At 69.3% G+C, this 56,420-nt stretch carries 51 protein-coding genes and 1 pseudogene (2 of these 52 only partly in view); 29 read left to right on the top strand and 23 right to left on the bottom strand.

Annotated elements, in window-relative coordinates:
* The 3 genes from ACFMRZ_RS16010 to ACFMRZ_RS16000 all read right to left on the bottom strand — a co-directional run.
* Positions 1 to 1,369, bottom strand: the 5' portion of a protein-coding gene (locus tag ACFMRZ_RS16010) for a lytic murein transglycosylase (protein WP_400179785.1). Its footprint begins 77 nt before the window's first position; 1,369 of the gene's 1,446 nt are visible here — the first part of the coding sequence; its start codon is at positions 1,367 to 1,369; its stop codon lies off the left edge, out of view.
* Positions 1,370 to 1,488: 119 nt separating this feature from the next.
* Positions 1,489 to 2,073, bottom strand: a complete 585-nt coding sequence (locus ACFMRZ_RS16005) for a DUF1003 domain-containing protein (protein ID WP_280270848.1) — start codon at positions 2,071 to 2,073, stop codon at positions 1,489 to 1,491.
* The gene (locus ACFMRZ_RS16000; protein WP_280270849.1) at positions 2,070 to 3,371 is read right to left on the bottom strand and encodes a magnesium transporter MgtE N-terminal domain-containing protein; all 1,302 of its coding nucleotides are present in this window, start codon (positions 3,369 to 3,371) and stop codon (positions 2,070 to 2,072) included. The genes ACFMRZ_RS16005 and ACFMRZ_RS16000 overlap by 4 nt, the downstream gene beginning before the upstream one ends.
* A 52-nt stretch (positions 3,372 to 3,423) precedes the next feature.
* On the opposite strand from ACFMRZ_RS16000, the gene ACFMRZ_RS15995 reads away from it, so the two are divergent.
* The 3 genes from ACFMRZ_RS15995 (at position 3,424) to ACFMRZ_RS15985 (ending at position 5,604) form a co-directional block, all read left to right on the top strand.
* Positions 3,424 to 4,401, top strand: coding sequence for an HpcH/HpaI aldolase/citrate lyase family protein (locus tag ACFMRZ_RS15995; protein WP_400179784.1), 978 nt, complete (start codon positions 3,424 to 3,426; stop codon positions 4,399 to 4,401).
* 132 nt (positions 4,402 to 4,533) lie between these two features.
* Complete coding sequence (locus tag ACFMRZ_RS15990; RefSeq protein ID WP_187687016.1) at positions 4,534 to 5,025, top strand: general stress protein; 492 nt, start codon at positions 4,534 to 4,536, stop codon at positions 5,023 to 5,025.
* Between the two features lie 3 nt (positions 5,026 to 5,028).
* The gene (locus ACFMRZ_RS15985) at positions 5,029 to 5,604 is read left to right on the top strand and encodes a suppressor of fused domain protein (protein ID WP_280270851.1); all 576 of its coding nucleotides are present in this window, start codon (positions 5,029 to 5,031) and stop codon (positions 5,602 to 5,604) included.
* Positions 5,605 to 5,621: 17 nt separating this feature from the next.
* Here the strand turns inward: ACFMRZ_RS15985 and ACFMRZ_RS15980 are convergent, their stop codons facing one another.
* On the bottom strand, positions 5,622 to 6,698 hold the full coding sequence (locus tag ACFMRZ_RS15980; RefSeq protein ID WP_400179783.1) for a magnesium and cobalt transport protein CorA: 1,077 nt from the start codon (positions 6,696 to 6,698) through the stop codon (positions 5,622 to 5,624).
* A gap of 61 nt (positions 6,699 to 6,759) precedes the next feature.
* Here ACFMRZ_RS15980 and ACFMRZ_RS15975 point away from each other — a divergent pair, with 61 nt between their 5' ends.
* The 5 genes from ACFMRZ_RS15975 (at position 6,760) to ACFMRZ_RS15955 (ending at position 12,204) form a co-directional block, all read left to right on the top strand.
* A complete protein-coding gene (locus ACFMRZ_RS15975; RefSeq protein ID WP_400182879.1) occupies positions 6,760 to 7,614 on the top strand; it encodes a PHP domain-containing protein in 855 nt (284 codons plus the stop codon).
* 34 nt (positions 7,615 to 7,648) lie between these two features.
* The gene (locus tag ACFMRZ_RS15970; protein ID WP_280270853.1) at positions 7,649 to 7,915 is read left to right on the top strand and encodes a hypothetical protein; all 267 of its coding nucleotides are present in this window, start codon (positions 7,649 to 7,651) and stop codon (positions 7,913 to 7,915) included.
* 60 nt (positions 7,916 to 7,975) lie between these two features.
* Positions 7,976 to 9,571: an FAD-dependent oxidoreductase gene (locus ACFMRZ_RS15965; protein WP_400182878.1), complete on the top strand. Its 1,596-nt coding sequence runs from the start codon at positions 7,976 to 7,978 to the stop codon at positions 9,569 to 9,571.
* A 552-nt stretch (positions 9,572 to 10,123) separates the two neighbouring features.
* Positions 10,124 to 11,281 carry an NADP-dependent malic enzyme gene (locus ACFMRZ_RS15960; RefSeq protein WP_400182877.1) on the top strand — a complete coding sequence of 386 codons (1,158 nt, stop codon included), beginning with the start codon at positions 10,124 to 10,126 and terminating at the stop codon, positions 11,279 to 11,281.
* A gap of 134 nt (positions 11,282 to 11,415) precedes the next feature.
* Positions 11,416 to 12,204, top strand: a complete 789-nt coding sequence (locus ACFMRZ_RS15955) for an ArsR/SmtB family transcription factor (protein WP_400182876.1) — start codon at positions 11,416 to 11,418, stop codon at positions 12,202 to 12,204.
* An 8-nt stretch (positions 12,205 to 12,212) separates the two neighbouring features.
* On the opposite strand, the gene ACFMRZ_RS15950 is transcribed toward ACFMRZ_RS15955, so the two are convergent.
* The 4 genes from ACFMRZ_RS15950 to ACFMRZ_RS15935 are packed head-to-tail and all read right to left on the bottom strand — an operon-like array spanning position 12,213 to position 15,766.
* Positions 12,213 to 12,896 (bottom strand): ABC transporter permease, encoded by a 684-nt coding sequence (locus ACFMRZ_RS15950; RefSeq protein ID WP_400179782.1) that lies wholly within the window; start codon positions 12,894 to 12,896, stop codon positions 12,213 to 12,215.
* The gene (locus ACFMRZ_RS15945) at positions 12,893 to 13,588 is read right to left on the bottom strand and encodes an ABC transporter permease (RefSeq protein WP_400179781.1); all 696 of its coding nucleotides are present in this window, start codon (positions 13,586 to 13,588) and stop codon (positions 12,893 to 12,895) included. Before ACFMRZ_RS15945 ends, ACFMRZ_RS15950 begins: the two co-directional genes overlap by 4 nt.
* A gap of 31 nt (positions 13,589 to 13,619) precedes the next feature.
* On the bottom strand, positions 13,620 to 14,771 hold the full coding sequence (locus ACFMRZ_RS15940; RefSeq protein ID WP_400179780.1) for an ATP-binding cassette domain-containing protein: 1,152 nt from the start codon (positions 14,769 to 14,771) through the stop codon (positions 13,620 to 13,622).
* An 8-nt stretch (positions 14,772 to 14,779) separates the two neighbouring features.
* Positions 14,780 to 15,766 (bottom strand): ABC transporter substrate-binding protein, encoded by a 987-nt coding sequence (locus ACFMRZ_RS15935; protein ID WP_400179779.1) that lies wholly within the window; start codon positions 15,764 to 15,766, stop codon positions 14,780 to 14,782.
* Positions 15,767 to 15,909: 143 nt separating this feature from the next.
* Here ACFMRZ_RS15935 and ACFMRZ_RS15930 point away from each other — a divergent pair, with 143 nt between their 5' ends.
* The 6 genes from ACFMRZ_RS15930 (at position 15,910) to ACFMRZ_RS15905 (ending at position 23,095) form a co-directional block, all read left to right on the top strand.
* Positions 15,910 to 16,893: a glycine betaine ABC transporter substrate-binding protein gene (locus ACFMRZ_RS15930; RefSeq protein WP_400179778.1), complete on the top strand. Its 984-nt coding sequence runs from the start codon at positions 15,910 to 15,912 to the stop codon at positions 16,891 to 16,893.
* A gap of 87 nt (positions 16,894 to 16,980) precedes the next feature.
* Positions 16,981 to 17,949 (top strand): DMT family transporter, encoded by a 969-nt coding sequence (locus tag ACFMRZ_RS15925; protein ID WP_280270856.1) that lies wholly within the window; start codon positions 16,981 to 16,983, stop codon positions 17,947 to 17,949.
* A gap of 74 nt (positions 17,950 to 18,023) precedes the next feature.
* Complete coding sequence (locus ACFMRZ_RS15920) at positions 18,024 to 20,024, top strand: phosphatase PAP2 family protein (RefSeq protein WP_400179777.1); 2,001 nt, start codon at positions 18,024 to 18,026, stop codon at positions 20,022 to 20,024.
* 90 nt (positions 20,025 to 20,114) lie between these two features.
* On the top strand, positions 20,115 to 20,681 hold the full coding sequence (locus ACFMRZ_RS15915) for a hypothetical protein (RefSeq protein ID WP_400179776.1): 567 nt from the start codon (positions 20,115 to 20,117) through the stop codon (positions 20,679 to 20,681).
* A gap of 16 nt (positions 20,682 to 20,697) precedes the next feature.
* Positions 20,698 to 22,263 carry an MFS transporter gene (locus ACFMRZ_RS15910; protein ID WP_400179775.1) on the top strand — a complete coding sequence of 522 codons (1,566 nt, stop codon included), beginning with the start codon at positions 20,698 to 20,700 and terminating at the stop codon, positions 22,261 to 22,263.
* Between the two features lie 115 nt (positions 22,264 to 22,378).
* Complete coding sequence (locus tag ACFMRZ_RS15905; protein ID WP_400179774.1) at positions 22,379 to 23,095, top strand: hypothetical protein; 717 nt, start codon at positions 22,379 to 22,381, stop codon at positions 23,093 to 23,095.
* Positions 23,096 to 23,112: 17 nt separating this feature from the next.
* Here the strand turns inward: ACFMRZ_RS15905 and ACFMRZ_RS15900 are convergent, their stop codons facing one another.
* Positions 23,113 to 23,739, bottom strand: coding sequence for a TetR/AcrR family transcriptional regulator (locus ACFMRZ_RS15900; protein ID WP_400179773.1), 627 nt, complete (start codon positions 23,737 to 23,739; stop codon positions 23,113 to 23,115).
* Positions 23,740 to 23,807: 68 nt separating this feature from the next.
* Between ACFMRZ_RS15900 and ACFMRZ_RS15895 the strand changes: the two genes are divergently transcribed.
* The 5 genes from ACFMRZ_RS15895 to ACFMRZ_RS15875 all read left to right on the top strand — a co-directional run bounded on the left by ACFMRZ_RS15895 (position 23,808) and on the right by ACFMRZ_RS15875 (position 29,551).
* A complete protein-coding gene (locus ACFMRZ_RS15895) occupies positions 23,808 to 25,352 on the top strand; it encodes a flavin-containing monooxygenase (protein WP_400179772.1) in 1,545 nt (514 codons plus the stop codon).
* A complete protein-coding gene (locus ACFMRZ_RS15890; RefSeq protein ID WP_280270863.1) occupies positions 25,349 to 26,179 on the top strand; it encodes an SDR family oxidoreductase in 831 nt (276 codons plus the stop codon). The genes ACFMRZ_RS15895 and ACFMRZ_RS15890 overlap by 4 nt, the downstream gene beginning before the upstream one ends.
* Before the next feature lie 19 nt (positions 26,180 to 26,198).
* Positions 26,199 to 27,137, top strand: a complete 939-nt coding sequence (locus ACFMRZ_RS15885; RefSeq protein WP_400179771.1) for an alpha/beta hydrolase — start codon at positions 26,199 to 26,201, stop codon at positions 27,135 to 27,137.
* A gap of 107 nt (positions 27,138 to 27,244) precedes the next feature.
* Positions 27,245 to 29,038: an AMP-dependent synthetase/ligase gene (locus tag ACFMRZ_RS15880; protein ID WP_400179770.1), complete on the top strand. Its 1,794-nt coding sequence runs from the start codon at positions 27,245 to 27,247 to the stop codon at positions 29,036 to 29,038.
* 90 nt (positions 29,039 to 29,128) lie between these two features.
* Complete coding sequence (locus ACFMRZ_RS15875) at positions 29,129 to 29,551, top strand: VOC family protein (protein WP_400179769.1); 423 nt, start codon at positions 29,129 to 29,131, stop codon at positions 29,549 to 29,551.
* A 112-nt stretch (positions 29,552 to 29,663) separates the two neighbouring features.
* On the opposite strand, the gene ACFMRZ_RS15870 is transcribed toward ACFMRZ_RS15875, so the two are convergent.
* The 3 genes from ACFMRZ_RS15870 to ACFMRZ_RS15860 are packed head-to-tail and all read right to left on the bottom strand — an operon-like array spanning position 29,664 to position 30,524.
* Positions 29,664 to 29,918, bottom strand: coding sequence for a hypothetical protein (locus tag ACFMRZ_RS15870; RefSeq protein WP_400179768.1), 255 nt, complete (start codon positions 29,916 to 29,918; stop codon positions 29,664 to 29,666).
* Positions 29,919 to 29,925: 7 nt separating this feature from the next.
* Positions 29,926 to 30,210, bottom strand: coding sequence for a hypothetical protein (locus ACFMRZ_RS15865; protein ID WP_400179767.1), 285 nt, complete (start codon positions 30,208 to 30,210; stop codon positions 29,926 to 29,928).
* Entirely contained in the window at positions 30,207 to 30,524 is a 318-nt protein-coding gene (locus tag ACFMRZ_RS15860; RefSeq protein WP_400179766.1) for a hypothetical protein, read from the bottom strand. Before ACFMRZ_RS15860 ends, ACFMRZ_RS15865 begins: the two co-directional genes overlap by 4 nt.
* A gap of 176 nt (positions 30,525 to 30,700) precedes the next feature.
* On the opposite strand from ACFMRZ_RS15860, the pseudogene ACFMRZ_RS15855 reads away from it, so the two are divergent.
* A pseudogene (locus ACFMRZ_RS15855) lies at positions 30,701 to 30,958 on the top strand (helix-turn-helix transcriptional regulator); the annotation flags it as partial.
* A 168-nt stretch (positions 30,959 to 31,126) separates the two neighbouring features.
* Here the strand turns inward: ACFMRZ_RS15855 and ACFMRZ_RS15850 are convergent.
* Positions 31,127 to 31,390, bottom strand: a complete 264-nt coding sequence (locus tag ACFMRZ_RS15850) for a hypothetical protein (RefSeq protein ID WP_400183065.1) — start codon at positions 31,388 to 31,390, stop codon at positions 31,127 to 31,129.
* Between the two features lie 665 nt (positions 31,391 to 32,055).
* On the opposite strand from ACFMRZ_RS15850, the gene ACFMRZ_RS15845 reads away from it, so the two are divergent.
* The gene (locus ACFMRZ_RS15845) at positions 32,056 to 32,604 is read left to right on the top strand and encodes an NUDIX domain-containing protein (RefSeq protein ID WP_400179765.1); all 549 of its coding nucleotides are present in this window, start codon (positions 32,056 to 32,058) and stop codon (positions 32,602 to 32,604) included.
* 48 nt (positions 32,605 to 32,652) lie between these two features.
* Here ACFMRZ_RS15845 and ACFMRZ_RS15840 read toward each other — a convergent pair whose 3' ends face one another.
* Positions 32,653 to 33,777 carry a S1C family serine protease gene (locus ACFMRZ_RS15840; RefSeq protein ID WP_400179764.1) on the bottom strand — a complete coding sequence of 375 codons (1,125 nt, stop codon included), beginning with the start codon at positions 33,775 to 33,777 and terminating at the stop codon, positions 32,653 to 32,655.
* A gap of 205 nt (positions 33,778 to 33,982) precedes the next feature.
* On the opposite strand from ACFMRZ_RS15840, the gene ACFMRZ_RS15835 reads away from it, so the two are divergent.
* Positions 33,983 to 35,791: a molybdopterin-dependent oxidoreductase gene (locus tag ACFMRZ_RS15835; protein WP_400179763.1), complete on the top strand. Its 1,809-nt coding sequence runs from the start codon at positions 33,983 to 33,985 to the stop codon at positions 35,789 to 35,791.
* 65 nt (positions 35,792 to 35,856) lie between these two features.
* A complete protein-coding gene (locus tag ACFMRZ_RS15830; protein ID WP_400179762.1) occupies positions 35,857 to 36,483 on the top strand; it encodes a Uma2 family endonuclease in 627 nt (208 codons plus the stop codon).
* An 81-nt stretch (positions 36,484 to 36,564) separates the two neighbouring features.
* Here ACFMRZ_RS15830 and ACFMRZ_RS15825 read toward each other — a convergent pair whose 3' ends face one another.
* From ACFMRZ_RS15825 to ACFMRZ_RS15795, 7 genes are all read right to left on the bottom strand, one after another.
* A complete protein-coding gene (locus ACFMRZ_RS15825) occupies positions 36,565 to 38,043 on the bottom strand; it encodes a DHA2 family efflux MFS transporter permease subunit (protein ID WP_400179761.1) in 1,479 nt (492 codons plus the stop codon).
* Between the two features lie 44 nt (positions 38,044 to 38,087).
* Positions 38,088 to 38,786, bottom strand: coding sequence for a PadR family transcriptional regulator (locus tag ACFMRZ_RS15820; RefSeq protein ID WP_400179760.1), 699 nt, complete (start codon positions 38,784 to 38,786; stop codon positions 38,088 to 38,090).
* A 179-nt stretch (positions 38,787 to 38,965) separates the two neighbouring features.
* Positions 38,966 to 42,793: a multifunctional oxoglutarate decarboxylase/oxoglutarate dehydrogenase thiamine pyrophosphate-binding subunit/dihydrolipoyllysine-residue succinyltransferase subunit gene (locus ACFMRZ_RS15815; RefSeq protein WP_400179759.1), complete on the bottom strand. Its 3,828-nt coding sequence runs from the start codon at positions 42,791 to 42,793 to the stop codon at positions 38,966 to 38,968.
* A gap of 209 nt (positions 42,794 to 43,002) precedes the next feature.
* Positions 43,003 to 46,656, bottom strand: coding sequence for an ABC transporter ATP-binding protein (locus ACFMRZ_RS15810; RefSeq protein ID WP_400179758.1), 3,654 nt, complete (start codon positions 46,654 to 46,656; stop codon positions 43,003 to 43,005).
* A 70-nt stretch (positions 46,657 to 46,726) separates the two neighbouring features.
* Positions 46,727 to 47,509 carry an ABC transporter permease gene (locus tag ACFMRZ_RS15805; RefSeq protein ID WP_400179757.1) on the bottom strand — a complete coding sequence of 261 codons (783 nt, stop codon included), beginning with the start codon at positions 47,507 to 47,509 and terminating at the stop codon, positions 46,727 to 46,729.
* Complete coding sequence (locus ACFMRZ_RS15800; RefSeq protein WP_400179756.1) at positions 47,506 to 48,453, bottom strand: ABC transporter ATP-binding protein; 948 nt, start codon at positions 48,451 to 48,453, stop codon at positions 47,506 to 47,508. Before ACFMRZ_RS15800 ends, ACFMRZ_RS15805 begins: the two co-directional genes overlap by 4 nt.
* The gene (locus ACFMRZ_RS15795) at positions 48,450 to 49,163 is read right to left on the bottom strand and encodes a hypothetical protein (protein ID WP_280272016.1); all 714 of its coding nucleotides are present in this window, start codon (positions 49,161 to 49,163) and stop codon (positions 48,450 to 48,452) included. The genes ACFMRZ_RS15800 and ACFMRZ_RS15795 overlap by 4 nt, the downstream gene beginning before the upstream one ends.
* Positions 49,164 to 49,522: 359 nt before the next feature.
* Here ACFMRZ_RS15795 and ACFMRZ_RS15790 point away from each other — a divergent pair, with 359 nt between their 5' ends.
* Together ACFMRZ_RS15790 and ACFMRZ_RS15785 are read left to right on the top strand one after the other, a co-directional pair.
* On the top strand, positions 49,523 to 50,404 hold the full coding sequence (locus ACFMRZ_RS15790; protein WP_400179755.1) for a helix-turn-helix domain-containing protein: 882 nt from the start codon (positions 49,523 to 49,525) through the stop codon (positions 50,402 to 50,404).
* On the top strand, positions 50,401 to 50,829 hold the full coding sequence (locus ACFMRZ_RS15785) for a VOC family protein (protein WP_400179754.1): 429 nt from the start codon (positions 50,401 to 50,403) through the stop codon (positions 50,827 to 50,829). Before ACFMRZ_RS15790 ends, ACFMRZ_RS15785 begins: the two co-directional genes overlap by 4 nt.
* A gap of 24 nt (positions 50,830 to 50,853) precedes the next feature.
* Here ACFMRZ_RS15785 and ACFMRZ_RS15780 read toward each other — a convergent pair whose 3' ends face one another.
* On the bottom strand, positions 50,854 to 51,915 hold the full coding sequence (locus ACFMRZ_RS15780; RefSeq protein WP_400179753.1) for a glutathione S-transferase family protein: 1,062 nt from the start codon (positions 51,913 to 51,915) through the stop codon (positions 50,854 to 50,856).
* A gap of 69 nt (positions 51,916 to 51,984) precedes the next feature.
* Here ACFMRZ_RS15780 and ACFMRZ_RS15775 point away from each other — a divergent pair, with 69 nt between their 5' ends.
* Entirely contained in the window at positions 51,985 to 52,779 is a 795-nt protein-coding gene (locus ACFMRZ_RS15775; protein WP_280362011.1) for an enoyl-CoA hydratase/isomerase family protein, read from the top strand.
* Positions 52,780 to 52,881: 102 nt separating this feature from the next.
* Positions 52,882 to 54,117, top strand: a complete 1,236-nt coding sequence (locus tag ACFMRZ_RS15770) for a class I adenylate-forming enzyme family protein (RefSeq protein ID WP_400179752.1) — start codon at positions 52,882 to 52,884, stop codon at positions 54,115 to 54,117.
* A gap of 21 nt (positions 54,118 to 54,138) precedes the next feature.
* On the opposite strand, the gene ACFMRZ_RS15765 is transcribed toward ACFMRZ_RS15770, so the two are convergent.
* A complete protein-coding gene (locus tag ACFMRZ_RS15765) occupies positions 54,139 to 54,882 on the bottom strand; it encodes a tyrosine-protein phosphatase (protein WP_400179751.1) in 744 nt (247 codons plus the stop codon).
* 361 nt (positions 54,883 to 55,243) lie between these two features.
* On the opposite strand from ACFMRZ_RS15765, the gene ACFMRZ_RS15760 reads away from it, so the two are divergent.
* Both ACFMRZ_RS15760 and ACFMRZ_RS15755 read left to right on the top strand, forming a co-directional pair.
* Positions 55,244 to 55,723, top strand: a complete 480-nt coding sequence (locus ACFMRZ_RS15760) for a TetR family transcriptional regulator (protein ID WP_400179750.1) — start codon at positions 55,244 to 55,246, stop codon at positions 55,721 to 55,723.
* Between the two features lie 79 nt (positions 55,724 to 55,802).
* Positions 55,803 to 56,420, top strand: the 5' portion of a protein-coding gene (locus ACFMRZ_RS15755; protein WP_400179749.1) for an alanine racemase. Its footprint extends 561 nt past the window's final position; 618 of the gene's 1,179 nt are visible here — the first part of the coding sequence; it begins with the start codon at positions 55,803 to 55,805; its stop codon lies off the right edge, out of view.

Raw genomic sequence — 56,420 nt, 5'->3', positions numbered from 1 at the left:
CGGCCTGCGGCGCCGGGGCCTGCTCGGCCGGGGCGGGTTCCGGTGTGAGAGCGGGCTTTTCGGCCTGCGGCTGCTCGGGTGCGGCGGCCTCCGGCGCGGGCGGTGCGGGTTGCGGCGCGTCCGGCTGTCCGGGCGCCGGGGGACTCTGCGGCGTCACGCATCCCGCCGGGGCGTTCGGATCACGCGGCGCGGCACCGGGAACCGGCCCCTGGGCCTCGGCCGGTTTGCCCGGATCGCCCGGCGCCCACTGCTGCCGGGCCTCGTCGCCCGGCCGGATGGGCTCGGGCATCGGCGCCGGGATGGCCGTCGCGGGGTCGCAGGGCTTGGGCGGCGGTGGCGGGCAGAAGATTCCGCACGGGATCGGCGGCAGGCCCGGGATGTTGATCATCACCTGGGTCTGCTGCGGCTGCGTCTGCGGGCGGACCTGCACCTGGCTCGGCGGCTGGACCGTGGTGGCCGCCGTCTCCGGCGGCGGTGTGGGCTCGGCCGGGAACCTGTTGTTGACCGCGACCATGTCCGGCCCGCTCGGCGCCTGCATGGCGCCCGGCGGGACGAGATCGGGGGAGATGGTCACCTGCGTCGGCGCGCCACCGGTCTTGTAGGCGTTGGACCAGCTCAGCACGTTGGCGGCGTAGGAAAGCGAGTTGTTGTAGCGCAGCACCGACCGCAGTTCCTGCTGCGGGTCGCGCAGATCCAGCCCGCCCGAGCAGAGGTACTTGGCCGCGGCGAGCGTGGCGTCGAAGACGTTGTTCGGGTCCGCGACGCCGTCGCCGTTGCCGTCGGAGGAGTAGTGGGTCCAGGTGCCGGGCAGGAACTGCATGGGGCCGACGGCCCGCACGTAGCCGCCGTCGGAGGCCTTGATGACCTCGTTACCGGGCAGCGTGCCGTCCAGCGAGGGGCCGTAGATGGCCCCGATGGTGGTACCCGCCGCGTCGGTGTGCCCGTTGCGGGCGTGCCCCGACTCGATGCGGCCGATGCCGGCCAGCAGATGCCAGCTCAGCCCGCAGCCGGGCGAGGAGGACTGCATCGCCAACTCGGCATTGCGGTAGGCGGCGAGCACGATCTCCGGAATGCCCAGCGCCCCACCGCCCGGCAGGGCGATGTCGCGTAGCGGCACGGTACCGGCGAAGGGCGTGGTGGGCGTGGTCATCGCGCGCAGCTTGCGCGGCGGCTCGGGCGCGGCGGGCACCAGGCCGGCCGTTTGATCGGCCGTCGCGCTCTGCGGATCCGTGGCCGAGGTCGCGGCCGCGAGCTGCGCGTCCGGCGACCTGGGCGCGCTGGTGCGGACCGGCGTGTACGCCGTCGATCCCGACGCCATCAAACCCGCCACCACCAGCGCCGACACGGTAATCGGACCAGATATTCGCATCGGCACACCAATCCCCTCGTAGCCATTCGGTGACCGGCCCGCTACTGTCTGGGTCAGTCACTTCCCGCAACGTGATCCAGGTTACCCGGCGGTCAGCTCGTTGTTGTCGTTATTTGCGGTCAGTTGCCGTCAATTTGTGGCGAAATAGGTACTCGACCCCTCTTTCGATCGGTACTCTTCCGTGATTTGTCGGCCGGAACAGAATCTTCGTCGTTCCATGCGGAGTTCACCTCGAGGCGCGCCAGGGTGTCCTTGATGTCCTCGAGTTCCCGGCGCAGATAGTCCCTGGTCGCGACCTCGCCGACGGCGATCCGCAGCGCCGCCAGCTCCCGGGCCAGGAACTCGGTGTCGGCCTTGGTCTGCGCGGCGCGGGCGCGGTCCTCCTCGAGTGCGACCCGATCCCGGTTGTCCTGGCGGTTCTGCGCCAGCAGGATCAGCGGCGCGGCGTACGCGGCCTGCGTGGAGAAGGCCAGATTCAACAGGATGAACGGGTACGGGTCCCAGCGCAGCCGCACCGCGGAGACGTTGAGGATCACCCACACGATCACGATGAGGGTCTGCAGCACCAGATACCGCCCGGTGCCCAGAAACCGGGCGATCCGCTCGCTGGTACGGGCCAACGCCTCGGCATCGAAATCGAATCGGAACCGGTTCTCCACCGGTGTCTCCAGCCGGCCACGCGGCTTGTCGCTGCGCTCGGTCATGACCGCTCTCCTTCGATCGCCACCGTGCCCGCCGCGTGTTCCTCGTCCTGTTCGCGCCAGTCCTCGGGCAGCAGATGGTCCAGGACGTCGTCGACGGTGACCGCGCCCAGCAGATGGTTCTCCTCGTCCAGCACCGGTCCGCACACCAGGTTGTAGGTGGCGAAGTAGCGGGTCACCGCGTTGAGCGGGGTGTCAGAGCCCAGGCAGGCCAGGTCCTTGTCCACCAGGCCGCCGACCAAACTCGCGGGCGGTTCGCGCAGCAAGTGCTGGATGTGCACGCAGCCCAGGTAGCGGCCGGTCGGGGTGGAGGTGGGCGGGCGCACCACGAACACCATCGACGCCAGCGCCGGGGTCAGATTCGGATTTCGCACCCGGGCCAGCGCCTCGGCGACGGTCGCCGCGGGGGTCAGCACTACCGGCGCGGGCGTCATCAGGCCGCCCGCGGTGTAGGGGGAGTATTCGAGCAGGCGGCGCACCGGCTCGGATTCCTGCGGATCCATCAGCGCCAGCAGGGCTTCGGCCTCCCCGGTCGGCAGCTCGCCGAGCAGGTCGGCGGCGTCGTCGGGATCCATCGCCTCGATCACGTCGGCGGCGCGTTCCGCGCCGAGTTGCTTGACCACCTCGAGCTGGTCGGTCTCGGGCAGTTCCTGGACGACGTCGGCGAGCCGCTCGTCGTCGAGGGCGCGGGCCAGCTCGATCCGGCGCTTCTTCGGCAGCTCGCGCATCATGTGCGCGACGTCGGCCGCGCGCAGGCCCTCGTACTGCTCCAGCAGTGCGGTCACGCTCTGCCCCGGCAGGTTCAGCTCCTGCTGGGTCAGGCCGCGCACATCCGACCAGTCGACGACGTGCACCGTGCGGCGGCGGCCCAGGCGTCGGTGCCCGCGCACCGCCACCCGCGACACCAGCCAGTCGCGGGTGCGGGTCTGCTCGATGCCGAGATCGACCACGAACACGTCCACGTCCCGCACCTCCGGCCGATCCGGGTCGTCCACGCGCACCCGCGAGTCGAGAATCTGTGCCAGGGCTAGCATTTCGCTGGGACGTTGCTCGAATCGGCGCAGGCTCACGGTGCCGGTGTTGAGGTTCACCGAGCCGGGCTCGATCGCGGTCACCCGCAGCATCGGCACGAAAATCCGTCTCCGCGTAGGCAGTTCCACGGCCAGGCCCAGGACCCGGGGTTGCTGCCGGTCGTAGCGGATGGAGATCACCACATCGCGGACGCGGCCGATAGACTCCCCGTCCGGACCCAGCACCACCAGCCCCGCCAGCCGGGCGGCGAAAACCTTGGTAGCTGCCATAGTGCAAGGCTATGTGGTGCAGCGCCGGAAGCACGAACTCCAGGAGCCGCGCATGTCAACTCGCCGAACCGGCCTCGCCCCCGCCCGCCGCTCGGTGCTCGCCGTCCCCGGCAGCAACCCCAAGATGATCGAGAAGGCCAAGGGCCTGTCGGCCGACGAGATCTTCCTCGATCTCGAGGACGCGGTGGCGCCGGCGGCCAAGGCGACGGCCCGCGCGAATATCGTGGCGGCGCTGAACGAACCCGGCTGGGGCGAGCAGATCCGGGTGGTCCGGGTCAACGACTGGACCACCCAGTGGACCTACGCCGATGTCATCTCGGTGGTCGACGGCGCGGGCGCGGAGCTGGACGCGATCCTGCTGCCCAAGGTGATCGACGCCGGCCAGGTGCGGGCGCTGGATCTGCTGCTGACCCAGCTGGAGAAGTCGGGCGGGCTCGAGGTCGGCCGGATCGTGATCGAGCCGCAGATCGAGAATGCCCAGGGGCTGCGCAACATCGACGAGATCGCCACCGCCAGCCCGCGGGTGCAGACGCTGGTGTTCGGCCCGGCCGACTTCATGGCCAGCATCAACATGCGCACGCTGGTCGTGGGCGAGCAGCCCGAGGGCTACGACACCGGCGACGCCTACCACCACATCCTGATGACCATCCTGCTCACCGCCCGCGCGCACGGCCTGCAGGCCATCGATGGCCCCTACCTGCAGGTGCGCGACCCCGAGGGCTTCCGCCGGGCCGCGAACCGCACGGCCGCACTGGGTTTCGACGGTAAGTGGGTGCTGCACCCGAGCCAGATCGAACTCGCCAACGAGATCTTCTCCCCACGCCAGGCCGACTACGACCACGCCGAGGAGATCCTGGACGCCTACGCCTTCCACACCTCGCTCGAGGGCGGCGCGCGGGGCGCGGCCATGCTGGGCGAGGAGATGATCGACGAGGCGAGCGCGAAGATGGCTCAGGTGATCGCGGGCAAGGGACGCGCGGCCGGGATGCGGCGCACCACCCGGTTCGTGCCCCCGGCTCCGGAAGACTGAGCGACGCGGCCCGGATCACAACCGGGAAGACTTCCGCGCGAACGTGACCCTCGTCGCGTCCGGCTCGGACACGCGGGGACGGAATATGCCTCGCGGGCGCGAGATGTTCCCGGACCTAGCATGATGGGGGATATGACCAATCCGTTGGGGAACGCGAATCGCAATCGGCCGGGTCTGCCGACGCCGCCGTCGGGCTGGCCGGTCGGGTCGTACCCGACCTACGCCGAGGCGCAGCGGGCGGTCGACTACCTGGCCGACAACCAGTTCCCGGTGGAGAACGTGACCATCGTGGGCGTGGACCTGATGCAGGTCGAGCGGGTGCTGTACCGGCTGACCTGGGGCAAGGTCATCGGCGGCGGCATGGTCTCGGGCGCGTGGCTGGGCCTTTTCCTGGGCCTGCTGCTGAGCCTGTTCACCACCGGCGGCGCGATCGGCCCGCTGGTGGTGGGCCTGGTCGGCGGTGTCATCTTCGGTGTCATCTCGACGTCGATCCCGTACGCCGCCACCCGCGGACAGCGTGATTTCGCGTCCACCATGCAGCTGGTGGCCGGGCGTTACGACGTGCTGTGCGAGCCGAAGGCCGCCGAGCAGGCCCGCGACATGCTGGCCAAGCTGGCCCTGTAGTCGATGGATGTCCTCGGCGAGGTCCGAGCCGCGGCGCTCGGGCATTTCGGTGTGTCCGCGGCCGATTCGGCCTCGGTGACGTTCCTGGGCCTGGAGCCGATCGAGATCCTGCGCGTCCCCGACGGGGAACTGGTGCACTACGTGACCCTCGGCGGCGCGCGTCACCCGATGACCGATCCCACCGCCGCCCTGGCCGATCCGGAGCGCGGCCCGCGCGCGGAACTGGTGCTGACGCTGCGCGGCGGCGTGGGCGGTCACGCCGGGCTGACCAAGGGCCTCGGCATTCTCATCGCCTCGCCCGCGGTGGAAGGCGTGGTGCTGCTACCGGACGCGCTGCTGGATCTGGGCGAGCCGCTGTGGCACGGTGCGCCGTTCACCGCGGCGCTGCTCGGCCTCGCGGATCTGCCGGAGGTTCCGCTGCCCGAACCCGCCGAGCCCGTGCGGTTCCTGTCGGTCACGCCGATCACCGCCACCGAGGCGGCCTGGGTGCGGGTGCGCGGGGCGAGCGCGCTGCGCGACGCGTGGGCGGAGGCGGGTATCGATGTGCACGACCCGGGCCGAGGCGCGGCGAACCTGTAGCGCAACACATTTCGCCTCTATAGCCAGTGGTTGCGGCGGAGCATGTACAGCAGTCCGCCGCAGACCACCAGGATGATCGCCCACACCAGCGGATACCCGTATCGCCAGTGCAACTCGGGCATGTAATCGAAGTTCATGCCGTAGATGCCGGCGGTCATGGTCGGCACGGCGGCGATGGCGACCCAGGCGGAGATCTTGCGCATGTCGGTGTTCTGCTGCACGCTCACCTTCGCCAGCACGGCGTTGATCAGCGCGCTCAGCATCTCGTCGAAGTCGCTGATGCGCTCGGCGGCGGCGGTGTGGTGGTCGGCCACGTCGCGCAGGTAGCGCCGGATCTCCTTGGGCAGCGGCAGATCCGTGCTGCGCGAGAGCGTCTGCAGCGGCAGCGCGAGCGGGTTGACCGCGCGCCGCAGCTCGACCACCTCGCGCTTGAGCTGATAGACGGCCTCGGTGGTGAGACGGCTGCGGGGCGTGAAGACAGCCTCCTCCATCTCCTCGACGTCGTCCTCCACCTCCTGGGTGACCGACAGGTAGGAGTCCACGACGTGATCGGCGATCGCGTGCAGCACGGCGCCGGGCCCGAGCGCCAGCCGCTCCGGACGGTCCTCCAGATCGTGGCGCACCCCGTGCAGTCCGGTGTGCTCGCCGTGTCGCACGGTGATGACGAAATCCCGGCCCATGAAGATCATGATCTCGCCGGTCTCGACGATCTCGCTGACCGCGTGCAGATCGTGCTCCACGTATTTCACCGTGCGCAGCACCAGGAACAGCACGTCGTCGTAGCGCTCCAGTTTCGGGCGCTGGCGGGCGTGCACGGCGTCCTCGGCCGCCAGCTCGTGCAGGTCGAAAGTCCTTGCCACATCGTCCATCTGGGTCTGGTCCGGCGCGTGCAGCCCGACCCACACGAAACCGGCCGCGCGCTCGCGCACCTCGGCGAGCGCCTCGGCGTGGGTGAACCGGCCCGGCAGCCGGTGGCCGTCCACGTAGACCGCGCAGTCGATGATCGCGCGCGCGGTCGGGACCGGGATGCGGTGCGGCGTCGGTGCGGTTCGCCCACGCCCGCGAAACGACGGCAGCGGCGGAATCTGCGGCATTGGGTGGATGCTACGCACGCTGATCGCCGAGGCCACACCACGGTTCGGCAAGATGGACAGGGTGCGCATCGACCTGCATACCCATTCCACGGCCTCCGACGGCACGGACACCCCGGCCGAACTGGTCCGCCGGGCCGCCGCGGCGGGGCTCGACGTGCTCGCCGTCACCGATCACGACACCACCTCCGGCTGGGCCACGGCCGCCGACGCCCTGCCGCCCGGCCTGACGCTGGTGCGCGGGATGGAGATGTCCTGCGTGGGAACGGGTGAGGACGGCCGGCCGGTGCCGGTACACCTCTTGGCCTACCTGTTCGATCCGGCGGACGCGGCGTTCGCCCGGGAACGCGAGCGGTTACGGGCCGAGCGCACCGAACGGGTGCGCACCATGGCCGAACGGATGGCCGCCGACGGCCTGCCGGTCGACCCGGACGAGGTCCTCGCCTCGGCGGGCCCGTCCGCCGGTCGCCCGCATCTGGCGCGCGCCCTGGTCGCTGCCGGTGTAGTACCGACGGTGGACGCCGCCTTCGTGGACCTGCTCGCGCCGCGCGGCCGCTACTACGTCGAGAAGGCCGACACCCCGCTGCGCCGCGCGGTCGAGATGGTCGCCGCTGCGGGCGGAGTGACCGTGGTCGCGCATGCCCGGGCCCGCACGCGCGGACGGCTGCTGGCCCTCGACGACATTCGCGAACTGGCCGGGCTCGGGCTGGGCGGGCTGGAGGTCGACCATCCCGACCACCACGACGCCGACCGGGCCCTGCTGCGCGAGCTGGCCGCCGAGCTCGGCCTGCTCACCACCGGATCGTCGGACTACCACGGCGCCAACAAGACCCTCCGGCTCGGCCAATTCACCACGGCCCCGGACGATTACGAGGCACTGGTGGAGAAGGCGTCCGGGGTGCCGGTGATCGCGGCGTGAGCGGATTCGGCGGAGGCGGCCGCGAGGTCCGCGGATGAGGGTGCTGCGCGCGGTGAGCGGAGTCGTGGCCGGTGGCCTGGTGATGCTGACCCTGGTGTTGTTCGGCGCCGCGTTCATGGGCGACCGGCGCGGATTTCCGGGGCCCGGCACGGAGATGCTGGCGTGGCATATAGGGGTATCGGTCGTGGCCGTGGCCGCGCAGATTTTCGCCGATCGGCGTCGCGGTTTCCTGGCCTTTTTCGGGTCGGTGGTCGTTTTTGTGGCGGCAGGTTACCTGTTGGTTACGCAATGGTGGAATTAGGGTGAGCGTAACGGTTGCGGTCGAATGAATTGTGGCCGAACATTTTTCTTTGTGAGCGAAATGTCGGTCGATGTGCTGGTGCTGGGTGGTGGTCCCGCCGGAATGTGGGCCGCGCTGGCCGCGGCCCGGGCCGGCGCCCGGGTGGCGGTGGTCGACAAGGGGCGTTGCGGGAGCAGCGGTCCGACCGCGAAAGGTACTGCCGCACTGTGGAATATCCCGCCCGGCCCGGCCCGCGAGGAGGCGGTGTCGCGCAGCTACCGGCACGGCGGGTGCCTGGGTGACCCGGAATGGATGGACCGGGTGCTGGCGGAGACGCACCGCCGGGTCGATCAGCTCGTGCGCTGGGGATATCGCTTTCCGGGCGACCGCGCCGGGCAGCCTTCGCGAATCTGCCTGAACGGCTCGAGATATCTCGGCCGGATGCGGCGCAGTCTGCTCGTGGCCGGTGTGCGCATTCTCGATCATCACCCCGCCCTGCAATTGCTCCTCGATTCCGAGGGCGCGGTTTCCGGCGCCTCCGGGGTGCGGCCGCACGACGAATTCCGGGACTGGACCGTCCGGGCCGGCGCGGTGGTGCTGGCGACCGGTGGCTGCGCCTTCCTGTCCGGTGGCGCCGGCAGCGATGTCGACACCGGCGACGGACTGCTGATGGGCGCGGAGGTCGGCGCGGAACTGTCGGGCATGGAGTTCTCCAACGCCTACGCCCTCACTCCGGTCGGCGATATCCGCCTGGCCGCGATCGGCGACGAGACGCCCGGCCCGCTCCCGGCGCCCGCGCCGGATATGGCCCTGCACTTCGCCACCCTCTACGACGAATCCGGCACACCGCTCGGCGGCGGCGGGCTCGGCTCGCGGGCCGCGGCGTTCGCCGCCCTCGCCGACGGCCGCCGGGTGTATGCCGCGTTGGACGAGATCCCCGGTCCGCTGCGCAAACAGTTGGCTCGAACGCCGTGGTTCGCCGCCCGCGGCAGCGATCCGGTACGAGTGCCGCTGCGCGCCGTCCTGGAGGGCACGGTGCGCGGTACCGGCGGCCTGAGGGTCACCGGATTCGACTGCACCACAACGGTTCCCGGTCTGTACGGCGCCGGTGACGTGACCACGCGCGAGCCCGTCACGGGTGCGGTCGGCGGTTTCGGCGGTCAGGGCGGGGCCTGGGCGATGTCGTCGGGGGTGTGGGCCGGTGCGGGCGCGGCGCGGTTCGCGAGCCGCCGCGGTCCGCTGGGCCGGGCCCGTCCGGCGCCCGGCGCGGGCCTGAACGCGACGGCCGGTATCGATCCGCGGGCGGTCGTCGGCCTGGTGCAGGAGCACACGCTGCCGCTGCGGCGCAGCTACTGGCGCAGCGCGGGCAGCCTGCGCGACAGCATCGCCGAACTCGACGGCATGTGGCCGGTGACGGAGGTCGATCTCGGCGGCCGCGGCCCGCAGCGGCTGCGCGCCCGGCAGGCGGCGGCGTTGCTGGCGGTGGCGCGGTGGACCAAATACAGTGCCCTCGCCCGCACCGAGACCCGCGGGATGCACCGGCGCACCGACCACCCGGGTGAGGCCGGCGACTGGCGGGTCAGGTTGCGTGCCGGCGGGGTGGCGTCGGTCTGGGTGCGGCCGGAGCAGTGCGATCCCGGAACCGCACCGCACCGCGCGGATCTCGCTCCGGCGTAACGACCTCACACCCGCTCGTCCCCGAATGGTGCGACAGTTCACCTTCTCCCGCCGCCGAACTGCGAGTTTCCGCTTACCCAGGGGTAATTCGAGGCCGCTACCCTCGGAAGATGGCAGCACTCGTCGCACAGCGATTTGGCAAGTCCGGGTCCCGGCTGGCAGAATGTTGCGGATTCCCGGCCGACGCCACCGCCCGGCCCGGGACGGTTGGTGAAATTCGGTTCGTGACGCACGGCTCCGAATCGCGAATCACCCCACTGTATTGCCCGGACCCACCCGTCCGGTTCTCGCTCGACAGATCTCTGCGGCGACCAGCGGACCGAATGCCGTCAGGCCCCCGTGACTTGCCGTGCTGTAGCTACCGCGGGGTATCGCTCCGGCATCCGCGAGCGTGCGCAGCGAACTCGTGAGTAACCCGTAAAACCACTGATCCCGATACCCGGCGGTAACCGTAAGCCGGGGTAGCCACCACCGAGCAGGAGTGAGATCGTGTCACCCGTGACTGACGCACCGAACGCCGCCACGGCGAGCCGTGAGAATGATGCGGCCAGCCTGTCCGCCATTACGCACGAAGAGATTTTCGCGGGCCATCTCGGGGGCAAGCTCTCGGTGGAACTGACTGCCCCGCTGGACACTCAGCGCGATCTGTCGATCGCCTACACCCCGGGCGTCGCGGAGGTCAGCCGTGCGATCGCCAAGGACGAACAGCTGGCCAAGCGCTACACCTGGACCGACCGGCTGGTCGTGGTCGTCTCCGACGGCACCGCCGTGCTCGGCCTGGGCGACATCGGTCCGCGCGCGTCGCTGCCGGTGATGGAGGGCAAGGCCGCGCTGTTCAAGAAGTTCGCCGGCCTGGACTCGATCCCGCTCGTGCTCGACACCAAAGACGTCGACGAGATCGTGGAGACCCTGATCCGGCTGCGCCCGAGCTTCGGCGCGGTGAACCTGGAGGACATCTCCGCGCCGCGCTGCTTCGAGATCGAGCGCCGGGTCATCGAGGCGCTGGACTGCCCCGTGATGCACGACGACCAGCACGGCACCGCGATCGTGGTGCTGGCCGCGCTGAACGGCGCCGCCAAGGTGCTGGGCCGCGACATCTCGGGCATGAAGGTCGTGGTGTCCGGCGCCGGTGCGGCCGGTGTCGCGTGCACCAACATCCTGCTGGCGGCGGGCGTCTCCGACATCGTGGTGCTGGACTCCCGCGGCATCGTCGGCCGGGACCGCTCCGACCTGAACGCGGTGAAGGCCGAGCTGGCCGAGCGGACCAACCCGCGCGGGCTGTCCGGCGGCCCCGCCGAGGCGATGACCGGAGCCGACGTGTTCCTGGGCCTGTCGGCGGGCACCATCGCGGAGGACCTGATCGCGTCGATGGCGCCGGAGTCGGTCGTATTCGCGATGTCCAACCCGGACCCGGAGATCCACCCGGAGATCGCGCACAAGTACGCCGCCGTCGTGGCCACCGGCCGCAGCGACTTCCCGAACCAGATCAACAACGTGCTCGCCTTCCCCGGCGTCTTCAAGGGTGCGCTCGACGCGGGCGCCCGGCGCATCACCGAGGGCATGAAGGTCGCCGCGGCCAACGCCATCTTCAGTGTCGTCGCCGATGAGCTGGCTCCCGACAAGATCATCCCGAGCCCGCTGGACCCGCGCGTCGCCCCGGCGGTCGCCGAGGCTGTCGCCGCCACCGCGCGCGCGGAAGGTGTTGCGTAACAAGCTGTTTCGCCGACAAAGGCGCTCGTCCAGTGCGGACGGGCGCCTTTCGCGTTTTCCGCGGGCGGCGGGCCTTGTTGACATATGCAGGTAAATACCTGCATTATCGAGGCGTGAGCCTCGAAGAGCGGATGATGGACGCGGTGTTCAAGGCGCTGGCCGATCCCACGCGGCGGTTGCTGCTGGACCGGCTGCGTGAGCACAACGGGCAGACGCTGCGCGAGTTGTGCGAGCGGTTGGACATGGCGCGGCAGTCGGCCACCCAGCATCTCGACATCCTCGTGCGCGCCGGTCTCGTCACCGTCGTCCGGCGCGGCCGGGAACGGCTGCACTATCTCAATCCGGCGCCCATTCACGACATCGAGCAACGCTGGATCTCCGTCTTCGACAAGCCCCGTTTACAGGCAATCGACGCCATCAAGAACCGAGCCGAGGAGTACGCCATGACCACCGACACCACCACCGTGCCGAACTACGTCTACGTCACCTACATCCGCGCCAGTGCCGAGCAGGTGTGGCAGGCGCTGACCGACGCCGACCTGACTGCCCGCTACTGGGGTCATGCGAATGTGTCGGACTGGCAGCCGGGTTCGGCGTGGGAGCACCGCCGCGCCGACGGCTCCGGCACGGTCGACGTCACCGGAAAGGTGCTCGAGGCCGAGCCTCCGACCCGGCTCGTCCTCACCTTCGAGGATTCACCGGAGGAGGCGGCCGGGCGCGAACCCTCGGTGGTCACCTTCCGCGTCGAACCGCACGAAGACATCGTCCGCCTCACGGTGACGCACGAGAATCTGCCCAATCATGAGATGCACCAGGGCATCTCGGACGGCTGGCCCGCCGTTCTCGCCAACCTCAAGTCGCTGCTGGAGACCGGCGAGGTGCTTCCGCAGGCCCCGTGGGAGATGTCGGAAGCCCACGCCTGAGCGGCGGGTTACTCCAGCGATGCCCGGCGGCGCAGGCGGCCGGTGCCGGGCGCGCTGGCCCACACCGCGACGGCGAGCAGCCCATCCAGCGCCAGCGCGAGGGCGGCGACGAGCAGCGCGCCCACCAGCACACGGTCGTATTTGTAGAGGCTGATGCCGTCGAAGATGTAGCGCCCCAGCCCGCCGAGGTTGACGTAGGCGGCGATGGTGGCGGTGGCGACGACCTGCAGGGTCGCCGAGCGCAGGCCGGTCAGCAGCACCGGCAGCGCGTTGGGCGCCTCCACGCGCAGCAGCACCTGGCGTTCGGTCATCCCCATGGCGCGGGAGGCGTCGACCACGTTCGGATCCACGTTGGCGATTCCGGCGTAGGCGCCTGCCAGCAGTGGCGGGATACCGACGGTGAGCAACGCCAGCAGCGGGGGTATCAGTCCGAGCCCGAGCAGCAGCACCACGAAGGTGAGCAGGCCGAGGGTGGGCAGGGCGCGCATGGCGTTGGCGAACCCGACGATCAGCGCGGCGCCGCGGCGGGTGTGGCCGATCAGCAGACCGGTGGGCACCGCGACCACCGCCGAGAGCGCGACGGCCAGGAAGCTGTACCAGAGATGTTCCAGCAGACGATGTTCGATCCCGGCCGGGCCGCGCCAGTTTCCGGCGTCGGTGAGGTAGTGCCAGGCGTCGAGGAAAAGGTTCACGCGCCGACGCCCTTCGCCGGGTCGACGGCGACGCGCAGCCGCCGTGCCAGGGTGGGGCGGCCGGTCCGCAGCCACGGCGTGCACCAGCGGCCGAGCAGGTACAGCACGCGGTCCACCAGCAGCGCCAGTACCAGCACCACGATGATTCCGGCGACGATCTCGTCGGGATAATCGCGCTGATAGCCCTGGGTGAACAGCTTGCCCAGCCCGCCCACCCCGATCAGCGCCCCGACCGTCACCATCGAGATATTGGTGACCGCCACCACGCGCAGGTTCGCCACGAAAACCGGTAGGGCCAAAGGGAATTCGACGGTCAGCGCGCGCCGCAGCCGGGAGTGGCCGATCGCGTCGGCGGCGTCGAGCACCTCCGCGGAGACCGAATCCAGCGCCGCCGGCACCGCGATCACCAGCAGCGCCACCGAATAGATGCTCAGCGCGATAACGACATTCAGCGGGTCGATGGCGGGAATCCCGGCCAGCGGCGGAATGATCACGAACAGCGCCAGCGACGGAATGGTGTAGGCGATACCCGCCACGGTCACCCCGATGCGGCGCAGCCACGGCACGCGCCGGATGAGCGTGCCGACCGGCACGGCGATCACGAGACCGATCAGCAGCGGAATCAGCGCCAGCGAGAGGTGGGTCCGCGCGAATCCGGCGATCTCGGCGAAGTTGTCGATCAGATACCGCATCGCCGTCTCCCGCTCGAGAACGTCCGGCTGGTCACCGCGCGTCCTCGGTCTCGAAGAAGTGCCGGTTGCGGTCGGCGTTCTCGCCCGCGCGCTGCCGCGCGAGCAGTTCGATGATCTCGGTGGCGAACAGCCCGCCGGTCACCGCGCCCGACTCGTCCACGGCCACACCGGTTCCCGACGGTGACGAGATCGCCGCGTCCAGGGCCTGCCGCAGATCACCGCCGGGCGGGAACAGCGACCCGCCCGCGGACATGCTCTCGCCCAAGGCACGACCGGCGCGCACACCCTCGACTCCGGTGACATCCACCCAGCCCAGCGGCCGCCGTGCGGCGTCCACCACCAGCACCCACGCCCCCGCCTCCAGATGCAGCCCGGACACCTCCGCGGCGGTGGCGGTGCGGATCTCGTGCAGCACGACATCGTCGGCACTGCGGAACGACAGCCCGCGGTAGCCGCGGTCGCGACCGGCGAAGTCGGCGACGAAATCCGTTGCGGGCTCGGACAATACGCGCTCGGGCCGGTCGTACTGCTGCAGCACGCCGCCGCGGCCGAACACCGCGAGACGATCACCCAGCTTGATCGCCTCGTCGATATCGTGGGTGACGAAGACGATGGTCTTGTGCAGTTCCGCCTGCAGGCGCTGCATTTCGGCCTGCAACTCCTCGCGCACCACCGGATCGACGGCGCTGAACGGCTCGTCCATCAGCAGGATCGGCGGATCGGCGGCCAGGGCGCGCGCCACCCCGACGCGCTGCTGCTGGCCACCGGACAGTTGGGCCGGATACCGTTGTGCGAGAACGCGGTCCAGACCGACGCGGTCCAGTACCTCCAGTGCGGCGCGGCGGGCGGCCCGGCGGGTGTGGCCGCGCAACACCGGGACGGTGGCGACGTTGTCGAGCACGGTGCGGTGCGGCAGCAGTCCGCCGCTCTGGATCACGTAGCCGATGCCGAGGCGCAGTCGCACCGGGTTCACGGTCGAAATATCTTCCCCCGCAACGGTTATCGTGCCCGCGGTGGGCGTGATCATCCGGTTGATCATCCGCATCGAGGTGGTCTTGCCGCAGCCGGACGGCCCGACGAAGACTGTGAACGATCCGGCGTCGATCCGCAGATCCAGGCCGGTGACGGCGGTGGTGCCGTCCGGGTAGGTCTTGGTGACGCCGCGGAATTCGATGTCGGCCACGCGCGCCCCTACCCGGTCGGCTTGTTCAGGCCCTGCGCGGCCACCCACGCCTTCGCGGCCGCCGCGGGTTCGGTCTTGGTGGTTCCGGAGACCGCTTCGTTGAGCGAAATCAGTTCGGCGGTGGTCAGTTTCGCCGACACCGCGTCGAGCACGGCCGTCGCCTTGTCGGACTTCTTCTTCGCGTTGAACACCGGCGCCACGTTCTGAGCGGGGAAGTTGTGCTTCGGGTCCGCGAGGACCACGAGGTTGTTCTCCTTGATGGCGGGCGCGGTGGTGAAGATGTCGGCCGCGGTCACCTGGCCGGAAGTCAGCGCCCGCACCGTCGCCGGGCCGCCACCGTCACCGATCGGGACGAATTTGTCCTCGGCGATGGCGAGTCCGTAGTTGTTCTTCAACCCCGGCAGCCCGCCGGGACGTTCGGCGAATTCGGCCGGCGCACCGAAACTCACCTCCGCCGCGTGCGGAGCGAGGTCGGCGATGGTCTGCAAGTTCCACTTGTCGGCGGTGGCGCGGGTGACGACCACGGCGTCGGAATCCTCGCCCGGGGCCGGGGCGCCCATCGCCAGCTGATCGCCGAGTGCGGTGGTCAGCGCCTGGTTCACCTGCTCGGCGGCGGTCGCGGTGGCCGACTTGTCCAGATATTGCAGCAGATTGCCGGTGTAGTCGGGAATCAGGCCGATCGAGCAGTCTCGCAGCGCCGGGATGTAGGCCTCCCGACTGCCGATGTTCAGCTTGGTGTCGATGGCGAAACCGTTGGCGCGCAACGCCTCCGCGTACACGTTGGCGACGGTTTCGGACTCCGGGAAATTGGCCGAGCCGATGGTGATCTTGTTGGTGTCGCCGTCGCAGCCGCCGGAGCCGCTCGACAGCGGATCACTGTCGCCGCCACATGCCGACAGCGCCAGCGCGGCGGCGAGCGTGACGGCCGTCGCGAGCGAACGCACGGCGGTCGGTGCGGGGCGGCGGCGTCGCACGGGGGAGTTGGTGGAGTTCACTGCAGGTCCTTCCGACGGCCCGGGCGCTGGCGGGCGGGGCGTCGCACTCCGACTACGATTCGTCTGCGGACGGCCACCCACTGGTTGTCCATACTGTCAGCCGCGTGTCGTTCTTACTATCTATCGGGAGTGGGTGTCGCCGGATGGTGTTGGCCGCATCGGTGCGGATGTCGGCCCGCGCGGTGGTCGCGGTGGTGGCCGCCACGCTGGTTGTTTCCTGTTCGGACGGCGATTCCGAGGTGGCGGTCACGGTGGGCGCCGGGAATTCCGCTCAGTCCGAACTGATCTCCGAGATCTACGCCGGGGCGCTGGCCCGCGGCGGCACGCACACCGCCACCCGCGCCCGGCTCGGGCAGCGCGGCGACTATCTGGCCGCCCTCGACGCCGGCACGGTGCAACTGGTCGGCGACGACAGCGGCGACCTGCTGAGCGCCCTGGACTCGGGTTCACGCGCGCGGCTGCCCGACAAGCTCGCTGCCGCGGCCGCCACCACGACGACGCCCGCACCCGGCGCGAAGCCCGTCCCCGATGTGTCGGACGCGGTCAGCCGCGCGCTGCCCGAGGGCCTGGCGGTGTCCGATATCGCCGACGGCACCGATCTGCGTCCGGCCTTCGTATTCTCGCCCGAGCACGCTCAGCGGTTCCCCGACTCGCTGGCGGAGCTGGCACCGTACTGCGGCGAACTGACCGTCGGCATCGCCACCGGCAGCGAACTGGACCCGCTGCGCCGTTCCCCCGACCCGCGGCACGACATCCTCGACCCGCTGCGCACCGTCTACGGCTGCGACATCACGCACTACTCGGTCTATCCGAGCGACTCGGAACTCCGGAAAGCGTTGCGGGACGGGCAGGTTCAGGCCGGTGTGCTGACCGCTCCGGCGGTCCTGCTGCCCGGCGGCGCCGGTGAGCTGGCGCCGATCGCCGACCCCGACTACGCCTTCCGCGCTCGGAGCGTCCTCCCGCTGTTCCGCAAGGGCGCGCTCAGCGGGCGTCAGATCAAACAGCTCAACAAGGTCGCCGGGGAACTCACCACCGACGACCTCACCGAGTTGGTCCGGCGCCTGCGCGACGAGCACGCCGCGGCCGCCGACCTGGCCCGCACCTGGCTGGACTCGCACGACCTCTGAGCGCGGCACGCCCGGGGCCGGTGCCGGGGCGGCGTCCCGGGCCGGGCGTAAAGTCGGAGAGAGATCGCCGACTATCCGGGGGTCCGCATGATCTTGGTAGTTGTACTGGGAGTGCTGGCCGCGTTCCTGTTCGCCACGGCCGGGTTCCTGCAGCAGCGAGCGGCCCGCGAGGTGGTGGCGGAGCAGCCGCGGGCCGCGCGGGTCCCGGGTCTGTCGATGCTGATGCGCCGCCTGGTGCGGAGCCGGACCTGGCTGCGGGGCTGGCTGACGAACCTCGCCGGATTTCTCACCCAGGCCGCGGCGCTGCAGGTCGGCTCGGTCGCCGCCGTACAACCCCTGATGTCGACCCAGCTGCTGTTCGCGGTGCCGCTGGAGGCGGCCGGACGGCAGCGACGGCCGCTGCCCCGGGACCTGCTCTACGCGCTGCTGGTGTGCGCGGGGCTGGCGGTGCTGTTCAGCGTGGAGGGCGCCGCACCGCTGTCGGGGGAGCCGGAACGGTCGCGCGTGCTGCTGGCGACGGTCTCGGCGGCCGGACTGGTCGTGCTGCTGGCCGCGGCCAGCACCCGCTGCTCGATCCGCGTCGCGGCCAATCTGGTCGCCGTCGCCGCGGGCATCTGCTTCGCGATGAGCGCGGTATTCATGAAGCTCACCACCGACGACCTGCTGCATCGCGGAATTCCGGCGACCGCGGTGGATTGGCCGGGATATCTGCTGGCGCTGTCCACACTGAGCGGCCTGCTGCTGGAACAGGCCGCGTTCGCCGCGGGACCGCTGCCCTGGGCGATCGCGGCGATGAGCGTCACCAATCCGGTGACCAGCTACGTCGTCGGCATTCTGGCCTTCCAGGTCACGATTCCCCTCGATCCCGGCGCGCTGGCCGGAATCGCGATCGCCGGCGCGCTGATGGCCTGGGGGATCGCGGGGCTCGCGCATTCCCCGCTGGCGCAGGCCTTCTACGACAACACCGAAGCGTCCCCGGAGGACGAATACGCGCTGCGTTCGGACGGCGTAGGCGATTGCCCGGACGGCGGGAAAGCGGGCGAGGGCGGCCGCTGAAAAGCGCGACGCGCCGATAATCGGCCTGCCAAGAGATCTCATCGAGCCGTGTCGGCTGTGTTATTACGGTTGACGTGGGCAATCCATCGCGGCCCGTCCTGTGGCGTGACATCGCGGTCGGGCTGGTCGTGTTCGGGCTGTATCTGCTGGTCGATACGCTGCACAGCCCGGAGCGGCGAGTCGCGGCCGATCGGCACGCGCGCTCGCTGTTCGATCTCGAGCAGTGGTCGCATCTGGATGTGGAACTCTCGCTGAATCGGTGGCTGGCCGCGCACGAGGGACTCGCCACCATCGCGAACTACGAATACGCCTTCACCTACATCGTCACCGCGTTCGTGCTGCTGTTCTGGATGTATTTCCGCAGACCTGCCGACTATCCCCAGGCCCGCGACTCGTTTCTGCTGTTGAATGTGCTCGCCATCGCTTGTTTCGCGGTCTATCCGGTGACGCCGCCGCGGCTGCTGCCGGATCTGGGCTTCGTCGATACCGTTGTCGCGGGGGATACCTGGGGTTCGTGGGGGACTCCGATGGTCGACGGCAGCAATCAACTGGCGGCGGTGCCGTCGTTGCACGTGGGGTGGGCCCTGTGGGTGAGCGTGGTGCTGGCCCGGATCGCCGGCGGCCTGGTGGTGCAGCTGCTCAGCGCGCTGCATGTGCTGATCACGGTGTATGTCATCGTCGCGACCGCGAACCACTTCGTGGTCGACGCCGTCATCGCGGCGGTGTTCGTGGCGGCGAGCATCGCGCTGGTCGACCGCTGGTACGCCCGGCCGCCCGTGGTGCCGCCCGCCGACGCCTTCTTCCTGCACATCGAGGACGCCGGGCTACCGCAGCAGGTCGGCGGCATGGTGGTGCTGGACCCCCGCCCGGACGGCGGTCCGCGCGTCGAGGAGATTCGGGCGCTGGTCCGGGGCGAACTCGCGCACCTGCCGCGCTTCCGCCAGCGGCTGCGGCTCGCCGGTCGGTTCCGCCGCGCGCGCTGGGTCGACTCGGAGATCGACTGGGACTGGCATGTCACCGAGCGGGTCGTCGATACCGCCGTGGCGCCGGGCGCCGACGGCACGCCGTGGACCGCGGATATCGCCTTGCTGGTCACCGAGCTGGCGGCCGAGCCGCTGCCGCGCGATCGGCCGCTGTGGCGGCTGGTGCTGGTGCGGGACGGGACGGTCGGGGTGGTGGGCGTGGTACTGCTGCTGCATCACACCGTCGCGGACGGCGTCGGGACGGTGGTGCAGGCGCTGCACCTGTTGCGGCCCCGGGTCGATCTGACCGTCGGTGACCGGCGCGGGCCCGGCCGGGCCGCGACCGCGGTGGCGACCGCGACCGGGTTCGCTCAGCTCGCGACCGACGCGCGTCCCGCCGGGCGGCTGCCCGCCGGGTCCACCCACCGCACCTTCGCCGTGGTCGGGCTGGACCTGGAAACCGTTCGGGCGGTGGCGCGTTCGCGGCGGACGCGGGTCACCGACGTGCTGCTCACCGTCATGGTCTGCACCCTGCAGCGGATGCGGCCGGAGTGGGCGGGACCGCTGCGGGATCGGCTGCGGGTGGCGGTGCCGCTGATGGTCCGCGAGCCGTCGTCGGCGGCCGAGGGCAACCTCACCGCCGCGGTCATGACCGACGTGCCGTTCGCCCCCGCCGCTCCCGCCGACCTGCTGGACGACATCCGGGCCCGCAGTTCCCGCCTGCACAGCGGAACCCGGGCGCTGGCTTCGCATTTCGTCATGGGCACCGGACTGCGGCTGCTGCCGGAACCGGTGGTCGGCTGGTTCGCCCGTAATGTGTACGGCGGCGGGTTCTTTCACGCCATCGTGTCGAACATGGCCGGGCCCGAGGGGGAGATGACCTTCGCGGGTCTGCCGATCGCCCAGGTGTTCCCCATCCTGCCGCCGGCGCCGGGCGTGCCGCTGGTGGCGGGCGTGCTGAGTTGGCGCGGGGTGCTGGGGATCGGTGTGTCGGCCGATCCGGCGCTGCTGGATCCGGCGGTCTTCGCCGCCGAGTTGCCCAGGGTGCTGGCCGAATTGGACACGCCCGCCGTGGTCGCCGATCCGCGCCCTCCGGTACCTTCCGGCGAGTAGTCTGAGCCGACTGATCAAGCCGTCGCGGCGTTGCGACGGGTCGACAGGCCCGGCAGCGCCGTCCAACCGACCCATCGAGGGAGGCGGGGCATGTTCGACCGGGACATGTGCACCCGAACCGCGGCGTTGCTCGCCGCCTGCGCGCTGACCATCCTGCCGGCCGTCACGGCCTGCGGCGGCTCCGACGACGAGTCCGACGCCGCCGCAACCACCGGCCCACCCTCGGTGACCGAGGCGGTCACCCGCAGCTACGAGCGCTTCTTCGACGGCGGCACCGACGCCGAGCAGAAGATGGCGGTGCTGGAGAACGGCAAGGCGTTCGCCGACACGATCAACGCCCAGGCCGATTCGCCGATGTCCAAGTCCACCGCCGCGACCGTCTCCGGCGTGGCCAGCACCGGCACCGACCATGCCGACGTCACCTACACCATCCTGATGGGCGGCAAACCGGCCCTGGCGAACCAACCGGGCTCGGCGGTCTACCAGGACGGCACATGGAAGGTCACCGCTGCCACCTTCTGCGCCCTATTGACCTTGCAGGGCAACCCACCCCCGGTCTGCGCCACTACCGCACAGCCCACCCCCGGCGCGCCCGCCCCGGCCGCACCCACCGCAGGGCCGTCTGTCTCCTCTTCCGTTGTGGTGCCGGGCAACTGACCGGGCGGGAGGGCATATGACCGCACCGAGTGCCTCGACTCGCGCGGCGCGTCCGAATGTCGCGTTGGCGACCGTTACCGCGGTGCTGTTCGTGACGTTTCTCGATACCACCATCGTCAGTGTGACCCTCGGCGATATTCAGTCCGATCTGCACGCGGGCGTGGTGTCGTTGCAGTGGGTGGTCAACGCGTACACGCTGGTGTTCGCGAGTTTGATGCTGACCGCCGGCACGCTCGGGGATCGGTGGGGGCGCAAGCGCGTGATGGTGGCGGGCCTGGTGGTGTTCTGTGTCGGCTCGGTGCTGTCGGCGACCGCGACCAGTGTGGCCGTGCTGATCGCCGGGCGCGGGGTGATGGGGTTGGGTGCGGCTGCCTCGGAGCCCGGCACGCTCTCGGTGCTGCGCCACATCTATCCCGACCGCGGCGCTCGCGCCAAGGCGCTGGGCGCGTGGGCGGCGGTGTCCGGGCTGGCGCTGGCGGCCGGGCCGGTGATCGGCGGGCTGCTCGTCGGCGCGTTCGGCTGGCAATCGATCTTCTGGTTCAACCTGATCGTCGGCGTCCTCGTGCTGGCGGCCGCGCTCCGGTACGTGCCGGAGAGCGCCGACCCGCAACCGGGACCGGTCGACTGGGCCGGATTCGTCCTGGGCGCGACGTTTCTCGGCTGCGTCATCTACGCGGGCATCTCGGGGGAGGAGGTGGGCTACGCCGCGCCCTCGGTGATCGCGCTGTTCGTGCTTGGCGGCGTCGCGTTCCTCGGGTTCCTGGTGGTCGAAACGCGTGCGCGCAACCCGATGTTCGATTTCCGCTATCTGCGATTGCCGATGGTGCGCAGCGCGCTGATCGTGGCGTTCGCCGTGTACTTCGGCATCTTCTCGATCTTCTTCTTCACCGCGCTGTACCTGCAGGAGGTCATCGGCTACTCGGGTTGGCGCACCGCCGCCCTGTTCGCCCCGATGGCCGTCGCGATCATCCTGGGTTCGCTGCTCGCCGGGTTCTGGGTGGCGCTGCGCGGATCGCGCGCCCCGATGGTCACCGGCTGCGTGCTCGGCGCCGCGGGCATCCAGCTGGCCCGTGAATGCCTGGGCGTCACAGTGGAATTCACCCCGCTCGCGCTGGCGCTGATGGTCGCCGGGCTGGGCTTCGGCATCGCCGTGGTCCCGCTGACGTCCGCGGTGCTGTCCGGGGTGCCCGCCGAGCACTCGGGCATGGCCGCCGCCGCGACCAACACCATGCGCCAGGTCGGCGCGGTGGTCGGCGTCGCGGCGCTGGGCTCGCTGGTCAACTCGTTCCTCGACGACGATCTGGTGCGGCGGCTGAACGAACTGGACATACCGGCGAACTTCCAGGCGATCGTGATCGACGCGATCAAGACCGGCAACGTGCCGGAGGGCGGCGATCCGTCCGCGTCGGCGGCGTACGGCCCGATCGTCGATCAGGTCATCCACGCCACCTACGCCGCCTTCCATCGCGGATTGGATGTGGCCCTGCTGGTTTCGGGCGTTATGATTCTGGTTGCTGCCCTGCTGACGGTGCTGTCGGCGTATCGTGCGGGGGACCGGTCGGGGTACGAGTACGAGAGCTGAACACCCCCGCGGCACCGGCGCCACGCGCGGTCCGGTGGCGTCGATGTGCCCAATTCTGGTGCTTCGCGCGCGGTGGGCTTAATGTTGAAGCCTCGCTGTCATTTTCGGAGCCGCCATGCCACCCCTCGGTCGTCCCCAGACCTCGTTGTTGCGACGTGTCCCCCGCCTGCGCGGGCCGGGCCGGATTCTGCTGCTGATCAGCGCGTTGCTGTTGGCAGCGGGCACCGTGGCGACGCCCGCGAGCGCCGCCGGACAGGTGCGGATCTATCCGGGCATGGCCATCAAGACCTCGGGTCAGGTGTGTTCGGTCGGGCTGCTCGGTCATATCGGCGACGTCAAGTACGCGATCACCGCGGGCCACTGCTTCGAGTCCGGGGCGCAGGTGCGCGACGAGGACGGCCACCGCATCGGCGCCTACGAGCAGGGCGTGCCCGACGGCGACGTGGACAACCTCGGCTTCGCCATGGTGCGGCTGGCCGACAATGTCGTCGTCTCGGCCAAGACCGACGAGGTGGCGATCGCCGCGGTCGACAGCGATCCGGCGGTGGGTCAGCGGGTGTGCAAGGAGGGCACGCGCACCGGAACCACCTGCGGCACCATCAGCAATATCGCCGACACCCACATGCGCACCACCTTCACCGTCGACCACGGCGATTCCGGCGGCATCGTCTACAGCCCGACCAGCTACGGCATGGGGTTGTTCGTCGGCATCGTGGTCGGTACGGGCGCCGACTTCACCCTCGTGCAGCCGGCCGTGCGGCTCGGTGACATGATCCGCCGCCGCGGCCCCGACGGCTCGGACGATTTCCGCTGGTACGTCGCCCCCAAATGATCAGGGGCGCAGCGTGATCAGGGGCGCAGTGCCTCGGTCAACAGCGGATTGAGCGCCAGCGCCGGCAGCGATTCGACCAGCATGTCGATCAGCTGGTCGCGGGTGATGGTGTCGTGGCGCAGCCAGCTCAGCGTCGTCTCCTCCACGAAGGCGACCCAGCCGCGCACCGCCAGCCGCAGCCGCGGCTGATCCGGATCCTCGATCGGGATCGGCGCCTCGCCCAGGATGCGATCGACGATGGCGCCGCGCGTCTGGTCGACCAGCGCCATCAACTCCGGGCTGGAGCTGGCCGGGCCGCGCAGCAGGGCGAGGTACGAGGTGCGGTTCTCGCTCACGTAGTCGACGTAGCGCTGCACCGCGTCGCGCAGCATCTCGAACAGCGGCAGGTCGGGATCGGGTGCGGTGCGCGACAGCAGTTCGGCGTTGGCGCGCCGCGCGATCGCGAGATGGAAGTCCTGCTTGGACGGGAAGTAGTGGAACAGCAGGCCCCGCGAGATGCCGGCCCGCTCGGCGATGTCGCCGATGGCGATGTCCTCGAGGGCACGGTCGGCGAGCATCTTCACACCCAGCGCGATCAGCTGCTCCCGGCGCTCGTCCGGGCTCAGGCGTACCCGCTTGCCGTTCTCACCAGGTCCTCTGCTCACGGCACCATCCTACTGAACGTGAGTCAATACTGTTGACTCCTGCTCAATAACCCCTTACGCTCGGGTACATGAGTCGCAAGGTTACAGACAAAGGCGTCGACCGGACCGCCCGTCATGTACACGTTCTGATCGTCGGCAGCGGGTTCTCGGGTCTGGGCTTGGCGATCCGGCTCAGCCAGCAGGGTCGCGACGACTACCTGGTGATCGAGCGTGGCAGCGATGTCGGTGGCACCTGGCGCGACAACACCTATCCGGGCGCGGCCTGCGATGTGCCGTCGCAGCTGTACTCCTACTCCTTCGCGCTGAACCCGGAGTGGTCGCGCTCGTTCTCCAAGCAGCCGGAGATCCAGCGCTACATCCGGAGCGTCGCGGACCGCTACGGCGTGCGGGACAAGCACCTCTTCGACTGCGATATGACCGGCGCCCGCTGGAACGACGCCGACGCGCGCTGGGAGGTGCAGACCTCCAAGGGCGCCTTCACCGCCGACATCCTGGTCTCCGCGGTCGGCGCGCTGTGCGAGCCGAACCTGCCGGATATCAAGGGCATCAACGACTTTCAGGGCAAGATCTTCCACTCCGCGCGCTGGGACCACGACGCCGACCTGACCGGCAAGCGGGTCGCGGTGATCGGCACCGGCGCCTCGGCGATCCAGATCGTGCCCGCGATCGCGCGGCAGGTCGCGCACCTGGACGTCTACCAGCGCACCGCGCCGTGGCTGCTGCCGCGCATCGACCGCCCGTACACGCTGCCCGAGCGACTGGCGTTCAAGCATGTGCCGGGCGTGCAGAAGCTCTCGCGGGCCGCCATCTACGCCGCGCGCGAAACCCAGGTGGTCGGCCTGGCCAAGTTCCCGCCCGCGATGCGGGTGCTGGAGGGGATCGCGCGGGCCAAGCTGGCCTACGAGGTCCGCGACCCGGAGCTGCGCCGCAAGGTCACCCCGAACTTCCGGATCGGCTGCAAGCGCATGCTGATCTCCAACGAGTACTACCCGGCGCTGGGCCGCGACAACGTCGACCTGGTCACCGACGGCATCGAGGAGATCCGCGCGGGCTCGATCGTCACCACCGACGGCACCGAGCGCGAGATCGACGCGCTGGTCGTGGCGACGGGCTTCCACGTCACCGACTCGCCCGCCTACGAGGTCGTCGCCGGTCGCGACGGCCGCACGCTCGCCGAGGTCTTCGACACCTCCGGCCAGCAGGGTTACAAGGGTGCGGCGATCGCCAACTTCCCCAACATGTTCTTCCTGCTCGGCCCGAACGTGGGCCTGGGCCACACCTCGATGGTGTACATGATCGAGTCGCAGATCGCCTACGTCGCCGACGCGATCGCCACCGTCGAGCGGCTGGGCCTGCGCACGGTCGAGGTGCGAAAGGACGTGCAGGACAAGTTCAATCGGGAGCTGCAGGGCAAGCTGGTCGGCAGCGTCTGGAACACCGGCGGCTGCGCCAGCTGGTACTTGGACAAGCACGGCAACAACACCACGCTGTGGCCGGATTTCACCTTCCGCTTCCGTAAACTGCTGGAAAAGTTCGACGTGTCGGCGTACGACACCTCCAGGAATGCCGACGGGGCCGCTCGGTCCGATCTGAAAGTGGTGGCTACATCGTGAGCAATGACGCTTACTTCCGGGGCAAGGTTTGTGTGATCACTGGCGCGGGGTCGGGTATCGGCCGCGCCCTGGCCGAGAACCTGGCCCGCCGCGGCGCGAAACTCGCGCTGTCCGACATCGATAACGACGGGCTCGCCGAAACCGTCCGGCGCTGTGAGGCTTTGGGCGCGCAGGTGAAGTCCGACCGGCTCAACGTCGCCGAGCGCGAGGCCGTACTGCTGTACGCCGACGAGGTGAAGAAGCACTTCGGCGTGGTGCATCAGGTGTACAACAACGCCGGCATCGCCTTCCACGGCGAGGTGGCCGACTCCCAGTTCAAGGACATCGAGCGCATCATGGATGTCGATTTCTGGGGAGTTGTCAACGGCACCAAGGCATTCCTGCCGCTGTTGATCGAGTCGGGCGAGGGGCACGTGGTGAACGTGTCCAGCCTGTTCGGGCTGATCGCGGTGCCGGGCCAGAGTGCTTACAACGCGGCGAAATTCGCGGTGCGCGGCTTCACCGAGTCACTGCGCCAAGAGATGCTGGCCCGCCGTCATCCGGTCAAGGTCACCTGCGTGCACCCCGGCGGCATCAAGACCGCGGTGGCGCGCAACGCGACCTACGCCGAGGGCATCGACGCGAAACAGTTCGCCTCGTTCTTCGACAAGAAGCTGGCGATGCACTCCCCGGAGATGGCCGCGCAGACCATCACCGAGGGCGTGCGCAAGGGCCACGGCCGGGTGCTGATCGGCTGGGAGGCCAAGGCGCTGGATCTGTTCGTCCGTACCACGGGTTCCTACTACCAGCGCATCGCGAACCTGGTGAACAGCCGGTTCCTCCCCTGATCGCATGAAAGTTCCTGCTATGCCTGCTGTTTCGCTGCCGCTGCCGATCGCCCGCGCGGTACTGCATCCGGTTTTCCGCTACTCCATGCACCACCGTCTGCCCTGGCAGTTGCAGCGGGCGCTGCTGGATGCCGGGTCGGTCCTGCAGGTGCTGCCCGGTGGCACTCGGGTGCACCGGATGACCCTGGGCGGACGTCCGACCGAGCGGGTCACCGTCGCGGCGGACGAGACCACGGCGACCGCTCCCGGCGCGCGGCCGGTGGCGGTGCTGTACCTGCACGGCGGCGGCTACACCGTCGGGTCGGCGGCGACGCACCGTTCGCTGGTGGCGCACCTGGCGCGGGACCTGCGGTGCCCGGTCTACGTACCGGAGTACCGGCTGGCGCCCGAGCATCCGTACCCGGCCGCCCTCGACGATGCCGAGGCGGCTTTCCTGGAGTTGGTGTCGTCCGGGCTGCGGCCGGAAGACATTGCGGTGTCCGGTGATTCGGCCGGCGGCGGGCTGTCGCTGGCGCTCGCGCTGCGGTTGCGCGACGAGCACGGCATCGCTCCCGCGGCGCTGGGCCTGATCGCGCCGTGGGCCGATCCCAATCAGGTCCCCGACCGTGCGCGGGATCTGGTCATCAACAAGGCGTGGTCGCGCGCCTGCGCCGCCGCCTATCGGGGCGACGCCGACGGCCTCGATCCCGGCTACGCGCCGCTGTTGGGCGACCTGCGCGGCCTGCCGCCGACCTACATCCAGGTCGACGCGGGCGAACTGCTGCACGAGCAGTGCGTGCGGCTGGTGGCGGCGTTGGAGCGGGTGGGCGTGCCGACCCGGTTCAGCGTCACTCGCGGGCTGTGGCACGTCGCGCAACTGCAGGCCTCGCTGGTCGGACCCGCCGCGGCGGCGACGCGCGAGCTGGCCGGTTTCCTCGGCGAATCGCTGCGAGCAGCGCAAACACGGTCCATAGGATAGAACTCGGGCGGTCTACCGGCTCGCGCGCACGCGGCGGGGAGGCGGGCGGGTGCGGCCGTCCCGAGTGGCGTAAATTACCGGTGAGTAAACCACGTGGAAGGGCACCGATGCGAGAGTTCGAGGTCCCGGCGACCTACACCATCCCCGAGGACGCCAATATGTCCGACGGCGCGTTCCGGCATGCCGCACGCACACCGGGACTGGTGGTGTTCAACCGGCCCGACGGTCAGGGCGGGTGGACCGATGTGACCGCGGCCGAGTTCGCCGAGGCCGTCACGGCCGTGGCAAAGGGCCTGGTCGCCGCCGGGATCGAACTGGGCGACCGGGTCGGCATCCTGGCGTCCACGCAGTACGAGTGGGTCGTGCTGGACTTCGCCATCTGGGCCGCCGGCGGCTGCACCGTCGCCATCTACGACAGCTCCTCGGCCGAGCAGGCCCGCTGGATCCTGGCGGATTCGGCGACCAAGCTGCTCGTGGTCGAGAAGGCCGCGCACCGCGCCACCATCACCGAGATCGAGTCCGGTCTGCCGGAACTGCGCGAGGTGCTGCAACTGGACGACGGCGCGATCGATGCCCTGATCGCCCGCGGCAAGGATCTCGACGACCAGGTCGTGCACGACCGGCGCGCGCAGGTGAAGGCGGCCTCTCCGGCGACGCTGATCTACACCTCCGGCACCACCGGCCGTCCCAAGGGCGTCATGCTCTCGCACGCGAACCTCTACGCCGAGTCGGCCGCCGACCGGTCGGCGATGCAGGAATTCCTGCGGCCGGGCCGCCGCTCGCTGCTGTTCCTGCCGCTGGCGCACGTCTTCGCCCGCGCGGTGGCGCTCGCCGCGTTCGACGCCGGGGTCACCGTCGCGCACACCGCCGACTGGTCGACGCTGGTCGAGCAGTTCGGCCAGTACAAGCCCGACTTCATCCTGTCGGTGCCGCGCGTGTTCGAGAAGGTCTTCAACGGCGCCAAGCAGAAGGCGCACGACGGTGGCAAGGGCAAGATCTTCGACGCCGCCGCCGAGACGGCCATCGCCTACAGCGAGGCGCAGGAAAAGGGCGGCGCCGGACTGGGTCTCAAGCTCAAGCACGCCGTCTTCGACAAGCTGGTGTACGGCAAGCTGCGCGAGGCGATGGGCGGGCGCTGCGAGACCGCGGTCTCCGGCGGCGGTCCGCTGGGCGCACGGCTCGGGCACTTCTTCCGCGGCGCGGGCGTCATCATCTACGAGGGCTACGGCCTCACCGAGAGCACCGCGGCGGTGTCGGTGAACACCCCCGAGCATGTCCGCATCGGCTCGGTCGGCCGCCCGCTGCCCGGGCACGCGGCCAAGATCGCCGAGGACGGCGAGCTGTTGCTGCGCGGACCGGTCGTATTCGGCGGCTACTGGAACAACCCGACCGCGACCGAGGACGCCTTCGCCGACGGCTGGTTCAAGACCGGCGACCTGGGCGCGCTGGACGCCGACGGTTTCATCACCATCACCGGCCGCAAGAAGGAAATCATCGTCACCGCCGGCGGCAAGAACGTGTCCCCGGCCCTGCTGGAGGATTCGCTGCGGGCGCATCCGCTGATCAGCCAGGTGATGGTGGTCGGTGACGGCAAGCCGTTCATCGCGGCCCTGGTGACCCTCGACCCGGAGGCGCTGCCGGGCTGGAAGGAGCGCAAGGGCCTGCCCGCCGATCTGACGATCGAGAAGCTGATCGAGCTGCCGGAGCTGAAGGCCGACGTGGACGCCGCGGTCGCCGACACCAACAAGCTGGTGTCGCATGCCGAGCAGATCAAGAAGATCCGCATCCTGCCGGTCGACTGGACGCAGGAGACCGGCGAGCTGACGCCGAAGATGTCACTGAAGCGGGCCGTGGTCATGAAGAACCACGCGGCCGACGTGGAGGCCATCTACAACGGCTGAACCGATGAATTCCGAGCGTGGCCGTCGTCCTACCTAGGACGGCGGCCACTGCCGTCGGTCCGGCCACGTTCTCATTCGAGGAGGCAACCCGTGACGGCTGTGAATCCTTATCTGATCTTCAACGGCAACGCCGAGGAGGCGTTCACCTTCTACCGGTCCGTACTGGGCGGCGAGCTACAGCTCATCCGCTTCAGCGAGATGGGCGACGGCGGCAATCTGCCCGACGAGGTGAAGAATCTGATCGCCCACGCCGCCCTGCCGCTGCGCGGCACCGACCACCTGCTCATGGCGTCCGACGCCCCGCCGGGAGAAACGGTCAACACCGCCAACCCGGGTTACGCGGTCTCGCTCGAGGTCGACACCCGCGAGGAGGCCGAGCGCATCTTCCGGGAACTGTCGGCGGGCGGCGAGGTGACCATGCCGATCGGCAAGACGGAGTGGGCCGAGCTGTTCGGCATGGCGACCGACAAGTTCGCCGTGCCGTGGATGGTGGGCTACACGGCCGCCGAGTAGTCGCGTGGAAGTCGCTGTCCGACGACGGTTGTCGCGGACAGCGCTCGCATTCGGCCCCCGGGCGGTATGGCAGAGGAGCCTCGCCGCGGAACGGCGGAGATCCATAAACCGCTCACGCGCTATCCGTCCACACGGTCAGCGCTCCGGTCCAGAAGTCGTGCCGTATCGCATTCCACAACGGCGCGAGCTGCGGCCACCGCTGCCGCGCTTGCACCAAGTCCAGGTGGTCACCCGGCGCGAGAGTCACCACCGCCGAACGATCGCTGATGGCGTCTATGCCGACTACGAGGATCTGCTGGCGGGTCGGGTCGCGCCGCCAGGTCACCCGCAATCCATTGCATTCGGTGTGATGCACGTCGGTGGACACGGTGCACTCACCACCATGTGGCCGGGGTTGTAGCCGAGAACGTATGCTGCCGAACGAATTTCGCGGCCGCAGTGTCGCCGTGATCGGCGCGATACCGGAAATAGGCCAGTGCGCCCGTGATCCCGTCCGCCGGTTCCGGTGCGGGTGGTCCAACTGTGCGCAGCGCGGCCGCCTGGGCGTAGTCGCCCAGGCGTTCGCAGCGGCCGAGTTGGGCGTAGTAGTGCGCTTGCGCGGTCAACGTCTGCGGCGGCGCGATGTGGCCGACCTTCCGCGGTCCCCACGCGCCGCTCATCCGCTCCACCCCCATCCCGGCAGTACCGACCAGCGCGCGAAACTTATACGCGGCTCGACGGTTTCGACATCCGCGGCGCTCATCACCGCGTGCAGCAAGAGCACGTCCAGATGTGCGGGTGCGGGGGTGATCACTGCGTCGGCTTCGGTGGCGCGTACTCGATCCACTAACGGGATCAGGTCGACGTCCGGCGGCCACACAACGCGATATCCCAGGTGGCGCGCCAATCGCCGCACCTGTGCCGTGTCCCATTCCGGCGCGAGGCTCACGGTCAGGTCGATCCACCCGAGCGCGATCGGTGGATTCCATATCACTGCGTCATCTCGCTGTGCTCCGCCCGCTTCCTCGTCCGTGTTTTGGTCGGGTTGCGTGGCGCTGTATCTTGGCTGGTCATTAGCCTGTTGCCTCCATTGCTACGCATTGGGTTCGAGCCGTAACCTGTAGCCAACCGTTGGTAGCGACCACGGACCAGAGCACGCACTGAGCACTGATGAGGCACGACAGAGGCATTGCCCCGCTGAGCTTTGGAGTTGCAGGGGCGGAAGGCGGAGCTATGGCGGTTGTGGGGCGTGGCGTGCGTCGCGATTTCGCGCAGCGCCGTAAGGCTCTCGGATTTACTCAAGAGTCGTTGGCCGCGCATTTGAACGTGGAGCGGTCGACCGTGGTGCGGTGGGAGGCTGGTAAGTGTGAGCCTTCGGCGTGGCTGTGGCCCAAACTTGCCGTTGCGTTGAAGGTTTCGCCCGAACAACTCAGGGACCTTCTTGCCGACGGCACTACAGTCCTACAGCCCGCTGTCGCGGTTCAGATGGACGCGCCGCTGCACAATTTGGACCCTTCGATTGCCGAACCTGTCCAGCGGGGGAGAATCGGCGAGGGCGTAGGAAATATGAACGGTAGTGACGTGATGACTATGCGATCATTTCGTTCGGCTGATCGGAAGGTGGGCGGTGGTCATCTCTATTCCACGGTCATCAACTATTTGCAAAGTGATATAGCACCACGGCTGTTCGGGGGAGATCATGACGTAGGCGGTCGATTTGTTTTCGCTGCGGCGGCAGGGTTGACCGAGATGGCGGGATGGATGGCTCATGATGCTGGACGTGATGATCGAGCCTATAGCCACTTCGGGCGTGCACTGGAATTGTCCAAGGTTGGGCAAGACCGACAGCTTAGCGTCCATATCCTGGCAACCATGAGCCACTTAGCTCATCACCGATCGCAGCCGCACCATGCTATTCGCTTTGCTAAAGCGGGCGAACAGGTTTTAGCCGACGAGCCGCGAAATCCTGAGCTTCGAGGCGCGCGTGTTTGCTATGCAGGCGAAAGGGTTCGCATCTTTGCGGAAGCCACACGAGACACTAACGTTTCTGGAACGTGCGGAGAAATCGCTGGAAGGGTCCCACGACGGAGAGCCTTCAACATGGGTCAGCAATTTCGACGAGGGCTCACTGGCCAGCGTTGCCGCCGGTTGTATGCAGCAGCTCGGAAAGCCGTTGCACGCACAACGTCACGCTGAAAGAATTATGGAGCTGCGACCTGTCGAGCGAACGCGTAGCCGGGCGCTCGGCCAAATACTCCTCATGGTTTCCTTAGTTCATCAGGATGAACCCGAACAAGCGTGCAAAATCGGGCGTGATGTGATCGCTTCCACCCAAACTTTGAGCTCATATCTAGTGATCCAACGACTCCGAGATCTCCGACTGCTGATGGAGCCGTATAGCTCTGTAGCACTCGTCCGTGAATTTCTCGAATGTCTGGACGATGCGTTGCGTCAGCGACTGTGGTTGTCGCGGGGGCTGGGAAGATATGTGCCCGAATTTCCATTGCCCTCTACCAAAGGGTGACATGAATTCCGACACGCCGCTATATAAACGTGACCCCCAAGCATGGCGGGAACATCTCGCAGAGGGCAATGCGAAGCAGCCGCGTAAGCGTGTAGGAGCTGACGCAATTATTCGGGATGGACGCGGCCGTTTCCTGTTGGTCGACCCGAAGTACAAGCCTGATTGGGATATCCCCGGTGGTATGGCGGAAGCAAACGAACCACCGATCGACGCCGTGCGACGAGAATTGAACGAGGAACTCGGACTGCATCTGCCGACTACCAGAATGGCGCTGTTGTGCCTGGACTGGGTCTCGCCACACGGAGTGTGGGACGACTCGTTGATGTTCGTATTCGATGCCGGAACGCTTACCAGCGACCAGATAGAGGGGCTGTACCTCGCGGATTCCGAGCTTGCAGCGTTCGAATTCTGCACGCCGGAACAAGCGCGACGGCGGCTACGGCCGTATATTTGGTTGCGCGTGAGCGCCGCCTTGAGAGCTGCGGAAGGGAACCGTGTCGCGTACCTTCACGACGGCGTACCTATCTCGAATCAGATTGGCGAAGTTTAGGCTGGTAGGAAGTAACCGAGCTTTCTGCAAGATTACCTCAATCCGATTTCAGCCTACTGGGCCTTCGGCCAGTTCGACCTTGGCGTTCTGGGTTTGTCCGGTGCGGTCGACCCAGGTGACGTTCACGTTGTCGCCGGGATGGTGCTTGTCCATTGTCGCGATCAGGGCGTTGGCCGAGTCGATGCGGTCGCCGTCGATTCCGGTGATCACCGTGCCGGGGGCCAGTCCGAGTTCGTCGGCCGGACCGCCGCGGACGATATTGCGGACCAGTGCGCCGGCGCCGTTCGCATCGCTGACCGTGAGGCCGAGGAAGGCCGTCGGGCCGATGTGCACGGTGCCGGAAGCCGTCCCGGCCTGAATCTGCTTCGCGATGGTGAGCGCCTTGTTGATCGGGATGGCGAAGCCCTGACCGCCGCCCGCGCCGAGCCGGAATCCCTGCGAGGCCGCGGTGTTGACGCCCACGACCTGGCCGGAGCTGTTCACCAGCGGCCCGCCGGAATCGCCGGGCTGGATATTCGCCGCGACCTGGATCAAGCCGGTCAATTGTTCTGAGCTGCCGGAGGATTCGTCGCTCGCGGTGATGGAGCGGTTCAGCGCGGTCACCTTGCCGCCCGCCGCGGTCGGGCTGCCCGTGCCACCGGCATTGCCGACGCCGACGATCTCGTCGCCCACCGCGACCTTGTCGGAATCACCGAGTGGGGCCGTCGGCAGGCCGGACGCGCCGGACAGTCGCAGCACCGCCAGATCGTTCGTGCGGTCGTAGCCGAGCACCGAGGCGTCGTAGGTCCGGCCGTTGGCCAGGCTGGTCACCTCGATGGCGGTGGCGCCCTCGACCACGTGATTGTTGGTCAGCACGGTGCCGTCGGAAGTGAGCACGATCCCGGTGCCCGCGCCGCCCCCGCCTTGCAGGCCGAGCTGGGTGTTCACCGTGACGATGCCCGGAACGACCTTTTGCGCCGCCTCGCCGAGATCGGCCTTGCTCTGCGCGTCGAAGGCCTGCATCACATCGCCCGACTGGGCCGGTGGCGCGGTGTGGACGTGCTGCGACGTCTCGAAGCGCGCGGCGACGAACCCGATGGCGACGGCCAGGGCCAGCACGATGGCGGCCACGACGGTGAAGTTCAGGCCGTGCCTGCGGGGTGGCCGCGGCGGTTCATAGGGATGCAAGGTCATCACGTCCTCGTATGGTCAATGCCTCTGTATCCATTAAGCGCGAGATTCCTGAGAGCCCGCTGGGTTGTGGCCGTGGAACTGGCAACGTGCGCGACCTCACGTTCGGGGTACCCGGTTCCCCGAGGTTCTGACGAATGTGTGACGTCGCGGTCCGCTGCCCGCTTTCCGCCCGCTCGGTCGCGGGAAACCGCAGTACGCTCGCGCTATGACCGGATCTGGACTGCGGGCGGCCGGTGGCGTGGTGGCCGCCGGGCTGGCGCTGGGCGTCGCCGAACTGGTGTCGGCGGCGATCAATCCGGGCAGCGCGCCCTTGGCGGCGCTCGGCTCGACGGTCGTGGACCGCACGCCGGACCGGGTCCGCGAATGGGCCATCGACACCTTCGGCACCAACGACAAGCTGGTGCTGTTCGCGTCGATGGGTCTTGTCGCGCTCGGCGTCGCGGCACTCGCCGGTCGACTGGAGCGGACCGATCGCCCGATCGGATCGGCCCTGTTCGCACTCTTCGGCGTAGTCGCCGCGGTCGCGGCGACAAATCGCCCGCCTGCGTCCTGGACCTGGTCCCTGCCCACAGTGATCGGTGTCGCACTTGGAATAGTCATGCTGCGCTGGATAATTCGACGCTGCGAGGCTCTGGAGGGCGCCCCGGCAGCGTCAGCGGCAGGCGGCCACGATGAGCCGGGGGCCTCGGGTGTCGGTGAGTCTGCGGAGAGCGTTACTTCGGCTGATGCGGAGGCGGGTGCCTCGTCGGCGGAGGGCGGGAGTGTTGCCGGGGCGGGGGCCGGTGCCGGGCGGGACGACGGTGCATTTTCCGGCGCCGTTGGTGAGGCGGGTGGGGGAGCGAGGGCGGCGGGCATTGCGGCAGGGCGGGACGAGGAGCGGGCACGCTCTGCTCGAGGCGTGGAAAGTGCTACGGCGACAACAGGTTCCGGCGGGAGCGGTCGGGAGATGGGACGTCGGCAGGTGGTGCGCGGGATAGTCGGTGTGGGGGTGCTCGCGGGTGCGGCGGGGGTGGCGGGACGGCTGTTGGGGGTTCGGGCGCATAGTGTTTCGGGTGAACGGGCGGCGGTGGAGTTGCCCGCGCCGCCGGTCGCCGGGCCGCCGGTCGATCCCGCCGCGGACCTCAGGATCCCCGGGATCACGCCGTATCTCACGCCCAACAGCGACTTCTACCGGATCGATACCGCGCTGGTGGTGCCGCAGGTCAGCACCGAGACCTGGTCGCTGCGGATCCACGGCATGGTCGAACGCGAAATCCGGCTCGGTTACGCCGATCTCGCGCGGCGCACGCCGGTCGAGCGGCTGGTGACGCTGGCGTGCGTGTCGAATCCGGTGGGCGGCGACCTGATCGGCAACGCCCGCTGGCTCGGCTACCGCCTGGACGAACTGCTCGCCGAAGCGCGGCCGCACCCCGACGCCGACATGGTGCTCTCCCGCAGCGCCGACGGCTTCACCGCGGGCACCCCGCTCGCCGCCCTCACCGACGGCCGCGATGCCCTGCTCGCCGTCGGCATGAACGGCGAACCGCTCCCGGTCCGGCACGGCTACCCGGCCCGGCTGGTGGTCCCGGGCCTGTACGGATACGTGTCCGCCACCAAGTGGGTCACCGAGCTGGAGATCACGAGATTCGACCGGGCACAGGCATATTGGACCAAACGGGGCTGGTCGGCGCTCGGCCCGATCAAAACCGGCACTCGTATCGACACCCCGCGCGTGGGCGCCCGGGTGAGCGCGGGTCGCATCCCCGTCGCCGGTGTCGCCTGGGCCCAGCACCGCGGCATCACCGCCGTCGAGGTCCGAATAGACGACGGCCCATGGCAACCCGCCCGCCTCGCCGCCGAACCCTCCCTCGACACCTGGCGCCAGTGGGTCTACGACTGGGACGCCACCCCCGGCCCCCACACCCTCCGAGCCCGAGCCACCGACGACACCGGCGAGCCCCAAACCTCCGAACTCCGCGACGTCGTCCCCGACGGCGCCACCGGCTACCCGAACGTCACGGTCCGAGTGACCTGACCTGGTCGGCTTATGCTTGTACGGACCTCCGGATCGAGCCGGAATCTGTGATGCGAGGAGCGCACATGTCCGAAGTTTTCGACTGGGCGCGGGAAGAGAACCTGCAACCGGCCCCGATCACGTTGGATATCTGGCGCAAACTTCCAGAGGACTTCTGCCGTCTGGTGGAAGTCGTCAACGGCGAAGCGGTGCGTGCCGAGTCGCCGAACCGGCCGCACCAGAAAGCGGCACGCCGTCTCGCCGACATGGTAGAGGCGGCGGCGGAGGCCCATATGGCTCGTTACAACGACGGCTGCCTGGACGTCGACACCGACTTCGATGTAGTGCTGTGGGAGTTGCCGCGGGTGACGATCCGGCGGCCGGATGTCGCGCTGTTCCGATGCGCTCCTGCCGAGTTACGGCCGCTTCCCGCGTCGATGATCGAATTGGTGATCGAGATCGTATCGCCCGGGACCGAGCGCATCGACATCACCGACAAACTGGCGGAGTACGCGCAAGCGGGTATTCCGTGGTATTGGATCGTCTGGATCGCCGACAATCGTGTGGTCTCGATCGACACGCACGTCCTCGATCATGTCGTGCGGCAATACCGCCCGCATGGGAAACTGACGCCGTCCGAAGGCGAAACGATGGTCGACGTTCCGGTCGAAATTCGAATCGAATGGGGTCGGCTCGACGCGCTCGTACGCTGAGCATGGCCGTTTCCGTAGCCGAATCCGTTGCGGCGCACGCACGTCGGCCCGGTGCGAGTGCACCGGGCCGACGCGGCGGGTTCAGTGGCCGATGTCGGCGGGAACCTTTGTGTCGTCCGGGGTGTTCTGTGCCGACTTGGCGCCGATGAACAGGGCCGAGGCGGCTACGCCGATCAGAAGGATGGCGGCGGGGAGGAGCATCGACTGGCCCAGGGCGGTGCTGAACTTGTCGATGATGAACTCCGGGAGCTTGCCCGCGGCGGTGCCGCCGCCCTCGGAGGGGCTGGTGTCGCCGAGGCCCTGGGCCGTCATTCGCGCGGAGACCAGTGCGCTGATCGCGGCGCTGCCCAGCACCGAACCGACCTGGCGGGTGGTGTTGTAGACGCCCGCGCCCGCGCCGGCCTGGTGGACCGGCAGGTTGCGGGTGGCGGTGGAGGCCAGCGGCGCCCAGATGCACGAGTTGGACAGGCCGGCGACCGCGGCGATCACCAGGAACAGCGGGATGGAGCTGTCGGGCTTCATCAGCGCGGCGAAACCGAACACCGAGGCGGCGAACAGGGTGAAGCCGACGGTCGGCAGGATGCGCGGCGGCATCCGGTCGGACACCTTGCCGATGAACGGTGCGGTGAGGCCGGTGACGATCGCCATCGGCGCGAATACCAGCGCCGAGCGGGTCGGCGAGAACTCCCGCACCGCCTCCAGATAGAAGTACGACGGCACCATCAAGGCGGTGATCGCGGCGCCCATCGCCGCGATGGCCACGCTGGACAGCGCGAAGTTGCGGTCGCGGAACAGGCTCAGCGGCACCAGCGGCTCGCCCTTGTTGCGTGCCTGGTTGACCACGAACAGCCCCAGCACCACCAGCCCGGCGATGATCATCGCCCAGATCCAGGCGTTCCAGTCGTGCGCGTTGCCCTCCTGAATGCCGAACACCAGCAGGAACATTCCGGCCGCGCTGAGCACCACGCCCACCACGTCGAACTTGTGCTCCTGCGTATCCAGCGACGGCACCAGCCACACCGCGAGCACGAAGGCGATGATGCCGATCGGCACGTTGATGTAGAAGATCCAGTTCCAGCCCTGCCAGTCGACGAGCACGCCGCCCAGAATCGGGCCGACCAGCGTGGCCAGGCCGGCGACGCCGCCCCACAGGCCCATGGCCGCGCCGCGCTTGTCCGGCGGGAAGGTGCGGGTGATCACGGCCATGGTCTGCGGCGTCATCAGCGCCGCGCCCAGGCCCTGCACCGCGCGCGCCGCGATCAGCATCTCGACGTTGGCGGACACCGCGCACCACAGCGAGGCGGCGGTGAACACGGCCAGGCCGATCAGGTAGATGTTCTTGGGGCCGTAGCGATCGCCGAGCCGGCCCGTCACCAGCAGCGGCACCGCGTAGGCGAGCAGGTAGGCGCTGGTCACCCAGATGACCTTGGTGATATCGGTGTGCAGGTCGGTCATGATCGCCGGGTTGGCCACCGCGACGATGGTCATATCCAACAGGATCATGAAGAACCCGACCACCAGCGCGTACAGCGCCGGCCACGGATTACGTTGAGTGGTCATGGTTTTCGTCCCGTTCCAGGAAGTCGAAGTAGGTAGTTCTCGCGTCAGGCGGTGGTGGCGCCGCCGCCGCGCAACTCGGCCAGCACGTCGTCGGTGACGGCCGCGCCCCAGCCGTGGCCGAGGTGGCCGGTGTCGGTGGGTGCGGCTACCCGCACGCCGTCGGCGGTGAACTCGTCCCAGGTCAGCGCGCCCGACTCGAGGTCGAGGGCGAGGCGGCGCAGCCACGCCAGTTCGGCGTCGAGCTGCCCGCGCAGGTATTCGATCACCATCCAGTAGCGCCGGGGCACCTGGTGGGTGGTGAGCCAGTCGTGCAGTGCGTCGATCTCGGTGACGTCGTTGTCGAGCCAGCCGATGCGTTCGCGGATCAGCGCGATCACCTCGTCCCTGGGCAGATTGTGTGCCTCGGACATGGCCAGCGGAAAGATCGGGTACTCGCGGATGGGCCGGCGGATGAGGTCGGCGATCCGGGTACGCAGCGCGGCGGTGCCGGATTCGGCGATCCGGTACGTGGTGCGTTCGGGCCGGTTGCCTGCCCGATCCGTGCCCTCGGCGTGCACGAGTCCTTGCTCGGCCAGCCGCGCCACCGTGTGATACAGGGAGCCCGGGCGGATCTTGAGCAGATAATCCTCCCGGCGCTGCAGCAATAGTTGATACATCTCGTACGGGTGCATCGGCCGTTCCTCCAGCAGCGCGAGCACCGCCATCGCCAACGGCGTCAGCGTCGCAGCCGGCTGCTTCGTCATCGTGGAACTCCCTCCGTGCGAAATATTCCACGCCGAATATACGGTGCGGAACCCGTCCTGAACAAGAGTCCATGACGACGGTCACAGAAGACGGCGAGTGATGCGGCGAGTCCACAAACGAACGCCGGGCCGAATCGCTTCCGCGGGAAGCGAATTCGGCCCGGCGCGGCGGGGCTGACTTACGCGGTCGGGGCGAATGCCTCACCGATGATCTCGGCCTGTTCCACCGCGTGCACCTTGCTCGAACCCGAGGAGGGGGCCGACATGGCGCGGCGCGAGATCCGGCGCAGGCGGCCGAACCGCTCGGGCAGGAACTCCGGCAGGTTCAGGCCGAAGAACGGCCAGGCGCCCTGGTTGGCCGGCTCCTCCTGCACCCATGCCAGGTCGGTGGCGTTCGGGTAGGTCGCCAGCTTCTCGTTGAGCCGGTAGGACGGGATCGGGTACAGCTGCTCGATCCGGACGATCGCCACATCGTCCCGGTTCTTCTTGTTCTTCTCCGCGACCAGCTCGTAGTAGAGCTTGCCGGAGGTCAGCAGGATCCGCTTCACCTTGCTGCGGTCGCCGTCGCCGGTCTCGTAGGTCGGCTCCTCGAGCACCGAGCGGAACTTGGCGTCGGTGAAGTCCTCGATGTTGGAGACCACGGCCTTGTTGCGCAGCATCGACTTCGGGGTGAAGACGATCAGCGGACGGCGGATGCCGTCGAGCACGTGCCGGCGCAGCAGGTGGAAGTAGTTCGACGGCGTGGACGGCACCGCGACCGTCATCGAACCCTCCGCGCACAGCTGCAGGAAGCGCTCGATCCGGCCCGAGGTGTGGTCGGGACCCTGGCCCTCGTGACCGTGCGGCAGCAGCAGCACGACCTCCGACAGCTGACCCCACTTGGCCTCACCGGAGGAGATGAACTCGTCGATGATCGACTGCGCGCCGTTGACGAAGTCACCGAACTGCGCCTCCCACAGCACGAGTGCGTCCGGGTTGCCCAGCGAGTAGCCGTATTCGAAACCGACAGCGGCGAATTCGCTCAGCGCCGAGTCGTGCACCGCGAACCAGCCCGGGTTGGTGCTGCCGATGTTGTGCAGCGGCGTGTACTCCGCGCCGGACTTGCGGTCGACGACCACCGAGTGCCGCTGGGTGAACGTGCCGCGGCGGGAGTCCTGACCGGTCAGCCGCACCGCCCGGCCCTCGTCGATCAGCGTGCCGAAGGCCAGCAGCTCGGCGAACGCCCAGTCCACCTTGCCCTCGTAGGCCATCTCGCGGCGGCGGTCCAGCACCGGCTTGACGCGCGGGTGCACGCTGAAGCCCTCGGGCACATTGATGAACGCGTCGCCGATGCGCTGCAGCACCGACTTGTCCACGGCCGTGACGACGGTGCCGGGAACGGTCTGCTCCTCCTCGACGGACTCGCTCGGCTCCGGCGTGTACTTCTCCAGCTCCCGGACCTCGTTGAAGACGCGTTCCAACTGACCCTGGTAATCGCGCAGGGCGTCTTCGGCTTCCTTCATCGAGATGTCACCGCGGCCGATCAGCGACTCGGTGTAGGACTTGCGGACACTCCGCTTGGTGTCGATGACGTCGTACATGTACGGCTGGGTCATCGACGGGTCGTCGCCCTCGTTGTGGCCGCGACGCCGGTAGCAGATCAGGTCGATCACGACGTCCTTGTGGAACCGCTCGCGGAAGTCGGTGGCCAGCCGCGCGACCCAGGTGCAGGCCTCGGGGTCGTCGCCGTTCACGTGGAACACCGGCGCGCCGATGAATTTCGCGATGTCCGTGGAGTATTCGGTGGAGCGGCTGTTCTCCGGCGCGGTGGTGAAGCCGATCTGGTTGTTCACCACGATGTGCACGGTGCCGCCGACGCGGTAGCCGCGCAGACCCGACAGGTTCAGCGTCTCGGCGACCACACCCTGCCCCGCGAAGGCCGCGTCACCGTGCAGCATCAGCGGCACGACGGAGAAGGTGCGCGCCTCCTCGCCCTTGGTGACCAGGTCTTCCTTGGTGAGCAGGTCCTGCTTGGCGCGGACCAGGCCCTCCAGCACCGGGTCGACGGCCTCGAGGTGCGACGGGTTGGCGGTCAGCGACACCTCGATGTCGTTGTCGCCGAACATCTGGATGTAGGTGCCGTGCGCGCCGAGGTGGTACTTCACATCGCCCGAGCCGTGCGTGGCGGCCGGGTTCATGTTGCCCTCGAACTCGGTGAAGATCTGTGAGTACGGCTTGCCGACGATGTTGGCCAGGACGTTCAGGCGGCCGCGGTGCGGCATGCCGATCACGACCTCGTCGAGCCCGTGCTCGGCGCACTGGTCGATGACGGCGTCCATCATCGGGATGACCGTCTCGGCGCCCTCCAGCGAGAACCGCTTCTGGCCGACGTACTTGGTCTGCAGGAAGGTCTCGAAGGCCTCCGCCGCGTTCAACCGGCTCAGGATGTACTTCTGTTGCGCGACAGTCGGTTTCGCATGCTTCTGCTCGACGCGCTCCTGCAGCCACTGCAACTGCTCGGGGTCGAGGATGTGGGTGTACTCCACGCCGACGTGGCGGCAGTAGGCGTCGCGCAGCAGCGACAGCACGTCGCGCAGCTTCATCCGCTCCTGGCCGTGGAAGCCCGCGACGTTGAACTCGCGGTCCAGGTCCCACAGGGTCAGGCCGTGCTGGGTGACGTCCAGGTCGGGGTGGCTGCGGAACTTGTCCTTGACCAGGCGCAGCGGGTCGGTGTCGGCCATCAGGTGGCCACGGTTGCGGTAGGCGGCGATGAGCTCCTGGACGCGGACGCTCTTGTCGACGCCCCGCTCCTTGAAGTCCTTGCGCCAGCGCACCGGCTCGTAGGGCACGCCCATGCCGTGGAAGATCTCGTCGTAGAACTCGTCGGAGATCGCCAGCTGGTGGATGGTGCGCAGGAAGTCGCCGGATTCCGCGCCCTGGATGATGCGATGGTCGTAGGTCGAGGTCAGCGTCATCAGTTTGCCGATGCCGATCTCGGCCAGCTGCTGGTCGCTCATGCCCTGGAACTCGGCCGGGTACTCCATCGCGCCCGCGCCGACGATCGCGCCCTGACCCGGCATCAGCCGCGGCACCGAGTGGTTGGTGCCGATGGTGCCCGGGTTGGTCAGCGAGATCGTGACGCCGGAGAAGTCCTCGGCGGTCAGCTTGCCGTCGCGGGCGCGCCGGACGATGTCCTCGTAGGCGGTGTGGAACTGCGCGAAGGTCATCGACTCGCAGTTCTTGATGGCCGCGACGACCAGGGTCCGGTTGCCGTTCTTGCCGGGCAGGTCGATGGCCAGGCCCAGATTGGTGTGCGCGGGGGTGACCGCGTTCGGCTTCCCGTCGATCTCGGCGAAGTGCCGGTTCATGTTCGGAAAGGCCTTGACCGCCTGCACGATCGCGTAGCCGAGCAGGTGGGTGAAGGAAATCTTGCCGCCGCGGGTGCGGGCCAGGTGGTTGTTGATCACCAGGCGGTTGTCGATCATCAGCTTCGCGGGGATGGCGCGGACGCTGGTCGCGGTCGGGATGGTCAGCGACGACGACATGTTCTTGACGATGGCGGCGGCCGGGCCGCGCAGCACCTTCGACTCGTCGGTGGATTCGGCTGCCTTCGGGGCGCCGGTGGTCGGCGCGGCGTTGGAGGCCGGCGCCGGGGTGGTCTGGGGGGCGCGCGCCTGCGGCGGGGCCGCGGCCGAGGAGGACGCCGCGTTCACCTTCGGGGCGGGCGAGGCGGCGGCGGGCGCCGCGGGAGCCGCGGGGGCGGCAGCCGGAGCCGGTGCGGGCGCGGCGGCGGATGCGGGCGCGGCGTTGTTGGTCGGGGCGGCGGGCGTCGGAGAAACGTCAACACCCACCCGACCCGAGCTGTTGGTGTCACCAGTCGACTCCGGTGTGTAGTCGGCCAGGAACTCGTGCCAGCTCTCGTCGACCGACGACGGATCTTGCTTGTACTTCTGGTACATCTCGTCGACTAGCCACTGGTTCTGTCCGAACTGGGATGTTGAGCTGCTCACAGCAGGTGTTCGCCTCATTTCGTTCTTCGCGCTGCGACGTTTGTGACGTGCTCGGCACGGGTAATCGGCGTGCTACGCGCCGATGCGCCCTTTCTGAGGATAGGCCCAGCCCGGGCGGCGCGCCCCAGGGCGGTCTCCGCGGGTTTCTTCGAGTTGTGCAAATCTTTCGCTTGCGTTCTCGTTCCGCGTGCCGCGAGGCGTCATCCGACTGCCGGACAGAACCAGCCTCATATGTGTGACGACTCGTCCACGGGTGAGAATATTCCTTCGTCGGACCGTGCCGCCGACCACAGCCGGGAATAGATTCCGCCGGCCGCGACGAGTTCGGCGTGGGTGCCGGTTTCGGCGATCCGGCCGCGGTCCACGACGGCGATGCGGTCGGCGCGCGCGGCCGTGGCCAGGCGGTGCGCGACGATCACCGCGGTGCGGCTGTGCGCGGTGCCGGTGCGAGCGAGCGAACGGCCGGCAGCCAGCACTTTCTCCTCGCTGTCCGGGTCGAGCACGGCGGTGGCCTCGTCCAGCAACAGCAGGTCCGGATCGACCAGTTCGGCGCGGGCCAGCGCGATCAGCTGGCGCTGCCCGGCCGACAAGCCGCGGCCGCCCTCGCCGACCGGCTGCCGCATGCCCGCCGGGAGCGTGGCGATCATGTCCAGCGCGCCGACGGCCGCGGCGGCGTGTTCGATGTCCGCGGGGCGGGCGAAAGGTTTCCCGAATGCAATGTTGCTGGCAACGTCGCCGGTGAACAGGTGAGCTTCCTGCGGCACCGTGCCGAGCCGGGATCGGTAGTCGGAGAGGCGGTAGTCGCGGATGTCGGTGCCGTCGACGAGGACGTGGCCGATCGGCTCGCGGGGCAGATCGTAGAGGCGCGCAAGCAGTTTCACGATGGTGGACTTGCCCGCGCCGGTCTCGCCGACCAGGGCGAGGGTGGCGCCTGCGGGGATGTGTAGCGAAACACCGTCCAGTGCGGGCGTTTTCGCGTCCGGGTAGCGGAAGTGGACGTCGGCGAAGCGGACCTCGCCGCGCAATCGGCCGGGAACCGGGGTGGCCTCGGGTGAGTCGGGGGCGATCGAGGACGGAGTGCGCAGCAGCGCCTCGATCCGGCGCAGCCCGACCCGTGCCTGCTGGTAGCCGTCGAACACCTGCGACAACTGCATGACCGGGCTGAACAGCAGGCTCAGATACAGCACGAAGGCCACCAGGGTGCCCGCGGTGGTGGTGCCGTGCGCGACCTCGCGCGCACCCACGTAGACCACCGCCGCCTGCGCCAGGTCGGCCCACGCGATGACGAAGGCGAAGTACAGCGCGATCGCCCGCTGGGCCCGCATCCGGGCGCGGCGGTAGGCGTCGGAGTAGTCGGTGAACCGCTGGGCCGCGTGCGGTTCGTGCCGGTAGGCCTGGGTGGCTCGCAGTCCGGCGACGTTCTCCTGGAAAACGGCGTTGACCGTCGCCACGCGTTCGCGTGCGGCCGAATAGGCGGCCGAAGACACTCGGCGGAATATCAGCGTCGCGCCGATCAGCGGTGGCAGCGTGGCGAAGACGACCACCGCCAGGCCGGTATCGATCACCAGGAGCGCGACCGCGATGCCGCCGGCGGTGCCGATACTGATCAGCGCGGTGCCCAGCCCGGTCTGCAGGAACGTCGACAGCGCGTCGATATCGGTGGTCATCCGGGTCATGATGCGGCCCGACAACTCGCGCTCGTAGTAGTCGAGCCCCAGCCGTTGCAGGTGCGCGTAGCTGCGCACCCGTAGGCCGTAGAGCACCCGCTCCCCGCCGCGTGCCGACAGCAGCGTGCCGACCGCCTCGTCCACCCAGCTCAGCAGGACCAGCACCGCCCCGCCGAGCGCCGCGATCGCCAGCACCCGCCCGCTGCCCGCGGCCACCCCGTCGTCGAGCGCGTACCGGGTGAGGGCCGGAAAGGCCACGCCCACAGCGGCATCCGCGCCGAGCAGCACCACCACCGCGCCCAGCAGCCACCGCACCGGACGCAGCAGCCGCGCGAGCCGGAAGTCCGGCTCCGGCCGCTCCAGAGCGCGCTCGTCCATGCCGGGCGTCTCGGTGGCGGCGGGCAGGCGGGCGAGGTCGGCGCGGATCTCCGGCGGGACCTCCGCGTCCGCAGAACCGGCCGCGCCCGGTCCCTCGCGGGCGGGAGTTTCTTCGGTGCTGCCCCAGAGGTTGGCGGTGGTGGGGTGGTCCGGGGCGGGGAGGCGGATGATGCGGTCGGCGTGGGCGAGGGTGGATTCGCGGTGGGCCAGGATGATGGTGGTGCGGGCGTGGTCGCGGGGCAGGCCCGCGTAGATGGCGGCCTCGGTGACGGCGTCGACGGCGGACGTGGCGTCGTCGAGGACGAGGATGCGCGGGTCGGCGAGCAGGACGCGGGCCAGCGCCAGCCGCTGGCGCTGGCCGCCCGACAGGGTGAGGCCGCGCTCGCCGACCATGGTGTCGTAGCCGTCGGGCAATTCGCCGATGAACTTGTCGGCGGCGGCCAGTTCCGCGGCGCGCCGGATTTCCTCCGCCGTGGCATCGGGTCGGCCCAGGGCGATATTGGTGGCCACGGTGTCGGAGAACAAGAACGGTTCGTCGAACACGACACCCACCGCCGCCCGCAGATCCGCCGCCCGCAGATCGGCGATATCGACCTCGCGGGCGGGCTGCGCGCCGGACTCGCCGCGCAGCAGGATGTGACCGGATTCGGGGGCGAACAGGCGGGGGAGCAGCAGGGCCAGGGTGGACTTGCCGGAACCGGCGGGGCCGATGATCGCCACCGTCTCGCCGGGGCGCACCGACAGGTCGAAGTCGCGGAGCACCGGCCGGTCCGGATCGAATCCGAAAGTGACCGAGCGCATCTCGACGCCGAGCGGGCCCGGCGGCAGCGGGCGCGGCGCGGGCGGGTCGGTCTCGGCGGGGGCGGCGTCGATCACCTCGTAGACGCGTTCGGCCGCGGCGCGGGTCAGCTGCGCCATCACGATCACGTTCGACACGATGCGGGTGCTGGAGGCGAGCATGGTCACGTAGGCGGCGAAGGCGAGGAATGTGCCAACTCCGATCTCGTCGCGCAGCGCGAGCGTCCCGCCCAGCGCGATCACCACGACCATGCCGACCTGCGGAATCGCGGCGATGGTCGGGGCGAAACGGGAGTCGATGCGGGCCGCCCGCATGCGTTCGGCGTACAGCCGCCGGCCGTGGCCCTCCAACAGGTGCACCATCCGGGACTCCTGTCCGAAGCCCTTCACCACGCGCACCCCGGTCACGGTCTCCTCGACGTGCTGGGCGAGATCGGCGGCGCGCTGCTGCGCCGACCACGTCGCCGCGTGCAGCAGCGGCCGCGTCCGGTACACCACCAGGCCGAGCGCCGGAACCGTCAGCAGCGCGACCGCTGCCAGCAGCGGTGACAGCACCAGCATCACCGTGGCGGCCAGCACGAAGATGAGCAGCGAGGCCGCCGACAGCGGAGCCATCGCCAGCAGTCCCTGCACCAGTTGCAGATCGGTGATCGACCGCGACACCACCTGCCCGGTGCGCAGCCGGTCCTGACCGGGTCCGTCGTAGCGGTGCAGCGCCGTGAGCAGCTGCACCCGCAGGGCGTGCTGCACGTTCAACGCGAGCTGCCCGGCCAGCCAGCGCCGCCCGTACGCCGTCGCGAACCGGGCCGCCGCCAGCAGCACCAGCACCAGCGCGATCACGCCGATCGCGTGCAGATCCCCGGCCCGCGCCCGATCCAGCGCCTGCTTGGCCGCCAGGGGCGCCGCCGTCTCCGCCACCGCCCCGACCACGATCGCGGCGATCACGCCCGACAGCAGCCGCGGATGCGCGCGGCACGCAGCCCACAACCGGCGTATCCAGCCGGGTCGGCCCCGTGTGTTCGTGTCGGCGTCTGTCATGTCGAGTCGACGTTACCGACGCCGACCGACACCTCCGTATTCCTCGCTGTGGCGGAGGGGCGGGGCAGGCTCAGATCTCGCGGGTGCGCAGGTACCACCAGGCCGCGGCGCCCGCCCCGGCCGCCCAGAGGGCCAGGATCACCAGGCCGGCCGCGCTCGGCGGGAGGAAGGGGCTCTCGGGAAACGAGCCGACCGCGACCGTGCCGATGGTTGCCGAACCCGGCAGCAGCACCGCGAGGCCCGGAATACCGACGCCCTTCAGCACCACCCACAGCAGCGGCTCGACGATGATCAGCCAACCGGCGAGCACGGCCACCGCCGGAACCACCGCGCGCAGCAGCAGTCCGAGGGCCGCGCCGAGCACGCCCCAGCAGATCGCCGCGAGCAGGCCGCCGCCGAACACCTCCGCCAGCCGCGCCCCGAACTCGGCCTTGTCGCGTCCGAACGCCAGCAGCCCGAGTGCCGCACCGACCTCCACGGCCAGCGCCAACAGCAGCGAATACCCTGCGGCCACAGCGATTTTCGCGCCGAACAGCAGATCGCGGTCGGGCGTGAACAGCGCGGTCAGCGACATACCGCAGTGTCGGTACTCGCCGCCGGACGCGATCGCCGCGGACACCGCCGCCGCCCCGAGCGCGACGATCACACCCAGATAGACGCCGATGGTCACGGTCCCCGTCGCCAATTCTTGCTTCTCCTGCGGGCCGCTGCCCATGATCGCCGTGACGGCGGTAGCGACGAAACCGACCGCGCCGCAGAGCGCGAGCAGCGTCCAGTTCGCCCGCAGGGTGCCGATCTTGCGGATCTCGGCGGTCGCGGCCCGGCTCACGTCCGGAGGCAGGGTCAGGATCATCGTGGCATCCCGTAGGGCATCGCAGGGGCGGGCGGAACGACGGTGGAACCGCGGGTGAGCGCCGCGAGCACCCGATCCGGGTGCACGGGTTCGGCGATCAGCTCGGTCAGTTGCACCCGGGCGCTCGTCGCGGCGGCCTCGATCTCGGTCCGGGACGCCTCCGCGACGGCCAACCGTCCGTCCGAACGCATCACCGTATCGGTGAAGCCCTGCGCGGCCAGCGTCGTGGCCAGCGCGATCGGACTCGACGCCCCGACCACCAGCCGATCGGGGTGACTGCGCCGCAACCGGCGCGGACTGCCCTGATACACCACCGCGCCGTCGCCGAGCACGATCAACTGGTCGGCCACCGGCACCACGGCGGCCAGGCTCTGTGAGGTCAGCAGGGTGGTGCCGCCACGGCGGGCATGCCCGCGCAGATAGTCCGACAGCCAGCCGCGTTCGGCCGCGTCGAGCCCGGCCAGCGGATCGTCCAGCACCAGCAGCGCCGGGTCGCCCAGCAGCGCGATCGCCAGCGCCAGCCGGGTCTGCACCCCGACCGGCAGCGCCCGCACCCGCTCCTCGGCCACCGACTCCAGGCTGGTGAGCGCCAGCAGCGCGTCGACCTGCTCGTCGGAAACCCCTGCGGCGCCGGCGAATACGCGCAACTGGCCGCGCACCGACCGGGCCGGATGCAGCCCGCGCGGCTGCAACATCGCACCGACCGGCCGGGCCCACCGCCGCGCACCCGACCCGGGCCCGCCGATCGCGGCGGTGCCCGAGGTCGGCGGCAGCAGCCCCAGCAGCATCCGCACGATCGTGGACTTACCCGAACCCGGCGGTCCCACCAGCGCCGCGGTACTCCCCGACGGCACGGTGAAACTCACCTCCCGCACCGCGTTCAGGCCCTCGAACCGCTTGCTCAGCCCCGTCGCCGCGAAGGCCAGTGGTCGCGGCGCGTTCATTGCTGCCCGGTGGCGTCGTTGCCCAGTGCGGGCAGCGGATCGGCGTCGATGACCACCGGTCCGGGCCACGTCACCGGGGCGGGGCCGAATGCCTTGCGGGCGTTGGCAATCGTGCTCTTGCCGAGCGCGCGGTTACCGAAACCGCCCACGGCGGCGCCGATTCCGGCGGGCAGCACCTTGCCGAACATGAGCGCGCTGCGCTTGGCGATGAACTGCACCACGAACCGCTTCATCAGCGAATCGTTCATATTGCGGACGCCCGGAATCTGGTTGGCCAGCAACGTTCCCCAGTTCTTCGCCGAATGGCCGACGCTCTTCTCGACGATCTCCATCCCGCTCTCGCCGAGCACCACCGCCAGCACCAGCGCGCGGCGGCGCTCCTTGTCCTCGGGCGCGATGCCGTGCACCGCCGCCACCGCGAGGGTGAACACCGCCGACGCCTCCAGGAAGAACGTCGTCTCCGCGCTCATCGCCGCGAGCGAGGCGATCGTGCCGACGCCCGGTATGGCGGCCGTGGCGCCGACCGCGGTGCCGCTGCTCGTCACCGTCGTCAGATAGATCCGCTCCAGCCGCTGGATGATCTGCTCCGGGCTCTCACCCGGATGCGAGCGCCGGAACCGGTCGACGTACTTGGCGACCGCGGGGGCCTGTAATTGCGCCCCGTTGTCGAGCAGTGCCTGCACCGCCTTCTCCGCACCGCCCTTGAACATCTTTTCGCTCCTGTATTTTTGGCGCCGCCTTCGGCGTCGCGGGTTTTCGGCGCCCTTGGTCTCGGTTTTCGGGTGCCGCTGCTGGCTCCTTCGTCGCTTTGCAGCGGCACCCGAAAACCGAGACGCGCCGAAAACCGTGGTGGTTGGGTTCCTTTGGTTAGTGTATGGCTGGAAATTGTGGTGATTTTGGGTCCTCACCGGTGGGTAGCGGGTGAGGGCCGTTGTGAGTTGGTTCCTATTGGTGTGTGTACCCCATTGATAGTGCATCAACGGGGTGGTTTGCGACGGTGGTCGGTGTGTTGTCGGTGGGGGACGAATCGGGGGTGGGCTGGTTGGGGTGGGGGGCTTAGGGTGGGGATGTGAGTGGTGTCTCCGAGGGTGCTGGGGGGCTGCCTGATCCTCGGCTGCGGGCATTCGTTCGTGGCTACGAGGGGTATCTGCTGCGGGGGTTCGAGGGGGGCACGCATGTGGGGATGCCGGGGACCGATCTCACCGTGATCATCACCATCGATGAGCCGATCGACATCTCCGTCTCGCCGGAGCCGGGGCAGGGGCCGGGGAGTTGGGAGGCCATTGCCAGTGGGCTCACCGTGCGGCCGTGCACCGTCGCGCACAACGGGTTTCAGCACGGCATCCAACTGGCGGTGACGCCGCTGGGGGCGCGGGTGCTGCTCGGTGCGCCGGTTGCCGAGCTCGGGTCGTGGATCGTCGATCTGACCGATCTGCTCGGTGCGGACGCGCGGGAGCTGCGCGAACGGGTGTCGGCCACCTCGGACTGGCCGGAGCGGTTCGCGATCCTGGACGAGATGCTGCTGCGCCGTGCCGCCGACACCGCCATCGACGCCAATCTCCGGCGTGCCTGGGAATTGCTCACGGCGCGCTGCGGACGGGCCCGGGTCGCCGAGGTGGCCGACGAGATCGGCTGGAGCCGACGGTATCTGGCGAATCGGTTCGCCGCCGAGTTCGGGGTCACGCCGAAGGACGCCGCGCGGCTGGCCCGGTTCCAGGCCTCGCATCGGCTGCTGCGGTCGGTCGCCTACGACTCGGCCGGGCCCGCGGCGTATCGGCTGGACGTCTCGATCGGCGAGGTGGCCGCGACGGTCGGCTACTACGACCAGGCGCACATGGCGCGGGAGTGGCGGGAGCTGGCGGGCATGCCGCCCTCGGCCTGGCTGGCCGCCGAGCAGTTCCCATTCGTCCAAGACCCCGATGTCGGGGCGCTGCGAAGCTCGGATACATGAGCGAGACAACAGCAACCGGAACCAGCACACGCACCGGCACGGCGCTGTGGCCGTGCCTGTCCTACCGGGACGCGCCCGCGGCGATGGACTTCCTGCGGCGCGCCTTCGGCTTCGCCGAGACAGCCCGCTACGGCGACGGGGACGTGGTCGAACACGCCGAGATGAGGCTGCCCGGTGGCGGCGGCGTCATGCTCGGCACCACGCGGCCCGGCTCGGCGCTGGAACAGCTGCCGCCCGGCACCGGCGCGGTCTACGTGGTCATCGACAACCCGGACGAGCTGTACGCCCGGGCCACCGCCGCCGGCGCCACCATCACCCAGGAACTGCGCGACGAGGACTACGGATCCCGCGGCTTCACCTGCCGGGATCCCGAGGGCGTGTTCTGGAGTTTCGGCACTTACGCCGGAACCCCGGGCCACCACTGAACTGCGGCCCGGATACCGGAGAACTCAAGCGGGGGTGTGACCGGCCGGGACGCGCTCGGACTCCCGCGGCGGCGGTGGCGGAGTGCCGTCGCCGAACGGCCGCCCGCCGAGTTCCTCCCGGCCGTGCGGGGTGAGCCAGTTCGACAGATCCGGGCCCTTCGGGACGATCCGGCTCGGGTTGATATCGGCGTGCACGATGTAATAGTGCTGCTTGATCTGGGTGAAGTCGACGGTGTCACCGAACCCGGGCGTCTGGAACAGGTCGCGGGCGTACGCCCACAGCACCGGCAGCTCTGTCAATTTGTTGCGGCTGCACTTGAAGTGCCCGTGATAGACGGCATCGAAGCGCACCAGCGTCGTGAACAGCCGCACGTCCGCCTCGGTGATGGTGTCGCCCACCAGGTATCGCCGGGTCGCCAGGCGCTCGGACAGCCAGTCCAGCGCGGTGAACAGCCGGTCGTAGGCGGCGTCGTAGGCGTCCTGCGCCCCGGCGAAGCCGCAGCGGTAGACACCGTTGTTGACCTCGGTGTACACCCGGCGGTTGACGGCGTCGATCTCCTCGCGCAGCGCCTCGGGGTACAGCTGGGGCGCGCCCGGCCGGTGGTACCGCGTCCACTCGGTGGAGAAGTCGAGCGTCATCTGCGCGTAGTCGTTGGTGACGACCTGCCCGGTCGGCACGTCGACCACCGCCGGGACGGTGATGCCGCGCGGGTAGTCGGGGACCCGCGCGAAGTACGCGTCCTGCAGGAAGTGGATGCCGAGCACCGGATCCACCCCGCCCGGATCGAGATCGAAGGTCCAGCTGCGCTTGTCGTGCGTCGGCCCGCACAGGCCCAGCGAGAGCACATCCTCCAGCCCGAGTAACCGGCGCACGATGATCGTCCGGTTGGCCCACGGGCAGGCCCGCGCGGCGACCAGGCGGTAGCGGCCGGGCTCGACGGGATATCCGTCGCGGCCGTCGGCGGTGACCCGGGTGGTGATGTAGTTCGTGTCCCGCTTGAACTCGCCGGGCTCGATGTAGGTGGCATTGTCGGACGGCGTGGAACTCACCGGACCAGTCTCGCAGATCGATCTTGTGTCCGGCATCGCCGCGCACGGCGGGCGCGTCTCGCCCGGGTGTTCCGTCCGGCGGCAGGGCCCGGATACATTCGGCCGATGAGCGATTCGAAACCCACCCGCCTGGACCTCGTGGAGACCGACAAGGGCGCGCAGCTGGCCGTGCTCACCATCGACAGCCCGCCGCTGAACCTCTTCGACCGGGCGATGCTGGAGTCGCTGGCCGCCGACATCGCCGAGCTGAGCGCCCGGCCGCCGCGCGCGGTGCTGCTGCGCGCCGAGGGCAAGGTGGTCTCCGGCGGGGTGGACGTCAAGGTCTTCGACGGGCTCTCGGCCGATCAGGGCGCCGAACTGTGGCGGTCGCTGTTCGAGCAGATCATCCATCCGCTGGAGGCGCTGCCGTGCCCGGTGGTGTTCGCGGCGCACGGGCTGACGCTGACCGCGGCCTTCGAGATCGCCCTGGCGTGCGACATCATCCTGGCCGGGTCGACGGCCAAGTTCGGTCTGGTGGAAACGGTGGTCGGGCTGACCCCGTCGATGGGCGGCCCGCAGCGACTGGCCGAGCGGGCCGGTTCGGGCCGCGCGCGGGAACTGGTGATGACCGGCGACCTGTACGGCGCCGGGGAATTGGCCGAGTGGGGCGTGGTCAACGCCGTGCACGAGGACGTCGACACCGCGGCCCGCGCCCTCGCCGCCCGGCTCGCCGACGGCCCCACCCGCGCGCACGCGGCGACCAAGCGCATCGTGGCGGCGTGGCGTTCCGGCGGTGTGGCGCACGCGGATTCGGTGACACCGGAGGTGTCGGGCGACCTGTTCGCCACCGCCGACCTGCGCGGCGCGGTCCGCAGCTTCCTGGAGGTCGGACCGGGAAAGGCGACCTACACCGGACAGTGACCCGGAACCGACTGGGACACGTTTGCCGACTATCCGCCCGAGTTTGTGATCTGAGTCATATAGTCACAGATGCCTGCCGGATCGAGGCGCTCGGAGGGACCCATGGCGCAGTTGTTGGTCGAATACCCGCAGTCGCGAAACACGGGGTGCGGCAACCCCCTTGCGCGCGGCGCCGACGGCGTGCTGCGCTACGGAAACCTGAATCCCGCGCTCACCGAGCTGCTCGACGTGCAGGTGCACTCCTTCTCCGGGCGTGAGGCGGTCGTCGAGATCGGCGGCCCGCGGCTGACCTATCGGCAGCTGTGGCACTCCGCCTCGCGGATCGCGGGAGGTTTGCAGGAGCACGGAATCGGCTACGGCGACCGGGTAGCGGTGCGGATGCCGGTGGGTGCGCGGTGGGTTCAGGCCTTCCTCGGCGCGTTGCTGTCCGGGGCAGTGCCGGTACTGGTGCACGACGGCCTGTCCGACGAGGCCGCCGCCCGCGTCCTGTCCGACAGCCGGGCGGATTTCGTACTGGGCGGCGGCGCGGGCGCCGAGCTGCCCGACGGCGCGGCGTTCATCGACGACGGCGCCTCGCTGAGCGAGCTGGCGCTGCTGTGCTACACCAGCGGCGCGGTCGCGCACGAGGACCCGGTGCTGCCCCGCGGGGTGGAGCTGACCAACGAGAACCTGCTGTCGGCGGTCCGGTCGATGGTGGGCGCGCTGGATCTGCCCACCGACGGGCTGCGCAATCTGGTGCTGCTGCCGCTGGCACACGCGAGCGGCTGCGTCGATCAGCTGCTGCCGACGTTCGCCGTCGGCGGCACGGTGGTGCTCGTCCCGGATCCGGCGCTGGTCGCGGAAACCATTGTGGCCGAACGCATCGACACGGTGGCAGCGACGCCGCGCATCTTCGCCGGGCTGCTGCCCGAACTGGCCGGCTTGCGGGCCGAGGGCGTGCGGCAGGTGTGCAACGCCGGGCATCGCACGGAGCTGGCGGCGACCGACCCGGGCACCTCGGAGGTGGTGGCCGCCGCGCTGCGCGAGGTGTTCCCGCTCGCCCGGCAGTGGTCGGTATGGGGTGCGACCGAGACCAGCGGCATCGGCCTGGCCCTGGCCGATCAGGGCGAGACGCTCCCGGCCGACCTGCTCGGATTCGCGTTCGGCGGTACGGAACTGGCGCTGTGGGGACCGCACGCGGCGGCCGGGCACGGCGAGTTGCTCTGTCGCGGCCCCAATGTCACCCCGCGCTACTGGAACGACCCGGAGACCACCGAATCACGTTTCACCGGTTCGTGGTTCCACACCGGCAACGAGGTGGACATCGACGAGCGCGGTCTGGTGCATCGCGCGGGATAACTCTTTCCCATCCCGGAATGCCTATTCGAGGAGGCGATCGCGCAGGCGGTTGCGGAGGTCGTCGGTGAAACCGATGGCGGCCGAATAGCCCTCGAGGTCGCCGTACAGCCGGTGCATCGAATCCGTGCCCTCCGCAAGGTATTCCGGGGAGACGCCGAGCACGTCGAGCGGAAGTGTCACGCGCCCGCCCGAATTCAGCTCGACATCGGCACGCAGCGCGTCCACGGCGTCGTTGCTCAGCAGGTAGTCCTCGAGCAGATCGGTCTCGGCGACGCCGACCGCGCGCAACAGCGTCGCGATCGCCCAGCCGGTGCGGTCCTTGCCGGCGGCGCAGTGCACCAGCACCGCGCCGTCGCCGCGGACCAATGAGCGCGCGATCGAGACGATGGCCACACCGGCCTCCGGCATCGCCGGAAAGGACCGATACACCTGCAGCATCTCCTGCCAGGGCTCGTCGTGCACCACCTCGTGCGGTGGCTGCTCGCCGATGCGGGAATCGAACGGAGTGTGCTCCAGGCGCACTCCGGCGGGCAGCAGGTCGGCGCCCAGGTGGCGGATCTCCTCGGGTCCGCGCAGGTCGTGGACGGTGGCGAGGCCCAGTTCGCGCAGCGTGGCGTGCCCGTCGGCGTCGACCCGGCACAGCTGCGCCGACCGCAGCAGCGCTCCGGTGCGGACACGCGCTCCGCTGTCGGTGCGAAGGCCGCCGACGTCGCGGTAGTTGAACGTGCCGGAGACGAGAAGATGATCGGGGCGCGCGATGGTCACATTTCCAGGCTATCGGCGGACCGGTAGCGCGCGGGTGTCGTTCTCCGTTGTGTGATCTGCCACAGCCGAACGGCACTGCGGGTAGCGAGCGCGTAGAGTCTTGTCGGTTACGGGTAGTGATCCCCGCGGATATCGATATCCGCTGGATCGCGCCGCGGTCCCGGATGGGTAACAAAACATTCTTTCAGTCTGAAAACACCCAACGAACCTGGTCTTCGTCCCCGAAAACCCTCTACCATTGATGAATGTTGATACGGGTCGACCGGGTTGGTATCCGGTGCGATCAATGCGGATCCGCAACCCGTTGTGAGCGAGCCGCGCAGGCGAGGTGCGCGCGTTCTTTCGCCCGAGGGAGTCGTCGTTGAACGCTAGTGGAGAAATTATCGAGGTACGGCCACATCCGACCGTCGAGGAGGCGGTCGACAAGGCAGCCACCGCCATCGAGTGCACCGGCACGCGGGCATTGCGAGTCCTGCTGCATGCCGGGGTCAGTGCGCTGTGGCCGGCCATCAAGGCCGCGCCGCACAAGCAGATCCGTACCTACGAGTCGACCATCGCGGCGCTGCGCCGCCGCTGGGCCAACCGCAACGAGCCCGTGGCGGACCCCGCGGTCGCGGCGCTGTTCCGGGACCTCGACGCCGAGGTCGGGGCCTTCCTGAGGTTGTGCGCGGAGCGGTCGAACACCGAATGGCTGGAGCCGGTCGAGGCGATCGCGGCGTACTCGGTGGCCGTGATGCAGGGCACGGTGCTGCGCTGGCTGGCCGACTGCGACGACGAGACGACGCTGGTGGTGCTGGACGACCTCGTCTCGAGCCTGTCCACCAAGGCCGTCGACCGCTGACCGGCAGCCCGCCGGGCTCGTGATTCCCCACAAGTTGGACGGTTGACCAGTAACGCGGTTACGTGGTTGAGTGGTACGGATGACAGACCTGTCGCCGATCCCCGGCCTACAGTCCGCCACCGCAGACTTGGACCCGCCGCTGGCCGCCCTCGACCTGGCCGCCCTGCGCGCGAATGCCGCGGACCTCACCCGCCGCGCCCGCGGCGTGCCGATCCGGGTGGCGAGCAAGTCGGTGCGCTGTCGCGCGGTGCTGGAAGAGGTACTGGGCCCCGAGCTGACCGCGTCCGGCGGATTCGCGGGCATCATGGCCTATTCGCTGCGCGAGGCGGTCTGGCTGGCCCGCCAGGGCGCCCGTGACATCCTGCTCGGCTACCCGAGCGTGGACCGGGCCGCATTGGCCGAACTCGGCGACGACGAGACCCTGCGGGAATCCATCACGCTGATGGTCGACGACCCCGCCCAGCTGGAACTGATCAAGACGGCCGTGGGCAGTGCGCGGGTGGCGCCGCGGGTGTGCCTGGACGTGGACGCGTCGCTGCGCATCGGCCCGGTGCACCTGGGCGTGCGCCGCTCGCCGATCCGCACGCCGGAGCAGGCGGCGCGGCTGGCCCGCACCGCCACCGAGCGCGGCTTCCGCGTGGTCGGCGTGATGACCTACGAGGCGCAGATCGCGGGACTGCCCGACACCAACCCGGCC

The sequence above is a fragment of the Nocardia sp. N2S4-5 genome, from assembly GCF_044628355.1.
GTDB lineage: Bacteria > Actinomycetota > Actinomycetes > Mycobacteriales > Mycobacteriaceae > Nocardia > Nocardia wallacei_B.
Note: the sequence above shows the minus strand (reverse complement) of the source record. Positions and strands in the feature narration are given on the sequence as shown.

Coding starts and splice junctions, on each gene's coding strand:
- ACFMRZ_RS16005 (WP_280270848.1), bottom strand. CDS start 2,073: ATGACCGAGCGCAGCGACAAGCCGCGTGGCCGGCTGGAGACACCGGTG.
- ACFMRZ_RS16000 (WP_280270849.1), bottom strand. CDS start 3,371: ATGGCAGCTACCAAGGTTTTCGCCGCCCGGCTGGCGGGGCTGGTGGTG.
- ACFMRZ_RS15995 (WP_400179784.1), top strand. CDS start 3,424: ATGTCAACTCGCCGAACCGGCCTCGCCCCCGCCCGCCGCTCGGTGCTC.
- ACFMRZ_RS15990 (WP_187687016.1), top strand. CDS start 4,534: ATGACCAATCCGTTGGGGAACGCGAATCGCAATCGGCCGGGTCTGCCG.
- ACFMRZ_RS15985 (WP_280270851.1), top strand. CDS start 5,029: ATGGATGTCCTCGGCGAGGTCCGAGCCGCGGCGCTCGGGCATTTCGGT.
- ACFMRZ_RS15980 (WP_400179783.1), bottom strand. CDS start 6,698: ATGCCGCAGATTCCGCCGCTGCCGTCGTTTCGCGGGCGTGGGCGAACC.
- ACFMRZ_RS15970 (WP_280270853.1), top strand. CDS start 7,649: ATGAGGGTGCTGCGCGCGGTGAGCGGAGTCGTGGCCGGTGGCCTGGTG.
- ACFMRZ_RS15965 (WP_400182878.1), top strand. CDS start 7,976: ATGTCGGTCGATGTGCTGGTGCTGGGTGGTGGTCCCGCCGGAATGTGG.
- ACFMRZ_RS15955 (WP_400182876.1), top strand. CDS start 11,416: ATGGACGCGGTGTTCAAGGCGCTGGCCGATCCCACGCGGCGGTTGCTG.
- ACFMRZ_RS15945 (WP_400179781.1), bottom strand. CDS start 13,588: ATGCGGTATCTGATCGACAACTTCGCCGAGATCGCCGGATTCGCGCGG.
- ACFMRZ_RS15930 (WP_400179778.1), top strand. CDS start 15,910: ATGGTGTTGGCCGCATCGGTGCGGATGTCGGCCCGCGCGGTGGTCGCG.
- ACFMRZ_RS15925 (WP_280270856.1), top strand. CDS start 16,981: ATGATCTTGGTAGTTGTACTGGGAGTGCTGGCCGCGTTCCTGTTCGCC.
- ACFMRZ_RS15915 (WP_400179776.1), top strand. CDS start 20,115: ATGTTCGACCGGGACATGTGCACCCGAACCGCGGCGTTGCTCGCCGCC.
- ACFMRZ_RS15910 (WP_400179775.1), top strand. CDS start 20,698: ATGACCGCACCGAGTGCCTCGACTCGCGCGGCGCGTCCGAATGTCGCG.
- ACFMRZ_RS15905 (WP_400179774.1), top strand. CDS start 22,379: ATGCCACCCCTCGGTCGTCCCCAGACCTCGTTGTTGCGACGTGTCCCC.
- ACFMRZ_RS15895 (WP_400179772.1), top strand. CDS start 23,808: ATGAGTCGCAAGGTTACAGACAAAGGCGTCGACCGGACCGCCCGTCAT.
- ACFMRZ_RS15885 (WP_400179771.1), top strand. CDS start 26,199: ATGCCTGCTGTTTCGCTGCCGCTGCCGATCGCCCGCGCGGTACTGCAT.
- ACFMRZ_RS15880 (WP_400179770.1), top strand. CDS start 27,245: ATGCGAGAGTTCGAGGTCCCGGCGACCTACACCATCCCCGAGGACGCC.
- ACFMRZ_RS15865 (WP_400179767.1), bottom strand. CDS start 30,210: ATGAGCGGCGCGTGGGGACCGCGGAAGGTCGGCCACATCGCGCCGCCG.
- ACFMRZ_RS15850 (WP_400183065.1), bottom strand. CDS start 31,390: ATGGACGCTAAGCTGTCGGTCTTGCCCAACCTTGGACAATTCCAGTGC.
- ACFMRZ_RS15845 (WP_400179765.1), top strand. CDS start 32,056: ATGAATTCCGACACGCCGCTATATAAACGTGACCCCCAAGCATGGCGG.
- ACFMRZ_RS15840 (WP_400179764.1), bottom strand. CDS start 33,777: ATGACCTTGCATCCCTATGAACCGCCGCGGCCACCCCGCAGGCACGGC.
- ACFMRZ_RS15835 (WP_400179763.1), top strand. CDS start 33,983: ATGACCGGATCTGGACTGCGGGCGGCCGGTGGCGTGGTGGCCGCCGGG.
- ACFMRZ_RS15830 (WP_400179762.1), top strand. CDS start 35,857: ATGTCCGAAGTTTTCGACTGGGCGCGGGAAGAGAACCTGCAACCGGCC.
- ACFMRZ_RS15825 (WP_400179761.1), bottom strand. CDS start 38,043: ATGACCACTCAACGTAATCCGTGGCCGGCGCTGTACGCGCTGGTGGTC.
- ACFMRZ_RS15820 (WP_400179760.1), bottom strand. CDS start 38,786: ATGACGAAGCAGCCGGCTGCGACGCTGACGCCGTTGGCGATGGCGGTG.
- ACFMRZ_RS15815 (WP_400179759.1), bottom strand. CDS start 42,793: ATGAGGCGAACACCTGCTGTGAGCAGCTCAACATCCCAGTTCGGACAG.
- ACFMRZ_RS15810 (WP_400179758.1), bottom strand. CDS start 46,656: ATGACAGACGCCGACACGAACACACGGGGCCGACCCGGCTGGATACGC.
- ACFMRZ_RS15805 (WP_400179757.1), bottom strand. CDS start 47,509: ATGATCCTGACCCTGCCTCCGGACGTGAGCCGGGCCGCGACCGCCGAG.
- ACFMRZ_RS15800 (WP_400179756.1), bottom strand. CDS start 48,453: ATGAACGCGCCGCGACCACTGGCCTTCGCGGCGACGGGGCTGAGCAAG.
- ACFMRZ_RS15795 (WP_280272016.1), bottom strand. CDS start 49,163: ATGTTCAAGGGCGGTGCGGAGAAGGCGGTGCAGGCACTGCTCGACAAC.
- ACFMRZ_RS15785 (WP_400179754.1), top strand. CDS start 50,401: ATGAGCGAGACAACAGCAACCGGAACCAGCACACGCACCGGCACGGCG.
- ACFMRZ_RS15780 (WP_400179753.1), bottom strand. CDS start 51,915: ATGCCGGACACAAGATCGATCTGCGAGACTGGTCCGGTGAGTTCCACG.
- ACFMRZ_RS15775 (WP_280362011.1), top strand. CDS start 51,985: ATGAGCGATTCGAAACCCACCCGCCTGGACCTCGTGGAGACCGACAAG.
- ACFMRZ_RS15770 (WP_400179752.1), top strand. CDS start 52,882: ATGGCGCAGTTGTTGGTCGAATACCCGCAGTCGCGAAACACGGGGTGC.